This is a genomic window from Streptomyces sp. NPDC005302 (assembly GCF_040607345.1).
GTDB lineage: Bacteria > Actinomycetota > Actinomycetes > Streptomycetales > Streptomycetaceae > Streptomyces.
The window spans coordinates 1-57,671 of record NZ_JBEXGN010000012.1 but is presented as its reverse complement, the minus strand read 5'-3'; the positions used below and the strand labels follow the sequence as shown (position 1 = coordinate 57,671).

Below are 57,671 nucleotides of genomic sequence, written 5' to 3'. Positions count from 1 at the left end.
CGTCACCACACTGGGCCTGCTCGGTGTCTCCGCCCTCGCGGGCGCGCTGTATCTGACGATCCCGCATCTGGGCCCGGCCCACGGCGTCCCGCTCGCCGCGATCGCCGTCACGGCCCTGCTCGTCCTGCCGCTGACGGGCCGTCTGCCGGCCCGCTCCCCGGCGACCCGGACCGTGCGCTCCGCCGGCCCGCTCCCCCACCGCCGCTCCGGGCTGCTGCTCGCCGCGGCGATGCTCTTCTGGTCGCTCGCGCAGAACTCCCTGTGGGGCGTGAGCGGCCGGATCGGGCTCACGCAGGCGGGGCTCGGCGAGGTCACCGTCGGCGCGGTGTTCGCGGTGGGGCTGGGTGCCGGACTGCTCGGCGTCGTGAGCGCGGGCGTCCTCGGCCCGCGCCTCGGCCGGGCACTGCCGATCGGCCTGGGCACGGTGCTGATCGCCGGCTGCATCGCGGTGAGCGCGGCGGCGTCCGACCTGACGTCGTTCGCGACCGGCGAGATCGCCTGGAACACGCTGTACCCGGTGGTCCTGTCGTACGTGATCGGTCTCGCCGCGTCGATGGACCGGCGTGGCCGGTGGGCGGTCCTCGTCGGCTCCGCGTCCTCGCTCGGCACGGCGTGCGGGCCGCTCACCGGCAGCCTGCTGTCGGCGCGGGCGGGCTATCCGGCGATGGGCCTGGTCCTGGCGGCCGGCCTGCTGATCGTCGCCGTCCCGATGACACTCGTGGCCCGTCGCCCGCGCCGCAGCCAGGTCGTCGAGATCCCGGTCGTGGAAATCCCGGTCGTGGAGATCCCGGTCGTGGAGATTCCCGTACCGGAGACCGTGGCCGTGGAGGTCGCGGCCGCGCGGGTCACCCGCGCCGACGTCGCGGACATGGCGGACCTTCTCGCGGAGAGCCCCTCCGCCGAGGACCCGTTCACACGGCTGCCGGACGTCGGGATCCCGGTCGCCGGGATCCCGCTGGACGCCGTACCCGCCCAACGGGAGCCCTACGGCACGGCCGGAGCCCGGCACGCCGGAGCGACGACGGCCGTGTCCGGAGCGGAAGGCCTGTGACGCCCGGCCGGGGAATGCCCGGCCGGGCGCCCGCCCCGGTCAGCTGAACTCGTAGGCCTCGACCTCGGCGATGTAGCGGGCGCGCCGCTCCTCGTCGTGCTCCAGGAAGGACGCCTCGAAGGAGTTGCGCGCCAGCTCCCGCAGCCGCTCGGGGCCGAGCCCCAGGGCCTCGCGCACCGCGCGGAAGTTGTCACCCGCGTACCCGCCGAAGTAGGCGGGGTCGTCGGAGTTGACCGTGCAGAGCAGCCCGGCGTCCAGCATGGCGGGCAGCGGGTGCTCCGCCAGCACGTCCACGGCGCGCAGCCGCACGTTCGACAGCGGGCACAGTGTCAGCGGCACCCGGTCCCGGACGAGCCGTTCGACCAGCTCGGGGTCCTCCATGCAGCGCAGCCCGTGGTCGACGCGCTCGACGCCCAGGACGTCCAGGGCCTCGGTGATGTAGGAGGGCGGACCCTCCTCGCCCGCGTGGGCGACGCGTCGCAGACCGAGCGCGGCGGCGGCCTCGTACACCTCGCGGAACTTGGCCGGCGGGTGGCCGACCTCGGCGGAGTCGAGACCGATGCCGGCGATCCGCTCCAGGTAGGGCCTGGCCGCCTCCAGGGTCTCCAGGGCGGACTCGGCGGACTCGTCGCGCAGGAAGCACATGATCAGCTGGGTGGAGACGCCGTGGGTCTCCTCGCTGCGCCCGAGCGCCCGCCACAGCCCCTCGACGACCGTCCCCATGGGCACGCCCCGGGCGATGTGCGCCTGCGGGTCGAAGAAGATCTCGGCGTGCCGCACGCCCTGCGCGGCGGCGCGGGCGAGATAGGCGTCGGCCAGGTCGGCGAAGTCCTGCTCGGTCCGCAGCACGGCCATGAGTTCGTAGTACAGGTTCAGGAACGACTGCAGGTCGTCGAAGAGGTACGCCTTGCGCAGGTCCTCGGTGTCCGCGTACGGCAGGGTCACGCCGTTGCGGGCGGCGAGCGCGAAGGCCAGCTCGGGTTCGAGGGTGCCTTCGATGTGGAGGTGCAGTTCAGCCTTGGGGAGGGACATCGAAGCATCGTACGGTCGGATACCGGACAGTCCGAAACCGGCACCTTCCCGGCAGCGGGCGCGAGGGTCCGGCCGGCGCGGGCCGGCGATCCTCGGCGCCGGACGTCACCGGCGCTTCGGGACCGGGACCCTCACCAGGTCGTGGGCCACCGTCAGTTCGCCGTCGAACCCCGCCGCGCGGGCCTCGTGCTCGAAGGCGGCGGGGTCGGAGTAGCGCTGGCTGAAGTGGGTGAGCACGAGGTGCCGGACGCCCGCCTCCTTGGCGACCCGGCCCGCCTGGCCGGCGGTCAGGTGCCCGTGGTCCGAGGCGAGCTTGTGGTCGCCGTCGAGGAAGGTCGACTCGATGACGAGCAGGTCGCAGCCCTCGGCCAGCGCGTCCACGCCCTCGCACAGCCGGGTGTCCATGACGAACGCGAACCGCTGGCCGCGCCGCACCTCGCTGACGTCGTCGAGGCCGACGCCGCGCAGCGTGCCCTCGCGGTGCAGCACCCCGACGTCGGGCCCCGTGATGCCGTGTTCGGCGAGCCGCTCGGGCAGCATGCGCCGGCCGTCCGGTTCGACGAGCCGGTACCCGAAGGACTCGACGGGGTGGGAGAGCCTGCGGGCCTCCAGGGTGTACGCCGGGGTGGTGGCGAGGACCCCGTCGTCCGCGACCGGCGCCTCGGTGATCCCGACGGTCTCGCGGTAGGCGGTGGAGCGGCGCAGCCGCTCGAAGAAGTGCTGTCCGGAGAGCGGGTAGTGGGCGGTCACCTCGTGCGGGACGCGGTCCAGGTTGACGCGCTGGATCACGCCGGGCAGGCCGAGCGCGTGGTCGCCGTGGAAGTGGGTGACGCAGATGCGGTTCAGGTCGTGCGCGGCGACACCGGCCCGCAGCATCTGGCGCTGCGTGCCCTCGCCGGGATCGAAGAGGAGACCCTCGCCGTCCCAGCGGAGCAGGTAGCCGTTGTGGTTGCGGTGCCGGGTCGGGACCTGGCTCGCGGTCCCGAGGACGACCAGTTCACGTGCGGACAAGGCCGGTTATCCGGGCGGCCACTGCAGTCCACGGCCGCCCAGGAGGTGGGCGTGCGCGTGGAAGACGGTCTGTCCGGCACCGCTGCCCGTGTTGAACACGATGCGGTGGCTGTCCAGCTTCTCCTCGGCCGCGACCTCACCGGCTTCGCGCAGGATGTCCGCGGCGACGGTGGGTTCGGCGGCCGCGAGGGACGCCGCGTCCGGGTAGTGCACCTTGGGGATGACCAGGATGTGGGTCGGCGCCTGCGGGTTGATGTCGCGGAACGCCACGATCGTGTCGGTCTCGCGCACCAGCGTCGCCGGGATCTGCCCCGCCACGATCTTGCAGAACAGGCAGTCGTCCTGCGGCTCACCCATCATGCGTGTGCCTCCTCACGCCATCCGATCATTGCCCTGCGCATGCTAGCCGCCCCGCGGGGCGGACGGCTCGCGGCCGCCCGCCCCGCGGGGTCACAGCGGGGGCAGTGCCGGCGCCGTCTTGGCCGGGTTCTCCTCCAGCGCGGCGAGCGCGATCCGGACGGCCGCGTCGAGCTGGGTGTCACGGCCGGCCGCGTGGTCCTGCGGAGCCTGGACGACCTCGACGTCGGGGTCGACGCCGTGGTTCTCCACGTTCCACTCGTAACCCTCCAGCCAGAACGCGTACTTGGGCTGGGTGACGAGGGTGCCGTCGACGAGGCGGTAGCGGCTGTCGATGCCGATGACGCCGCCCCAGGTACGGGTGCCGACCACCGGGCCGATGCCGAGTGCCTTGATCGCCGCGTTGACGATGTCGCCGTCGGAGCCGGAGAACTCGTTGGCGACGGAGACGACGGGGCCGCGCGGCGCGTCCTCCGGGTAGCTGTAGGGGCGCAGACCGCGGGGCAGGTCCCAGCCGACGATCCGCCGGGCGAGCTTCTCGACGACGAGCTGGGAGGTGTGGCCGCCGCGGTTCTCGCGGACGTCCACGACCAGCCCCTCGCGGGCGACCTCGATCCGCAGGTCGCGGTGGAGCTGCGCCCACCCGGAGCCGACCATGTCGGGCACATGCAGATATCCGAGGCGTCCGCCGGACCGCTCGTGCACGTAGGCGCGCCGGTCGGCGACCCAGGCGTGGTAGCGCAGGGGTTCCTCGTCGGCGAGCGGTACGACGACGGCGTGCCGCGGGTCGCCGCCGCCCGCCGGGGAGACGGTCAGCTCGACCGGTTTGCCCGCCGTGCCGACGAGCAGGGGGCCGGGGCCCGTGACCGGGTCGACCGGCCGGCCGCCGATCGCGACGATCGCGTCCCCGGCGCGCACCGCGACGCCGGGCGCGGCGAGCGGGGCCCGCGCGTCCGGGTCGGACGTCTCGGAGGGAAGGATCCGGTCGATACGCCAACTGCCGTCCGCGTGACGGGAGATGTCCGCACCGAGGAGGCCCTGGGCGCGGTCGCCGCCGCCGTGTCCGCCGCGCGGGGTGACGTACGCGTGGGAGGTGCCGAGTTCGCCCTGGACCTCCCAGAGCAGGTCGACGAGGTCGTCGTGGGTGGCGACCCGGTCGAGGACGGGCCGGTACCGGTCGAGGACGGCGTCCCAGTCGACGCCGCCGAGGTCGGGCCGCCAGAAGTTGTCCCGCATGAGGCGGCCGGTCTCGTCGTACATCTGGCGCCACTCGGCGGCCGGGTCGACGCTCTGGCGCACCCGCGAGAGGTCGACGGTGATGTTGGTGTCGCTCTCGTCGTCGTTCGACGCGCGCCGGTCGCTAGGTACGACCTTGAGCTTTCCGTCGGTCCACAGCAGCACCCGCTTGCCGTCGCCGGTGACGGTGAAGTGGTCGGCGTCGGCGGCGAGGTGTTCGATGCGCTGCTGGGCGAGGTCGTAGCGCTCCAGTTCCGTCCTCGGGTCCGGGTCGTCCGGTGTGGCGCGGGAGGCGCCGAGCACGCCCCGGACGGGGTGGCGCAGCCACAGCACGCCGTCCTTGGCGGCGCGCAGGGTGGAGTAGCGGGCGGCCTCGACGGGGAACGGCACGATCCGGTCGGCGAGTCCGTCGAGGTCGATCCGGGTGCTGGGGGTGCCCTCGCTGTCGGGGGTCTCGTCCTTGTCCGGGGTCTCGAAGGGTCGGCCGTGGCGCTGGGGTCCGAAGGGCGACGGCGTGGTCGCGGCGAGGGTGATCAGATACGGCCGGGAGCCGCCGACGAAGGCGAGGTCGAAGACGTGCTCGTCGTAGACGGGGTCGAAGGCGCGGGCCGACAGGAAGGCGAGGTGCTTGCCGTCGAGGGTGAACGCCGGTGCGTAGTCGCGGAAGCGCAGCGGCGTCGCCTCGGTCACGGACAGGTCGGTGGTGTTGGCGATCCTGAGCTGGCGCAAGGGACGCGGGCCGGGGTGCGACCAGGCGAGCCAGGCGGAGTCGGGTGAGAAGACGAGGCCGGCGACCTCGCCGTCCTCGCTGCGGTCCACCTCGCGGACCTCGCCGGTCTCGCGCTCGACGAGCAGGACGCGCCCGTCGTGCGAGGCGACGGCGGCGCGGCTGCCGTCGGGTGCCACGGCGAGGCCGAGGACGCGTCCGAGGGCTCCGGCGGCGAGCCGGCGCGGGGTGGCTCCGGGGGCGACGCCGGTGGCGGGCGCGAACTCCAGGGCGTCGTCGCCCTCGGCGTCCGTCACCCACACGACGTGTTCCTCGCCCTCGGCGCGGAAGGCTCGGGGCAGCCGGGCGCGGACGCCGGGTTCGGCGGCGAGGGCGCGGGCCGGCCCCGAGCGGTGGGTGATCCAGTGGACGGCACCGCGCACGGAGACGGCACTGCCGCGTCCGGTGTGGTCGGGGGCGGCGGCGGAGAACCAGCGGGCGGCGCTCACGGGGTGGGGCTGCTGGTCGGCGCGCTGCCCGCCGAGGAGGATGTCGAGGCGGCGCGGTTCGGCTCCGTCGAGGTCGTCGAGGAGCCGGAGTTCACCGGCGGAGGAGTACACCACGCGGGTGCCGTCGGTGGAGGCGTGCCGGGCGTAGAACGTGTCGAGCGGGGTGTGGCGGCGCAGGTCGGCGCCGTCGGCGAGCGAGGAGTACAGGGCGCCGACGCCCTCGTGGTCCGAGAGGAAGGCGATCCGGTCGCCGACCCAGAGGGGGTACTCGATGTTCCCGTCGAGGTCCTCGTGCAGACGGACGAACTCGCCCTCGCCGTCCCGGTCGATCCAGAGCTTGCCCGCGGTGCCGCCGCGGTAGCGCTTCCACCAGGCCGCCTCGCGCCCCATCGGGGCGGACAGCAGGACGGTTCCGGGCTCTCCGTGGGCGACGTCGCCGACGGGTCCGTAGGGCAGGAGGGCGGCGGGGCCGCCGTCGAGCGGGACGGCGCGGGCCCAGCTGCGCCGCAGGCTGGCCTGGCCCTGGGTGCTGAGGGCGAGGACGTGTCCGTCGGGGGTCCAGCCGCGGACCTGGGTTCTCGAACTGCCCCAGTACGTCAGGCGTCTGGTGGGTCCGCCGACCAGCGGGGCGGCGTAGACCTCGGGGGCGCCGTCGCGCGTGGACGTCCAGGCGACGGTCGTGCCGTCCGGGGAGACGCGGGGGTGGTTCACCGGCGCGTTGTCGGCGCTGACGCGCCAGGCGCGGCCGCCGCCGTCGAGGGGCGCGGCCCAGATGTCGTCCTCGGCCGTGAAGACGGCCAACTCGCCGTGCAGATGCGGAAACCGGAGATACGCGGAGGGTGCGGACTCTGTCACCCGGTCACCCTATGCAGCCGGGACGCGGCCCGACAGGGGTTCGGATCACTTGATCCGTGGACGGCCGGGCAGGTCACTTGCCCTGTGCGGGCCAGCAGGTGGGGTCGCCCTTGCACCACATGGTCCGGGTCACGGTCACCGTGACGGTGGGGTCGGGTCCGTTCGGTGGACGGTAAGTGGCGGGAGGCGTGGGGTTGTTGGTGGCGTCGCAGTTGCCGAGGCCGCTGACGTGGAACCACTGCTTGCCGCCGACGGTGGCGGTCAGGTCGCCGCGCACGCAGGCGCCGTCGACGGCGCGGGTGACCTTGCCCTTGACGACGATGTCCCGTCCGTCGTCGGTCTGGCCCTGGCAGTCGACGCTCGCGACGGTGTTCTCGGTCGGCGCGGGCGACTTGCCGGGGGTGTAGACCTTGCCGGCGTTGCCGTAGTTGGCGGTGCAGGAGAGCCACCGCACGTCCACGTTCTGCCGTTCGAGCTGCTTGGTCGCCGTCTGGTCGGTGGTGTACGCCACGGTCGCGGCGCTGAGTCCGTCCCCGGGCTCGCACGCACTCGCGCCGAACACCCCCGCCACGCCCAGCCCGAGGGCCATCAGCACGCGCCTGCGCCCGGTCCGGCTCCTGATCCGTCTCAAAGCCCCCATGAACGGCAGCGTGCCACCGCGGGCCGCGGTGCGGTAGACCGCATGCGGCCATGAGGGGCACAACCACCCGAAGGAGTTCACGGCCCGGCCGGGGCCCGTTCAGCCGAGGAGGAGCAGCCACTCCTGGAGTTCCACGAGGTTGCCCTCGGGGTCCTTGAGGTGAGCGACGCGCATCCGGTCGGTCATGGGGGCGGGGCCGTGCAGCACGGTCGCTCCGCGCGAGACGAGCTGCTCGCAGTAGGTGTCGAGGTCGTCCACCCGCAGCACCACCAGCGAACGGTGCCCGGTCACGTCCTCGCCGATCTCACCCAGCACCTCGGCCATCATCGCCCGGTCCTGGAGGGCGATGCCGGCCGATCCGACGACGGGGCTGAACTTCTCGTACGGTCCCTCGGTCGCGCCCGACTGGGGCTTGAGGCCGAGGACTTCGGAGTAGAAGCGGTAGCAGGCGGCGAAGTCGGAAACGAGCAGCCGTACCTGGGCGAGTTCCATGCGAATCCCCCGTGGTGGGCGGGCGGTTGGGGTCAGGACCAGCGGCCGGTGCGGGCCAGCAGCAGTGCCGCGGCCACGGTGCCCGCCGTCGACGTACGCAGCACCGTACGCCCGAGGTGGAACGTCTTCGCGCCCGCCTCGGTGAACAGCGCCACCTCCTCGGGGGAGATCCCGCCCTCGGGGCCGACGACCAGGACGATCTCCCCGGAGCCGGGCAGTGCGGCGGTCGCGAACGGCTCGGTGCCCAGCTCGGTGTCCTCGTGCAGGACGGCGGCGAGGTCGGCTTTGGCGAGAAGTGCGGCAACCTGTCGGGTCGACATGGCGTCCGCGACGTCCGGGAAGCGCACCCGGCGGGACTGCTTGCCGGACTCCCGTGCGGTGGCGCGCCACTTGGCGAGCGCCTTGAGGCCCCGGTCGCCCTTCCACTGCGTGATGCAGCGGGAGGCGGCCCAGGGGACGATGCGGTCGACGCCGGTCTCCGTCATGGTCTCGACGGCCAGTTCGCCGCGGTCGCCCTTGGGCAGCGCCTGGACGACGGTGATCCGCGGCTCCTCCGCCGGTTCCTCGCTCACCGAGTCCATCCGTACGACGAGGCGGTCCTTGCCCTCCGTGTCGAGGACGACGCAGTCCGCCCAGCGTCCGGCCCCGTCGGTGAGGACGGCGTCCTCGCCGGCGCGCAGCCGCTTCACGGAGACGGCGTGCCGTCCCTCGGGTCCGTCGAGGACGTAGCGTCCGCCGTCGCCCGCGTCGAAGTGCTCGACCAGGAAGACCGGTGCCGTCATCGGGCGGTGCCCCCGTCCGGGGAGTCGCCGGGCGACGACAACGCTGTCCTGGCGGCGGCGAGTTCGGCGGCCAGCACCTCCACCAGTTGTCCGGCGGGCAGGTCGCGCGCCATGCGGTGGCCCTGGCCCGCCCACAGGGCCATGCCCTGCGCGTCGGCGGCCTTCGCGGCCGCCTTGCGCAGCGGCGAGGTGAGGTGGTGGACGTCGGGGTACGCGGCGGGGGCGTAGGGGCCGTGTTCGCGCAGGAAGCGGTTGACCAGGCCGCGGGCCGGGCGTCCGGAGAAGGCGCGGGTCAGTTCGGTGCGCACGAAGAGGGGGTTGGTCAGCGCTTCCTTGTGGACGGGGTTCGCGCCGGACTCGGGGGTGGCGAGGAAGGCGGTGCCGAGCTGGGCCGCGTCCGCGCCGGCGGCGAGGACGGCGGCGATCTGGCTGCCGCGCATGATGCCTCCGGCGGCGACGACCGGGATGTCCACGGCCTCGCGGACCTGGGCGACCAGCGAGAGCAGTCCGATGCCCGCGCCGTCCGTCTCCGGGTTGTCGCGGTGGGTGCCCTGGTGTCCGCCGGCCTCGACGCCCTGGGCGATGACGGCGGCGGCGCCCGCACGCTGAACGGCGAGGGCCTCCTCGGCCGTGGTCGCGGTGACCAGGGTGAGGGTGCCGGCGCGGTTCAGGGACTCCAGCACGTCCTGGGCCGGGATGCCGAAGTGGAAGGAGACGACCGGCACCGGGTTGTCGAGGAGGACGGCGAGCTTGGCGTCGTAGCCGTCGTCCCGGCCGCTGTCCGGGTCGCCGAGTTCGGTCTCGTACCAGGCGGCCTCACCGGCGAGCTGGTGGGCGTAGACCTCTACCGCCGAGGAGTCCGCGTACTCCGGCTGCGGCATGAACAGGTTGACGCCGAAGGGACGGCCGGTCAGCCCGCGCAGCTGTTTGATCTCCTGGTACATGCCGTCGGCCGTCTTGTACCCGGCGGCGAGGCATCCGAGCCCGCCGGCCTCGGACACGGCGGCCGCGAGCTGGGGGACGGAGACGCCGCCCGCCATGGGGGCCTGCACGATCGGGTGAGGGAAGAGATCGGTCAGCGCGGAGGACATGACGGCATGTTGTCACGTCCTCCGTACAAGTCCGAATCCGGCCGTCCGCTCGGTTACGGGGTTGCGCGGCAGGCGGGTACGGGGCGGGAACACCGCCCCGTACCGCCGTCGCGTCAGCGACCGTTGAAGGCGTCCTTCAGCCGGGAGAAGAGCCCCTGCTGCCCGGGCTGGAACTGGCCGGTGGGCCGCTCCTCGCCGCGCAGCTGGGCGAGCTCGCGCATGACCCGCTCCTGCTCGGGATCGAGCTTGGTCGGCGTGGTGACCTCGACGTGCACGATGAGGTCGCCGCGGCCGCCGCCGCGCAGGTGCGTGACGCCCCGGGTATGCAGCGGGATCGACTGGCCGGACTGCGTGCCCGGACGGATGTCGACCTCCTCCATGCCGTCGAGGGTCTCCAGCGGCACCTTGGTGCCGAGGGCCGCGGCGGTCATCGGGATGGTGACCGTGCAGTGCAGGTCGTCGCCACGACGCTGGAACGTCGAGTGCGGCAGCTCGTGGATCTCGACGTACAGGTCGCCGGCGGGGCCGCCGCCGGGGCCGACCTCGCCCTCGCCCGCGAGCTGGATCCGTGTGCCGTTGTCCACACCGGCCGGGATCTTGACCGTGAGGGTGCGGCGGGAGCGGACCCGGCCGTCGCCCGCGCACTCGGGGCACGGGGTCGGGACCACGGTGCCGAAGCCCTGGCACTGCGGGCACGGCCGCGAGGTCATGACCTGGCCGAGGAACGACCGCGTCACCTGGGACACCTCGCCGCGGCCGCGGCACATGTCACAGGTCTGCGCGGAGGTCCCGGGTGCGGCACCCTCGCCGCTGCAGGTCGCGCAGACGACGGCGGTGTCGACCTGGAGGTCCTTCGTGGTGCCGAAGGCCGCCTCGTCCAGCTCGATCTCCAGCCGGATCATGGCGTCCTGGCCACGGCGGGTCCGCGAGCGCGGTCCGCGCTGCGAGGCCGTGCCGAAGAAGGCGTCCATGATGTCCGAGAAGTTCCCGAAGCCGCCCGCGCCGAAGCCGCCGGCGCCTCCGCCCTGCTGGGACAGCGGGTCACCGCCGAGGTCGTAGACCTGCTTCTTCTGCGGGTCCGACAACACCTCGTAGGCGGCGTTGATCTCCTTGAAGCGCTCCTGCGTCTTCGGATCGGGATTGACGTCCGGATGCAGCTCGCGCGCGAGCCTCCGGAACGCCTTCTTGATCTCGTCCTGGGACGCGTCGCGGCGCACGCCGAGTACGGCGTAGTAGTCCGTGGCCACTCAGGACTCCGCCAGGATCTGTCCGACGTACCGTGCCACCGCTCGTACCGCTCCCATCGTTCCCGGGTAATCCATGCGGGTCGGGCCGACCACGCCGAGTTTGGCTACTGCCTCGCCGCCCGAACCGTAGCCGACCGAGACCACGGACGTGGAGTTGAGTCCCTCATACGCGTTCTCATGCCCGATTCGCACGGTCATGCTCGAATCCCCGGCCTCTCCAAGCAACTTGAGGAGCACGACCTGCTCCTCCAGCGCTTCGAGCACCGGCCGGATGGTGAGAGGGAAGTCATGTCCGAAACGGGTGAGATTGGCGGTCCCGCCGATCATCAGCCGCTCCTCGGTCTCCTCGACCAGTGTCTCCAGCAGAGTGGAGAGCACTGTCGAGACCGTACCCCGGTCCTCCGCCTCGAAGGCGTCCGGGAGGTCCTGCACGAGCTGCGGGACGTCCGCGAAGGGGCGGCCCGCGATCCGGCTGTTGAGCCGGGCCCGCAGATCGGCGAGAGAAGTCTCACCGAACGGCACGTGACAGTTGATCATGCGTTGCTCGACCCGGCCGGTGTCCGTGATCAGCACGAGCATCACGCGCGCCGGGGCGAGCGAGAGCAGTTCCACGTGCCGCACGGTCGAGCGGGTCAGCGAGGGGTACTGCACGACGGCGACCTGGCGGGTGAGCTGCGCGAGCAGCCGCACCGTCCGGCCGACGACGTCGTCGAGGTCGACGGCTCCGTCCAGGAAGTTCTGGATGGCGCGCCGCTCGGGCGCGGTCATCGGCTTGACGCCCGCGAGCTTGTCGACGAAGAGCCGGTATCCCTTGTCCGTGGGGATGCGTCCGGCGCTGGTGTGCGGCTGGGCGATGTAGCCCTCGTCCTCCAGGACCGCCATGTCGTTGCGGACGGTCGCCGGCGAGACGCCGAGCCGGTGCCGCTCCGTGAGCGCCTTGGAGCCGACCGGCTCCTCGGTGCCCACATAGTCCTGGACGATGGCGCGGAGCACCTCGAGCCTGCGTTCACTGAGCATCGCGCACACCTCCAGAAGTCGACTCCGTGGTCTTCGTGGCCTTCGTGGCTTTTCGCCTGGCACTCAGTGCGCCCGAGTGCCAGCGTTCCCCGGGCCAGTGTACGGCGGTGAGGCACGGCCCCGGCAAGGGCGGGCCTGCGATGTCGTGCGCGACACCCGGTCACCGCTAGCGTCGCCGTATGAGGCTGACTTGGGAAGAGCTGGGGTGGGAACGGGTGGCGCCCCGGATCGGCCGGCGGCGGCTTCCGGACTGGGACTGCACCGTCGGGCTCGTCGTCGGCGAGGACGCCGCGCTGATGATCGACGCCGGATCGCGCCTCGCGGAGGGCGCGGCGCTGCGCGCGGACGCGGAGCGGCTGCTCGGCCCGGGGCGGCACGTGACGCACCTCGCACTCACCCACCCGCACTTCGACCACGTCTTCGGCGCCGCCGCGTTCGAGGGCGCCGAGGTGTTCGTCGCGGACGGCTCGTCCGGGGTGTACGGGAACGGCCGCGAGGAGCTGCGCGCGGACGCGGTGCGCAACGGGCTGGATCCCCTGGCGGCACAGGAGGCGTCCGACGCCCTCGTACGCCCCCGGCAGGGCGTCCGGGGCGCCCTGGACCTGGAGCTGGGCGGCAGCGTCGGGGTGCGGCTGGTGCGGACGGGTGAGGGCCACACCGCCCACGACCTCGTGGCCGTCGTGCCGGGGGACCCGGCGGTGGTGTTCTGCGGCGACCTGGTCGAGGAGTCCGGCGAGCCGCAGGCGGGTTCCGACGCCGTCCCCTCCCGCTGGCCCGGGGCCCTCGACCGGCTGCTCGCGCTCGGCGGTGACGACGCTGTGTACGTGCCCGGCCACGGAGCGCTGGTGGACGCCGCGTTCGTCCGCTCGCAGCGGGACGCGTTGGCCGCGCGTTTCGGCGTGTCGCGGTGAGGCCCGGCGCGCTTCTCCTATCGTCATGCGAATGCGCCAGTACTCTCCGGACCTGACCCCGCCGTGGAAGAAGCCCAAGCCCGTGCCCGAGGTCCCGGCGGACCCCGGTCTGGTGGTCGAGGAGCCCGGCACCGGTTTCTGCGGCGCGGTGATCGGCTGCGAGGCGGGCACGGTCACCCTGGAGGACCGCTTCGGCAAGCACCGGGTGTTCCCCATGGAGCCGCGCGGCTTCCTGCTGGAGGGCAGGGTGGTGACGCTGGTCCGCCCGACGGCCGCGGCGCCGGTACGTCCCAGCCGGACCGCGTCCGGTTCGGTGGCGGTGCCCGGCGCCCGCGCCCGGGTCGCGCGGGCCGGCCGCATCTACGTGGAGGGCCGCCACGACGCCGAACTGGTCGAGCGGGTCTGGGGCGACGACCTGCGCGTCGAGGGCGTCGTCGTGGAGTACCTGGAGGGCGTCGACGACCTGCCCGCGATCGTCGAGGAGTTCGCGCCGGGCCCCGACGCCCGGCTCGGCGTGCTCGTCGACCACCTGGTGCCCGGCTCGAAGGAGTCCCGGATCGCCGCGGCGGTGACGAGCGAGCACGCCCTGGTGCTCGGCCACCCCTACATCGACATCTGGGAGGCCGTGAAGCCGTCCTCCGTGGGCATCCCGGGCTGGCCCCGGGTCCCGCGCGGCGAGGACTGGAAGACGGGCGTGTGCCGGGCCCTGGGCTGGCCGGAGAACACCGGCGCGGCCTGGCAGCACATCCTGTCCCGGGTCCGCTCCTACAAGGACCTCCAGCCCGAACTCCTGGGCCGGGTCGAGGAACTGATCGACTTCGTCACGGCGCCGGAGTAGCCGGGGGCACGGCCGGGCACCCCTCGGCCCGGGCACGCGTGCGGTGCCGGCCGGTGGTGTCCGTGACGTCCGGTGTCGTCCGGTGGTGTCCGGTCAGTCGACCAGGTCCCGGACGACCGCGTCCGCGAGGAGGCGTCCGCGCAGGGTGAGGACGGCGCGGCCGTCGTCGTACGGGCCCGGTTCGAGGAGGCCCTCGGACAGGGCGCGGCGGGAGGCCGCGAGGCCGTCGGTGCGCAGCAGCGAGAGCGGGCAGCCCTCGCGCAGCCGCAGTTCGAGCAGGATGCGCTCGACGCGGCGGTCCTCGCCGGAGAGGAGCTCGCGTCCGGCGCCCGGGGAGCGGCCGGAGGCGAGCGCCGCCGCGTAGGCGCCGGGGTGCTTCACGTTCCACCAGCGGACGCCGCCGACGTGACTGTGCGCGCCGGGGCCCGCGCCCCACCAGTCGGCGCCGCGCCAGTACAGCTCGTTGTGCAGACAGCGGGCCGCCTCGGAAGTGGCCCAGTTCGACACCTCGTACCAGTCGAAGCCGGCCTTCGACATCACCTCGTCGGCGATGAGGTAGCGGTCGGCGTGGACGTCGTCGTCCGTCATCGGGACCTCGCCGCGGCGGATGCGGCGGGCGAGCTGGGTGCCCTCCTCGACGATGAGCGCGTACGCCGAGACGTGGTCGGGGCCGGCGCCGAGGGCCGCTTCGAGGGAGGCCCGCCAGTCGTCGTCCGACTCCCCCGGGGTGCCGTAGATCAGGTCGAGGTTCACGTGCTCGAAGCCGGCCGCGCGGGCCTCGGCGACACAGGCCTCGGGGCGGCCGGGGGTGTGGGTGCGGTCCAGCACCTTCAGCACGTGCTGCCGGGCGCTCTGCATGCCGAAGGAGACGCGGTTGAAGCCGCCGGCGCGGAGCGTCGCGAGGTACTCCGGGTCGACGGACTCCGGGTTCGCCTCCGTGGTGATCTCCGCGTCGTCCGCGAGCCCGAACTCGTCACGGACCGCCCCCAGCATCCGGACGAGATCGTCGGCGGCCAGCAGGGTGGGTGTGCCGCCCCCGACGAAGACGGTGCGGACGGGACGCGGGTCGTCGCCGAGCACCTTGCGGGCGAGGCGGACCTCGTCGATCAGGGTGTCCGCGTAGTTGTCGCGGGAGGCGAGCACGCCTCCGGTGCCCCGCAGCTCGGTCGCCGTGTAGGTGTTGAAGTCGCAGTACCCGCAGCGGGTCGCGCAGTACGGAACGTGGAGGTAGAACCCGAGGGGCCGTTCGGCCGCCCCGGCCAGGGCGCGCGCGGGCAGCGCCCCGTCGTCGGGGACGGGCTCGCCGTCGGGGAGTGCGGAAGGCATGCGTTCCATTGTCCAGCACGGGCGGAGTGAACGGTCCCGGCCTGTGGACGGGCGGCCGGATCGCGTGACCGGGACCGTGGGGGCGGCGGGTGGGAGCGGGCCGGCGGAGCTACTCGGCCTGTAGGACCAGCAGGGCCATGTCGTCCTCCGGCGGGCGGCTCCCGAACTCGTGGACGAGTGCGCGGATGCGTTCCGCGATCAGCTCGGCGTTCAGGCCCGTACACCCCGTGAGGGCCTGCGCGAGCCCGTCGTCGTCGTCGAACTGCCGGGTCCCCTCGCGCCGCTCCGTCACGCCGTCGGTGACGCACAGCAGGGTGTCGCCGGGGTGCAGGTCGAAGGACTCGGAGGTGTAGCCGGGGTCCTCGAAGACGCCGAGCAGGGTCTGCGGCACGGCCACCTCCCGTACGTCGCCGTCGGGGGCCAGCAGCAGCGGCAGCGGGTGTCCGGCGGAGGCGAGGGTGCAGCGCACGCCGCCCTCGAAGGGGACCAGTTCGCCGTAGAGCATGGACAGGAAGCGGGTCTGCGGGCCGAGGTCGGTGCCGAGCCCGGGGCCGCCGGCCGCCACGAGCGCGCGGGCCGCCGCGTCGGCGGCCTCGGTCGCGTCGTCGAGGAGGAGCTGGTTGAGACGGTCGAGGACGTCCGCCACGTCGTAGCCCTCGCGGGACAGCAGCCGCAGCCAGGGCCGGGCGAGGCCGATCACGACGGCGGCCTCGGGCCCCTTGCCCTGGACGTCGCCGACCGCGAAGCACCAGCGGCCGTCCCCGGCCGGGAACACGTCGTAGAAGTCACCGCTGGGGCCGCCCTCGTCGAGCGGCTCGTAGACGAGGGCGCTGCGCACGCCCGGGATCTCGGCGACCGCGCCCGGCAGGAGCCCCCGCTGCAGGACCCGGCTGATGGTGGCCTGGCGCGCGTACTGGCGGGCCGCGCCGATGGCGAGCGCGATCCGACGGCTCAGGTCCTCGACGAGCCCGGTGACCTCGTCGGCGAAACCGGCGGGTCCGGCCCGTCCGATGACGAGCGTGCCCAGCGGACGGCCGCCCGCGATCAGCCGGTACGCCAGGGCCGCGCCGCTCGCTCCGCGCGGGCCCAGCGCCTCGCCGGGCCAGGGCACGGGGACGGCGCGGGACCTGACCGCGTCGGGCAGTCGCGGCGGATCCTCCTCCAGGACGTCGCGCAGGTCCTCGATGAGGTTCTCGCTGCCGTGCCAGACGCGGGCGAGGCGGGGTCCGAGGGCCAGGCCGAGACCGCCCGCCCGGTCGGTGGCCTCGTCCTCCAGCCACACCGCGCACCAGTCGGCGAGCCGCGGGACGAGGAGCTGTCCGGCGAGCGCGGCGACGAGGTCCTCGTCGAGCTGTCCGGCCAGCAGGTCGGAGGCCTCGGCGAGAAAGGAGAGGGCCCCGCGGTCGAGCCAGTCCCGCCCCTCGGAGGGGTTCCGCGCGCCGCCGGTGGCGGATGCTCCGGAGGCGGTGCCGCCCGGGGCCGCGGCGGGGAAGCCGGACGGGTCGAAGGTGTCCCCGCCCGGGAAGAAGGCCGCGGGCGCCCCCGGGACGGGCGCCGCGAAGACGGACGCGGTCGAGGTGGGTCCGGCCGGGCCCCGTCCACCGGGGCCGCGTGCGCCCGCGAGGCGGTTCCCGGGGGCGGCACCGCCCGGCGCGGGCTCTGCGCCGGGCGATCCGCCGCCACCCGCGCCGTCCGTCCCCGCGCGGCCACCTCTGCCGGTGAGGTCGCTCCCCGCGAACGCGTCCGCCGGGGACCGGGTGTCCGGCGCGGCGAACGCCTCGGCGCCCGGCAGGGTGTCGGCGCTCCCGTCGAGCAGCAGGCGCGCCCACACCGTCTTGACGCCCGGGCGGTAGGTGATCCCCCAGGCCTCGGAGAGGGCGGAGACCAGACGCAGGCCCCGCCCGTACTCCGGTGTCCCGTAAGGGCGTTCGGGGCTGTCGTCGCGTATCGCGCGGGCGGGGTGGTGGTCGGTCACCTCGATGACCAGCGGGCCGGGCGGACCGTCGGGCGCGTGCTCCAGGCGGCACAGCAGCTCGACGTCGGTGCCCGCGTGGACGACGGCGTTGGTGACGAGTTCGCTCACCACCACGGCGGCGTCGCCGGTGAGCCGGTCGTCGATGATCTCGGCGCCGGGCAGGGCCAGTTCGGCCCAGCCCAGGAGCGTGTCACGGAGGTAGCGGCGGGCGGCTCCGGGGGCGAGCGGGGTGCCCGGCAGGGTCGTACGGGCCACGGTGTCCTGGCCGGCGCGGTGGTGCGCGGGCGCACCCGGGGCGCACGCCATGGACTCGCGTTGCGTCGGAATGGCCCCCACTGTGCGGCTCCCTGAGCAGTTCGGACGAATACACCTCAGCCGGTGCGGACAGGGTGACAGACTGGCCGCGCCCATAAGCATCGAGTCACCGAAGTGGGCCGTCATGAGTGAGAACAGTGGTATGCATGTGCTCGAAGACGGACAGATTCGAGCATCGGACCTGCGTCCCCTGCTCGCCGCGATGACCGCGGCGCGGGACGGCGACTTCAGCAAGGTGCCGGAGACGGCACACGGTCTGGTCGCCGAGCTGAACACGATGTTCAACCAGATCATGGACCGCAGTTCCCACTTCAACTCCGAGGTGCAGCGCGTCCGCAGGGAGCTGATCCGCTACGGACGGCTCGACGAGCGGCTCGCCGCCAGCCCCGGCGGCGGCAAGTGGACGACGCGCGTCGACGACGTGAACCAACTGCTCGACGCGCTGGTGGCACCCGCGGCGAACGCGACCCGCGTCCTCGACGCGGTGGCCGGCGGCGATCTGACCCAGCGCGTCGACCTGCACGACGGCAACCGTCAACTCCGGGGCGATCTGCGCCGGTTGGGGCGCGCCGTGAACAGAATGGTCGACCAGCTCTCCCTGTTCACCGGCGAGGTCACCCGGGTCGCCCGCGAGGTAGGCACCGAGGGGCGGCTCGGCGGCCGCGCCAAGGCGACCGGGCTGTCCGGGAGTTGGCGGGACGTGACCGAGGCGGTCAACACGATGGCCTCCCGGCTGACGGCCCAGGTGCGGGACATCGCCCTGGTGACCACGGCGGTGGCACGCGGCGACCTGACCCGTACGGTGACGGTCGAGGCGACGGGTGAGCTGCTGGAACTGAAGCTCACCGTGAACACGATGGTCGACCAGCTCTCCGCGTTCGCCGACGAGGTCACCCGGGTGGCCCGCGAGGTCGGCACCGAGGGCCGGCTGGGCGGCCGCGCGCAGGTCCGGGGGGTGTCGGGGGTCTGGAAGGACCTCACCGACAACGTCAACTTCATGGCGTCCAACCTGACGTCACAGGTTCGAAATATCGCACAGGTCACCACGGCGGTCGCCAACGGTGACCTCAGCCAGAAGATCACGGTCGACGCGCAGGGCGAGATCCTCGAACTCAAGTCGACGATCAACACGATGGTCGACCAGCTCTCCGCCTTCGCCGACGAGGTCACCCGCGTCGCCCGCGAGGTCGGCACCGAGGGCAACCTCGGCGGACGGGCCCAGGTGCGGGGCGTGTCGGGGGTCTGGAAGGACCTCACCGACAACGTCAACTTCATGGCGGACAACCTGACCTCGCAGGTCCGCAACATCGCCCTCGTCTCCACCGCCGTGGCACAGGGCGACCTCGGCAAGAAGATCACCGTCGAGGCGAAGGGCGAGATCCTCGAACTGAAGTCGACCATCAACACGATGGTCGACCAGCTCTCCGCCTTCGCCGACGAGGTCACCCGCGTCGCCCGCGAGGTCGGCACCGAGGGCAACCTCGGCGGCCAGGCCCAGGTGCGCGGGGTGTCGGGCGTCTGGAAGGACCTCACCGACAACGTCAACTTCATGGCCCTGAACCTGACGTCCCAGGTCCGCAACATCGCGCAGGTCACCACCGCCGTCGCCAACGGCGATCTGTCGAAGAAGATCACGGTCGACGCCCGGGGCGAGATCCTGGAACTCAAGGACACCGTCAACACGATGGTGGAGCAACTGCGCGCGTTCGCCGACGAGGTGACCCGCGTGGCACGCGAGGTCGGTACGGACGGACGGCTCGGCGGACGCGCCCAGGTCCTCGGGGTCTCGGGCGTCTGGCGGGACCTGACCGACAACGTCAACTACATGGCCGACAACCTGACCTCGCAGGTCCGCAACATCGCCCAGGTGGCCACGGCGGTGGCGCAGGGCGACCTGTCGAAGAAGATCGACGTGGACGCCCGCGGCGAGATCCTCGAACTGAAGACGACCATCAACACGATGGTGGACACGCTGTCGTCGTTCTCCTCGGAGGTCACCCGGGTGGCCCGCGAGGTGGGTTCGGAGGGCCGGCTCGGCGGCCAGGCGCGGGTCGAGGGCGTGTACGGCACCTGGAAACGCCTGACGACGAACGTGAACGAACTCGCCTCCAACCTCACCACCCAGGTCCGCGCGATCGCCGAGGTGGCCTCCGCGGTGGCCCAGGGCGACATGTCCCGCTCCATCAGCGTGGAGACGCAGGGCGAGGTCGCCGAACTGAAGGACAACATCAACCTGATGGTGGCCAACCTGCGCGAGACGACGCGGGCGAAGGACTGGCTGGAGTCGAACCTCGCCCGCCTCGCCGCGCTGATGCAGGGCCACCGCGACCTGATGGAGGTCGCCGACCTGATCCTGCGCGAGCTGACCCCGCTGGTGAACGCGCAGTACGGCGCCTTCTTCCTGGCCGACCCCGAGGAGGACGAACCCGCGCTGCGCACGGCCGTGCCCGCCAAGGGACTCGCCTTCATCGCCGGGTACGGCGCGGCACAGGGTGCGACCGTCGACACCGGCGGCATGCCGGTGCACGGCCTGGTCCGGCAGGCGGCCCGCGAGAAGAAACGGATCCTCGTCGAGGAGGCCCCGCCCGACTACATCAAGATCAACAGCGGGCTCGGGGAGGCGGCTCCGGCCAGCGTCGTCATCATCCCGATCCTCTTCGAGGACAAGCTCCTCGGCGTCATCGAACTGGCCTCGTTCTCCCGCTTCTCCGACGTCCACCTCGCCTTCTTCGACCAGTTCGTGAACACCATCGGCGTCGCCATCAACACGATCATCGCCAACTCCCGTACGGAGTCCCTGCTCGGCGAGTCCCAGCGGCTCGCCATCCAGCTCCAGGACCGCTCCGACGAACTCCAATCACAGCAGGCGGAGTTGCAGCGTTCCAACGCCGAACTGGAGGAGAAGGCGGCCCTTCTCGCCACCAGCTCGCAGTACAAGTCGGAGTTCCTGGCGAACATGTCGCACGAGCTGCGCACACCGCTGAACTCCCTGCTGATCCTCGCCCGGCTGCTGTCCGACAACCCCGACGGCCGGCTCTCCGGCCAGGAGGTGCAGTTCGCGACGACCATCCACCGCTCGGGCTCGGACCTCCTCCAGCTCATCAACGACATCCTCGACCTGTCGAAGATCGAGGCCGGCCGGATGGACGTACGCCCCAAGAGGCTGCCGCTCATCAAGCTCCTCGACTACGTCCACGCCACCTTCCGCCCGCTCACCCACGACCGGGGGCTCGCCTTCGAGGTGGCGGTCGGCGAGGACGTGCCGCGCGAGATGTGGTCCGACGAGCAGCGGCTCCAGCAGATCCTGCGCAACCTGCTCGCCAACGCCATCAAGTTCACCGCGAGCGGCCGCGTCGAGCTGCGCGTCGACCGCGTCGCGGACCCCGACCGTACCCGCGAGTACGGCGACACCGTGATCGCCTTCGCCGTCTCCGACACCGGCATCGGCATCGCGCCGGAGAAACTCCCCGTGATCTTCGAGGCGTTCCAGCAGGCCGACGGCACCACCAACCGCAAGTACGGCGGCACGGGCCTCGGACTGTCCATCAGCCGCGAGATCTCCGGACTGCTCGGCGGCCGCATCGTCGCCGAGAGCACGCCGGGCAAGGGTTCCACCTTCACGCTGTACGTGCCGGTGGTGAGCCCGGGGCACGCGGCGACGGGACCGACCCGCGAGGACCATCTCGTCGCGCTCCCCGAGCAGTTGTCGACCGGTCCCTACACGGTCCGCGGCACCGACGACTCCTGGCCGGCCCCCACCAAACTGGAGGCCTGGCAGGCCGGCCGGGCGGGCAGGGTCCTGCCGGGCAGACGGGTGCTGATCGTGGACGACGACATCCGCAACGTCTTCGCGCTGACCCATGTGCTCGGCCGCGTCGGCATGCCCGTGCTGTACGCGGAGAACGGCCGCGAGGGCATCGAGACGCTGGAGCGCAACCCCGACGTCGAACTGGTGCTGATGGACATCATGATGCCGGAGATGGACGGCTACGAGACGATCTCCGCCATCCGCCGCACGCCCCGCTGGGCGGGGCTGCCCATCGTCGCGCTGACCGCGAAGGCGATGCCCGGCGACCGGGAGAAGTCCATCGCGCGGGGCGCCAACGACTACGTTCCCAAGCCGGTGGACGTCGACCGGCTCCTCACCGTCGTCTGCGCCCTTCTCGATCCCGAGGGCACGGACGAGGAGAAGCGGGACGCCCCGGGTGCCACGGACCCCGGGGGGCGTGCCGAGGGTCCGGGCGCGGTCGCCGCCGAACCGGCGCCCGACGCCCCGCGGGGGCGAGGCACCGACAGCACGCGGACCGAGTGAGGCACCGTCATCATGAGTGAGGCAACGAACGGTGAGCGCGCGAGCATCCTCCTGGTCGATGACATGGAGGACAACCTGATCGCACTGGAGGCCGTCCTGGGCTCCCTCAACGAGCCTCTGGTGAGGGCGCGTTCGGGCGAGGAGGCGATGAAGGCACTGCTGCGTCAGCGGTTCGCCGTCGTGCTGCTCGACATCCGGATGCCGGGCATGGACGGCTTCGAGACGGCCGCAAACATCAAGCGGCTCGACCAGACCAAGGACGTCCCCATCATCTTCCTGACGGGCACGGACGCGGATGCGGGCTACGCCTTCCGCGGGTACGCGACCGGAGCCGCCGACTATCTGACGAAGCCGTTCGACCCGTGGGTGCTGCGCGCCAAGGTCACCGTCTTCCTCGATCTGCACCGGAAGAACCGGCAGTTGGAGCGCCTGCTCGCCCGCGAGGAGGAACGGTTCGACGAACTCGCCGACCGGCTCCGCGGGATCGAGACCCAGCTCGCGGCCGGCGCCCTCCGGGACGCCGTCGAACTCCGCGAGCAGCTCGGGCAGATGGAGGCGCTGCTGAGGGACATGCGCCGGAACCGTACCTAGGACCCGGCGGCCGTACCCGTCTCGGCACATGGCTCCGCCCCCGGCGGACCGGGGGCGGAGAGAGCGGCCGGAGCGGGCCCGGGCAGGCGGGCTACGCCTCGCGGGATCCCGCGTACATCTCGTCGATCAGGTGCTTGTACTCCCGCTCGACGACCGGGCGCTTGAGCTTGAGGCTCGGGGTGATCTCGCCGTGCTCGACGTCCAGGTCGCGGGGCAGGAGACGGAACTTCTTGATGGTCTGCCAGCGCTGGAGACCTTCGTTGAGCTCCTTCACGTAGCCCTCGACCATGACGACCGTCGTGGGCGCGGCGACGACCTCGGCGTACGACCTGCGCTCCAGACCGTTGTCCTTCGCCCACTCCATGATCGACGGTTCGTCGAGCGCGATGAGGGCGGTGCAGAAGTTCCGGTCGGCGCCGTGCACGAGGATGTTGGAGACGTACGGGCAGACCGCCTTGAACTGGCCCTCGACCTCGGCGGGCGCGATGTACTTGCCGCCCGAGGTCTTGATGAGGTCCTTCTTGCGGTCGGTGATCCGCAGGTAGCCGTCCGGGGACAGCTCGCCGATGTCGCCGGTGTGGAACCAGCCGTCGGCCTCCAGCACCTCGGCCGTCTTCTCGGGCAGCCCGTGGTAGCCCTCCATGATGCCGGGACCGCGCAGCAGGATCTCGCCGTCGTCCGCGATGCGCACCTCGGTGCCGGGCAGCGGCTTGCCGACCGTGCCGGTGCGGTAGGCCTCGCCCGGGTTCACGAAGGAGGCGGCGGAGGACTCGGTGAGTCCGTACCCCTCCAGGATGTGGATGCCGGCGCCGGCGAAGAAGTAGCCGATCTCGGGCGCGAGGGCGGCGGAGCCGGAGACGCAGGCGCGCAGGTTGCCGCCGAATGCCTCGCGGATCTTGGCGAAGACGAGGGTGTCGGCGACCTTGTGCTTGGCGCCGAGCGCGAACGGCACGGAGGCGGAGCCGGTGCGGCGGAAGTTGTCCTGGCTGACCTTCGCGTACTCGCGGGAGACCTGGGCCGCCCACTGGAAGATCTTGTACTTGGCGCCGCCGCCCGCCCGCGCCTTGGCCGCGACCCCGTTGTAGACCTTCTCGAAGATGCGGGGGACGGCCGCCATGTACGTCGGCTGCACCACCGGCAGGTTCTCGATGATCTTGTCGACGCGGCCGTCGACGGCGGTCACGTGCCCGACCTCGATCTGGCCGGAGGTGAGGACCTTGCCGAAGACGTGCGCGAGCGGCAGCCACAGGTACTGGACGTCGTCCTGGCCGACCAGGCCGGTGGAGGCGATCGCCTTCGCCATGTACGACCAGTTGTCGTGCGGCAGACGGACGCCCTTGGGGCGGCCGGTGGTGCCGGACGTGTAGATGAGGGTGGCGAGCTGGTCGGCGGTGATCGCGCCGACGCGCTCCTTGATCAGCTCGGGGTGCGTCTCCAGGTAGGCGGCGCCGCGCTTCTCCAAGTCGGCGAGGGTGAGGACCCAGTCGTCGCTCTCCACGCCCTCGCCGTCGATGACCACGACGTGGCCGAGCTCGGGAAGGTCCGCCCGCTTGTCCCGCGCCTTGGCGAGCTGGGCGGCGTCCTCCGCGACGAGCACCCTGCTCGCGGAGTCGGAGAGGATGAACGCCGACTCCTCGGCGTTGGTCTGCGGGTAGACGGTCGTGGTGGCCGCGCCGGCGCACAGGATGCCGAGGTCGGCGAGGATCCACTCGACCCGGGTGGAGGAGGCGAGCGCGACGCGCTGCTCGGGCTCCACGCCGAGTTCGATGAGACCGGCGGCGATGGCGAAGACCCGCTCGGCGGCCTCGCCCCAGCTCAGGGACTTCCACTCGTCGGGGCCGTCGCCCGCGGCCGGTACCGGGTAGCGGTATGCCTCGGCGTCCGGTGTGGCCGCCACGCGCTCCAGGAAGAGGGCCGCGACGGACGGCGGACGGTTCTCGATCAGGGTCTGTGTGTCGCTCACGACATCCTCCGGGGCCCGCGGCGTTGCGGCTGGCTCAATTGCGGCTGTTGGTTAACTCGCGAGTAACTACCGAGCAGGGATCAGAGTAGAACGCGTCCGGCCGGTGCGTAAGAGGCGGCGGCCCGTCACTTCGACCAGGACACACTCCGCAGACAAGCACAGGGCCCGCCACGCGGAAGCGCGACGGGCCCTGAAACTCGGCATCCCGGGTGACTACTTCTTGCCCTTGGCGGTGCCGCCGCTGTCGTCGCTGGACAGCACGGAGATGAAGGCCTCTTGCGGAACCTCCACAGAGCCCACCATCTTCATCCGCTTCTTGCCTTCCTTCTGCTTCTCCAGCAGCTTCCGCTTACGGGAGATGTCACCGCCGTAGCACTTGGCGAGGACGTCCTTGCGGATGGCGCGGATGGTCTCGCGGGCGATGACCCGGGAGCCGATGGCCGCCTGGATCGGCACCTCGAAGGCCTGCCGCGGGATCAGCTCGCGCAGCTTGGCGACGAGCCGGACACCGTACGCGTACGCCGCGTCCTTGTGGGTGACCGCCGAGAAGGCGTCGACCTTGTCGCCGTGCAGCAGGATGTCGACCTTGACCAGGCTGGAGGCCTGCTCGCCGGTGGGCTCGTAGTCCAGCGAGGCATAGCCGCGGGTCTTGGACTTCAACTGGTCGAAGAAGTCGAAGACGATCTCCGCGAGCGGCAGGGTGTAGCGGATCTCGACCCGGTCCTCGGAGAGGTAGTCCATGCCGAGCAGGGTGCCGCGCCGGGTCTGGCACAGCTCCATGATCGCGCCGATGAACTCCGAGGGCGCGAGGACGGTCGCGCGCACGACGGGCTCGTAGACCTTGTCGATCTTGCCCTCGGGGAACTCGCTCGGGTTGGTGACCACGTGTTCGCTGCGGTCCTCCATCTCGACGCGGTAGACCACGTTCGGGGCGGTGGCGATCAGGTCGAGCCCGAACTCGCGCTCCAGCCGCTCGCGGATCACGTCGAGGTGCAGCAGCCCGAGGAAACCGACCCGGAAGCCGAAGCCCAGTGCCGCCGAGGTCTCCGGCTCGTACACCAGCGCGGCGTCGTTGAGCTGGAGCTTGTCCAGGGCCTCGCGCAGCTCGGGGTAGTCGGAGCCGTCCAGCGGATACAGGCCCGAGAAGACCATGGGCCGGGGCTCCTTGTACCCGCCGAGCGACTCGGTCGCACCGTTGTGCAGGGTGGTGATCGTGTCACCGACCTTGGACTGGCGGACGTCCTTCACGCCGGTGATGAGGTAGCCCACCTCACCGACACCGAGCCCGTCGGCCGCCTTCATCTCGGGGGCCGAGACGCCGATCTCCAGCAGCTCGTGGGTGGCGCCGGTGGACATCATCCGGATGCGCTCACGCTTGTTGAGCTGACCGTCGATGACACGGACGTACGTCACGACACCGCGGTAGGAGTCGTACACGGAGTCGAAGATCATCGCGCGTGCGGGGGCGTCCTGGACGCCGACCGGGGCGGGGATCTCCGCGACGACCTTGTCGAGCAGTGCCTCGACACCCAGACCGGTCTTGGCGGAGACCTTCAGCACGTCCTCGGGGTCGCACCCGATGAGGTTCGCGAGCTCCTCGGAGAACTTCTCCGGCTGCGCGGCCGGCAGGTCGATCTTGTTCAGTACGGGGATGATCTTGAGGTCGTTCTCCATCGCCAGGTAGAGGTTGGCGAGAGTCTGCGCCTCGATGCCCTGGGCCGCGTCGACCAGCAGGACCGTGCCCTCGCAGGCCGCGAGCGACCGCGACACCTCGTACGTGAAGTCGACGTGCCCGGGGGTGTCGATCATGTTGAGGATGTGGGTCTTGCCCGGGTTCTCGGACGGTGCCCAGGGCAGCCGGACCGCCTGGGACTTGATCGTGATGCCGCGCTCGCGCTCGATGTCCATACGGTCGAGGTACTGAGCACGCATCTGCCGCTGGTCGACCACCCCGGTCAGCTGGAGCATGCGGTCGGCGAGCGTGGACTTGCCGTGGTCGATGTGCGCGATGATGCAGAAATTGCGGATCAGAGCCGGGTCGGTACGGCTCGGCTCGGGCACATTGTTAGGGGTCGCGGGCACGCAGGGTCCTGTCTCTTGAGGCGCCTGTCGCCTCGGGTCGGATCGATACGTAGGCTCCATCGTCCCACGCGCGGGGAGCTGCGACCGGTTTGGGCCGTGTGTACGGGGATCGCCCCGCTCGTTCGAGGCGCCCGGGCAGGTGTCCGCCGTGCGCCCGGGGGAGGTGTCCGCCGTGCGTCCAAGGGTCTCCCCGGCGGACCGCGGGAGACCGGTTTGGGCCGGTCGTACGGGGGCTGGTAGCCTGGGTGGCTGTGTCTCGTGCCCTCTCTAGCAGGAGACGCACCCAAGAAAATCAAACGGCGGGTGAGACGTGCTGTCTCGCCTGCCTGAACCTGTAAAGGCTCATTCGTGGCGAACATCAAGTCCCAGATCAAGCGGATCAAGACCAACGAGAAGGCCCGGCTGCGCAACAAGGCCGTCAAGTCTTCCCTGAAGACCGCGATCCGCAAGGCCCGCGAGGCTTCGGCCGCGGGTGACGTCGAGAAGGCCACCGAGTACACGCGCGCCGCGTCGCGCCAGCTCGACAAGGCCGTCTCGAAGGGCGTCATCCACAAGAACCAGGCCGCCAACAAGAAGTCGGCGCTTGCTTCGAAGGTCGCCGCCCTCAAGGGCTGAGTCGGCTGAGCCCTTCGGGCTCACCCTCTGAACTGCTTGACGTGACCGTCGGCCGGACCCGAGCGGGCCCTCTCTCTCCGCTCCCGACCGACACCCCGGATCCGCGCACGATCTGCGTTCGCCACGCGGGCGTGGATCCACCCAGCTCCAACCGAAGGCCCCGCTTCCTCCCGCTACGGGAGACGAGCGGGGCCTTCGGCATGCGGTGGTGGGGAGGGCGGGGTGGAGAGGGCTCTGCCCCGGGGCCGTGCGCTGTCCGGCGTACGGGAACGGCCGGGGCCGAGTGGGCTGCCTCGGGTCGGCCGAAGTGGTCCCGGTGGCGGCCTGTCCGGCGGTCGGGAGCGGCCGGGGGACGGGGTACGCCGGGGCCGACGGGGCTGCCCTGGGCCGGCCGAGTGGTCCAGGTGGTGGCCTGTCCGGCGGTCGGGAGCGGCCGGGGGGGCAGGGCACGCCGGGGCCGACGGGGCTGCCTTGGGTCGGCCGAGGGGTCCAGGTGGTGGCCTGTCCGTGGTGGACGGTCCCTAGTGAACCGGTCGTGAGTTTCTGCGACACCACGTGAGGGGCGTCCAGCACCAAGCCGCTGGTCGGTGAGCCCTCGACCAGGTGGCCGGTGACGCAGGATCTCGAAACCGGGACCCTAGGAGCGACGGGAGCGGGCCGCGCGGGCGATCGTCACGACCGCCTTCTCCAGCGCGTACTCCGGGTCGTCGCCGCCGCCCTTGACCCCTGCGTCCGCCTCCGCCACGGCCCGCAGGGCCACGGAGACCCCGTCCGGCGTCCACCCGCGCATCTGCTGCCGCACCCGGTCGATCTTCCAGGGCGGCATCCCCAGCTCACGGGCGAGATCGGCGGGCCGGCCGCCCCGCGCCGAGGACAGCTTCCCGATCGCCCGCACCCCCTGTGCGAGCGCACTGGTGATCAGGACGGGAGCCACACCGGTCGACAGCGACCACCGCAACGCCTCCAGCGCCTCGGCAGCCCGACCCTCGACGGCCCGGTCGGCCACGGTGAAGCTGGACGCCTCGGCCCGCCCCGTGTAGTAGCGCCCGACGACCGCTTCGTCAATCGTCCCCTCGACGTCCGCGGTCAGCTGCGTCACCGCCGACGCCAGCTCGCGCAGGTCGCTCCCGATGGAGTCCACCAGCGCCTGACACGCCTCCGGCGTGGCCGAGCGCCCCAGGACCCGGAACTCGCTCCGCACGAACCCCAGCCGGTCCGCCGGCTTCGTCATCTTGGGGCACGCGACCTCCCGCGCCCCCGCCTTGCGTGCGGCGTCCAGCAGCCCCTTGCCCTTGGCGCCGCCGGCGTGCAGCAGCACCAGGGTGATCTCCTCGGCCGGCGCCCCGAGATACGTCTTGACGTCCTTGATCGTGTCCGCCGACAGATCCTGCGCGTTGCGTACGACCACGACCTTGCGCTCGGCGAAGAGCGAGGGGCTCGTCAGCTCATTGAGCGTGCCGGGCTGCAACTGGTCCGAGGTGAGGTCCCGTACGTCCGTGTCGGCGTCGGCGGCCCGGGCCGCGGCCACCACCTCCTGGACGGCACGGTCGAGCAGGAGGTCCTCCTGACCCACGGCGAGCGTGACAGGGGCGAGGGGATCGTCTTGTGCGGTCTTCTTGGCCATCCTCGAAAGCATCCCACGCGCCGCTGACAACCGGCCCCGGGCGCCCACCGCCCCCACACGATCCCGACCCTGCGGAACCGGCCCCGGAGCGGCGCACAGCGCCCCTGCCCCTGACCTGCTCCGACCTGCCCCCGATGTCCCCCGGCGCCGTGCAGGACCGGCGGGACAGAGGCACCGAGGCACCGAGGCACCGAGGACAGAGATCATTCGGCCGCCCTGGTCTACGGCCCTGGTCTACGGCCCTCGTCTACGGCTCCTCGCGCCAGCCGTCCCACTCCCCCGCGAACTCGTCCAGCTCCTTCGGGTCCAGCCGCTCGTCGGCGTCCGTCAGGACGAGGAGCCACTGCGCGTCCTCGGCGTCGTCCTCTCCTGCCAGCGCGTCCCGGACGAGCTGCGGCTCCTCGTGCAGTCCGAACCTGTCCCCGACGGCCTCCGCCGCCTCTTCCGCGGCATCGCGGTCGGGCAGCACCAGCACATGTCTCACTTCGCTCACACGGACATTTTCCGGTACGTCCGGAACGGCCGGCCCCCGGGGCGCCCTCCGAAGGTGAGCAGGGGCCCAGAACGGGGCCATGGGCAGGGGCCGACCCGACTCAGCTCGGCCCTGCTCAGCTCGGCTCGGCCCGACTCGGCTCGGCTCGGCTCGGCCCGACTCGGCTCAGCCCGACTCGGCTCGGCTCAGCCCGACTCGGCTCGGCTCAGCCCGACTCGGCTAGGGCTCGGCACTGGGAGTCGGCCCTGGATCTGCACCGGCGGCATCCGGACGGACCGGTACCCGGAGTGTGCGGAGCCGGACGGGCCGGTGCCCGGAGTGTGCGGAGCCGGACGGGCCGGTGCCCGGAGGATCCGGACGAGCCGAAGCCCGACGGAGCCGAGCCCCGCGGAGCCGGACGGAGCTGAGCCCCGAGGGGTGCTGAGCCGGACGGGCCGGTGCCCGGAGGATCCGCGAGCCGGACGGCGCTGAGCCCGGCCGGGAGGGTGGCGTCCGTGTCCGGAGCGGTCACGACGCCCGGCTCCCTCCCCGGACCGGAAGGGGAGTCACCCCGCCGCCCTGACCTCCGGAACCCGGTCCAGCTCGATACCGAAGCGCTCCCGGTACACCGCCAGCACCTCATCGTCCGTGGCGACCTCCACCACCTCCTTCGCCCCGTCGGGGTCCGTCACCGTGAACTTCCTGCCGCTGAGCGTGATCCGTCCCCCGTCCTTCGTGACCCGCGAGCAGACCAGCGAACGGGAGAAGTTCGAGAGCGACGACGTGCTGTGCCACCAGGCCCCGACGACGAAGTCCTCGAGCACCCGCGGCCTCATCTCCAGCCGGTACTGGCGTTTGTCGCCCAGGACGACGTCCAGGTCCTTGCTCTCCCGCCCGTCCCCGGCGCCCCGCACCCCCGCCGCGTCCGGCCCGGACTCGACGACCCCGAACACCCCGGCCGGATCCCGCTGTTCGCCCCGCTCCCCGAAGGCCAACGGATAGTGGCTGTGCGCCCCGAACCCGACATCGGTGATCCAGTCGCCGCCGTCCACCGTCCGCACCCGCAGCGCGAGATGGTCGTAGGGAATCCCGGGCTTACCGTCGTCCCCGTACACCCGCGCCGCGAGCAACGTCACGTCGAAACCGAGCGAGCTCAGCAACGCCCCGAAGGCGCCGTTCAGTTCGTAGCAGAAGCCCCCTCTGCGAGCGCCCACCAGCTTGTCGAGCAGCCTCTTCTCGTCCAGCACGATCTCCTCACCGAGGTGGATCGACAGGTTCTCGAACGGCACCGTCGTCAGGTGGCGCAGCTGGAGGTCGCGCAGCACGTCGGACGTGGGCCACGCGGGGTGCTGAGCCCCGATACGGCGGAGGTAGGCGTCGGCCTGTGCGGAATTCATGACCTCAGTGTCCCGCCACACTCAGGCCTCCGCCCGCACCCGTGACGGCGAGCGACCCGTCCTCGTCGGTCCGCAGCACCACCGCGCCCCCGGCCCGCAGCGCCCGCACCGTACTCGGGGCGGGATGCCCGTAGACGTTGTGTCTGCCGCAGGAAATGAGCGCGAGACGCGGCGCCACACGGCGTATGAGCTCGGGATCCTGGTAGGCGGACCCGTGATGGGCGACCTTGAGAACGTCCACGTTGCGCACCTCCACGGCCGCCGGTGATCTCAACAGGGCCTGCTGCGCGGGTGGTTCGAGGTCTCCGAGCAACAGCAGCCGCAGCCCGGACGACCTGACGAGCAGCGCGATGCTCGCGTCGTTCGGACCGTCCGGCGTCGGGGCCGGATCCGGTGGCGGCCACAGCACCTGCCAGTCGAGCCTGCCGGTGCGCCGCCGCTCCCCTGCCACGGCGCGGGTCACGGGGATGTGCCGCGCGGCCGCCTCCCGTCGCACGAACTCGGCCTGATCCGGCGGTTCTTCGAACCCGGTTGTCTCGATCGCGCCCACCGACCGCCCGTCGAGCACGCCCGGCAGTCCCGCGACATGATCGGCGTGGAAGTGCGTGAGCACGACGAGCGGGATCCTGGTGACGCCGAGGGTGCTCAGACAGCGGTCGACCGCGACCGGGTCCGGACCTGCGTCCACCACCACGGCGCTGCCGTCACCCGCGGACAGCACCGTCGCGTCTCCCTGCCCCACATCGCACATCGCGAACCGCCAGCCGGGCGGCGGCCATCCCGTGATCACCCTCGTCAACGGCGGCGGCTGCACGACGACGAGCAGGAACAGCACGAGGCAGGCGGCACTCAGCCAGAGATGCCGCAGCAGTCTCCGGCCGACGAGCACGACGACCACCGTGACGAGCGCCAGCAGACCCGCGCCCGCCCAACTGCCCGGCCAGTCCACTCCCCCGCCGGGCAGCGCGGCGCCCGTGCGCGCGATGTCCGCGATCCACCGGGCGGGCCAACCGGCACACCACGCAAGGACCTTGGCAACCGGCATCGCCACCGAGGCCGTCGCCAGCGTCCCGAAGCCCAGCACCGTGGCCGGCGCGACCGCGAACTCCGCGAGCAGATTGCACGGCACCGCCACCAGGCTCACCCGTGCCGACAACAGGGCGACCACAGGTGCGCACAGTGCCTGCGCCGCGGCGGCCGCGGCGAGAGCCTCCGCCAACCGGGGAGGCACCCGGCGCCGACGCAACGCCGCGCTCCAGCGCGGGGCGACCGTCAGCAGGGCGCCGGTGGCGAGCACCGAAAGGAGGAATCCGTAACTGCGGGACAGCCAGGGGTCGTACAGCACCAGCAGCAGTACCGCGGTGGCCAGCGCAGGGATGAGCGACCTGCGGCGCCCTGTCGCGATGGCGAGCAGCGCGATCGATCCGCACGCCGCCGCCCGCAGCACGCTCGGGTCCGGCCGGCACACGATCACGAACGCGAGGGTGAGCGCACCGCCGAGCAGCGCGGTCGCCCGGAGCGGGACACCGAACCGGGGTGCGAGGCCGCGCCGCTCCACCCGCTGGGCGAGGCCCGCCGGGCCGATGAACAGGGCGAGCAGGATCGTGAAGTTGCCCCCGCTGACGGCGAGGAGGTGGGTGAGGTCGGTCGCCTTGAAGTCCTCGTCCAGCTCCGGCGTGATCCGTGCGGTGTCCCCGACGACCAGGCCGGGCAGCAGGGCCCGCGCATCCGTCTCCAGACCGTCGGTCGCCTCCCGCAGCCCCTCCCGGAGCCGCCCGGCGAACCGCTGCGGCCCGGAGGGCTCCCCCACCACCTCCGGCGGCGCACTCCCCCGCACCCGCAGCACCGCCGCGATGTCGCCTCCGTCGGACAGAGCGGGCACGACCCGCGCCGCCACCCGCACCCGTGTGGACGGCAACAACGACAACCAGGGTGAGCGTTCACCGGACGCCTGGGCAGGCCCGCGCCGCGAGCGCGCGTCGACGATCACCAGCACCGGCGTCCGGGTGGCGAGCACCGTGCCGTCGGCCTCGACGATCCTCCTGACCCGCGCGTCGAAGAGCAGCGCCGTCGGCGCCATGTGGTCGCCGGTGATCCGGGGCCGGGTGAACCGTGGATCGGAGGTGACCTCCACGTCGGCCGTCACCTGGGCGAACCTCTTCGCGAGCGCCGGAACGGGGCCGCGCCGCACGTCCGCGCCGTGCAGGCCCGCGGAGGCCGCAGCCGCGGAGACACAGAGGAGCACAGCGGCCGCGGAGATGCGGGGCCACGCACCCGGCCGCGCTCCCCCACGCCGCCGGGCCGCGCATGCCCCGCGTCGGCGGGCGGCGGATGTCCCGCGTCGGCGGCGCACGGGGTCGCCCAAGGGAACGGCGGAGTCGCCCAGGGTTATGGCGGGGTCGCCCGGCGACTCCGAACGCGCATCGGCCCGCCCTGCCGACAACAACATGCCTCCGGCCACCAGGGACACCATGGCCACGCCCGTCACCCACCCCGGTGACGCCCCCACGAGCACGGCGGCGGTCGCCCAGACCGCCAGGGCGGGCGGCACGAGCCGGAGATCAACCGGCCCCTCCACCCGAGGGTGTGCGGCGCCGAGCCTGTTCCCGGAGTCGGCGTGGACGGACCTGCGGCCCACCGGGCGGGGAGCATCCGACTGCCCGGCGTCCCGCACACCGCTCCTCCATCCGGAATCACTCATGGCTGCACCAGGTCACGGAGGTCCGAGAAGCGGCGGTCGCCGATTCCGTTCACTTCGCGGAGTTCGTCGACCGAGCGGAAACCGCCGTGCGCCGTGCGGTAGTCGAGGATGTGCCGGGCCAGCACGGGGCCGACGCCGGGCAGCGTGTCGAGCTGATCGACCGTGGCGGTGTTGAGGGCGACCGGCGCGGAGGGCACACCCCCGGCCGCGCCTCCTCCGGCCCCGGCGGACCCCGCTCCGGCGAGCCCTGCTCCGGCAGGCCCCGCCCCCGGTGGAGACGCCGGTGCTCCGACCACGATCTGCTCCCCATCCACCAGCAGGCGCGCCCGGTTGAGGCCGCCGGTGTCCGTACCGGGCCGCACCCCGCCGGCCGCCCGCAGCGCATCCTCCACCCGGGAGCCCGTCGGCAGCCGCTGGAGCCCGGGGGCCCGCACCTTGCCGCCGACGTCGACGACGATCCGGCTCCCGGCGGCACCGGAGGGGCCGGAGGCTCCGGTCGAGGCGCCCGCTCCCCGTGCCGTACCCGGCTGTTCAGGCTCCCCACTCCGGCCCCCGAACGGCGCCGCCGCCCGCACCACCTCGGGGGCACGCACCGGCTGCGGCCTGCCGACCCAGAAATGCTGGACGGCGAAGGCAGCCGCGGCGACCAGCAACACCGTCAGCGCGGCCACGCTCCTGCGCTCAAGACCGCATCGCGACTGGAGCCACAACGGCAACCTCTCCCGCACGGCCGGCCCCACCCGCTCCCGCCACGCTCCGGCAGCTTCACCGTCACCGACGCGAGCTCCCGCACGAGCTCCGGCACCCATGCCCACCACCGCGTCCCGAGACGCGTCGCGGCGCGATGCGCGCCGAGAGCCGGAGCGCGGGTCGAGCAGCGGGTCGAGCGGGTCGAGATACGGATCGGTAAGCGCGTCCGAACGCGCGTCGGACGGCAAACCGGACTCGACGCCGAGGCGCCCAGCGGACCCCGCGCGGGACCGGGCGGCGTCCGGGTCCACGTCGCCCGAGGTCCCCTCCGTCGAACCGGCGCGCGTCGCGTCCGGTCGTAACGACGCAGCGCGTGCCCAGAGCTGCCATTCGGCATACGCCCCCACCCCTCGGAGGTCCTGCCTCGCGGGCGCACGCACCGCCTCGTGACGCTCCCCGCCCGGACCGGCCACCCCGGCTCCACATGCGGCAAGGAAGCTGTCACCGTCGTGCCCCGAAGGTTCGGCGCGCTCGTCCTGAAGACCCCTCGCGCTCTCCCGAAGCCCCTCACCACCCCCGACAAGCCCCGTCCCCCACGCGGTGCTCCCTCGCGGACGCCGCGGCCCCTTCACGTCCTCCGGATTCCTCCGGCCCTCCAAGGTCTCGGGTCCCACGGGCACCGCCGGTCCCGCCGGGTCCACCGGCACCCCCGAACCGTCCCCCACATCCCGGTCCACCCCCGGCGGATCGATCCCCAACTCACCGCGACCCGAGCTCCGTTGCGCGAGGAGCGCCTCCGCGCGCAGGCGCAGGGCGGCCGCCGACGCCTCATGGCGGTGCGTGCGGCTCCTCGAGTGGTGTCGGCGATGGCGACTGCGGCCGTCGGAGACGGGGCCGCGGCCCGGGCCGCTGGTGGGTGTCGCGGTGCGTGAACTCGATCGAAGTGCCATGCGGCGAGGATCCGCCACCTCGACCCTCTCGCGATGATCTTGGTCAATTCCGGTGGACGAAGGCCCACTTGTGGATATCTCCGTCACTCACACGGCCGTGGGCCGGGTCGGATTCGCCACAGCGGTGCAGGCCCGGTCGGTCCCGCGCCGCGGAAACGGACGCCTCAGCGAGGTGAGACGACCGCCGCGAGCAGCCCGGGTCCCGTATGAGCCCCGATCACCGCACCCACCTCGCTCACGTGCAGTTCGACGAGTCCGGGCACGCGGGCACGCAACCGGTCCGCGAGGGCCGACGCCCGCTCGGGGGCGGCCAGATGATGGACGGCGATGTCGACCTGGGCGCCGCCGGCCCGCTCCGCGACGAGCTCTTCGAGGCGGGCGATGGCCTTGGACGCCGTGCGGACCTTTTCGAGGAGTTCGATGCGGCCGTCGTCGAGCTGGAGCAGCGGTTTCACGGCGAGCGCGGACCCCAGCAGAGCCTGTGCGGCGCCGATCCGGCCGCCACGGCGGAGGTAGTCGAGGGTGTCGACGTAGAAGAACGCGGACATGCCCGCGGCCCGCTTCTCGGCCGCGGCCACCGCGTCGTCGACGGTGCCGCCCGCCTCGGCGGACTCGGCGGCGGCCAGCGCGCAGAACCCGAGGGCCATCGCGACCATCCCGGTGTCGACCACCCGCACCGGCACCGGTGCCTCCCGCCCGGCGAGCACGGCGGCGTCGTAGGTGCCGGAGAACTCCGAAGACAGGTGCAGGGAGACGATGCCGGTGGCGCCGGCCGCCGCGACCCGGCGATAGGTCTCGGCGAACATCTCGGGGCTGGGCCGGGAGGTCGTGACGGGGCGGCGCTTCTGGAGGGCCTGGGCCAGCGAACGGGCCGAGATCTCGGTGCCCTCCTCGAGCGCCTGGTCACCGAGGACGACGGTCAGAGGGACCGCTGTGATGCCGTGGCGCTCCATCGTCCGCGTCGGCAGGTAGGCCGTGGAATCGGTGACGATCGCGACATGGCGGGACATGAGCTGGAGGTTACCTGTCGGAAAGGGTGGGTGGCAGCCCGGCCCCCGGGGGCTGTGACCGGGGTGACCCGGTCACGTGGTGCTCTCGGGGCGGGGCTTCTTCTGCCAGGGATAGGTGGGGCGTTGGCCCGGCGGCGTGATGGCCGAGCGCGTCTGCTGCTCCGCGGTGCGGGGCTGCGGGGTCTCCGGCCAGGTCTGTCCGCCGGAGGTGGCGGCGTCCGCCGCGGGGGCGTCGGGCCAGGACGCGGCGGGCCCCGGCTCCTTCGTCCAGTGCCGCAGCGCTCCGGCCTCCATGTCGATCTGGCTGCTCAGGGTGTCCAGGTCGTCGTCCGCGAAGCGGTGGGCACGGTCGCGGGCGGCCCAGCGCAGGGAGTCCGCCGACCGTGTGATCCGCTCGGTGCGCTCGCGCAGTCCGGGCAGCCGGGCGGCGAGGGCGCCCCGGTCGGGCTCGGCCTCCAGGCGCTTCAGCTCGGCGTCCAGCTCGTGTCCGTGTGCGCTGAGCCGCTCGAAGAGGCTCAGGGACTCCTTGAGGGACTCGTCCTCCGCCACACTCGCCTGGAGGGCCTCCTGGGTGGCCCGCATCGAGGTGCGCAGCTTCAGCCGGAGCTGGGCCAGCTCGCCCTGGGGACCGAACTGGGTGAAGGTCTTCGCGCGCAGGGTGTGGTCCTCGACGGTGCGGCGGGCCTGCGTGATCGTGCGGTCGACGCCGCGCTTGGCGGCTCCGACGACCTTCACCGTCGCGTACGCGCCCAGCACCACGAACAGCAGGAAGAGCAGGGCGATCACGGTGATCACTGTTCCCATCACACTCCTCCTCGGACCGGTCGCGGCAGCCATGGCCGCGCTCTCAACGGTAAACGCTGCGGGCAGGTTCCGAGTTCCAGAAGAACCCCGAACCTGCCCGTAGGGGACTACCCCGAGCCGCGCCGACGAAGCCGCCGGGCTAGGCGGTGACGATGTTGACCAGCTTCGGCGCGCGCACGACGACCTTGCGGATCCCCGCGCCGCCCAGTGCCGCGACGACCTTCTCGTCGGCCAGCGCGATCTTCTCCAGCTCCTCGTCGGAGATGGCCGGGGAGACCTCCAGGCGGGCCTTGACCTTGCCCTTGACCTGCACGACGCAGGTCACGCTCTCGTCCACGACGTACGCCGGGTCGGCGACCGGGAAGTCCTGGTGGACGACCGACTCGGTGTGGCCCAGCCGGCGCCACAGTTCCTCGGCGATGTGCGGCGCCAGCGGCGCCACCATCAGGACCAGGGCCTCGGCCACAGGGCGCGCGACCGGGCCGCCCACCTTGGTCAGGTGGTTGTTCAGCTCGGTGACCTTGGCGATGGCGGTGTTGAACCGCATGCCCTCCAGGTCCTGGCGCACTCCGTCGATGGCCTTGTGCAGGGCCCGCAGCGTGCTCTCGTCGACGTCGCTCTCGGCGGTGTCGACGACCGTGACCTCACCGGTCGCCTCGTCGACGACGTTGCGCCACAGCCGCTGCAGCAGGCGGTACTGGCCGACCACCGCGCGCGTGTCCCACGGGCGGGACACGTCCAGGGGGCCCATCGCCATCTCGTACAGGCGCAGGGTGTCCGCGCCGTACTCGGCGCAGATCTCGTCCGGAGTGACCGCGTTCTTCAGGGACTTGCCCATCTTGCCCAGCAGCCGGGAGACCTTCTCGCCCTGGTGGTACCAGGCGCCGTCGCGTTCCTCCACCTCGGCGGCCGGCACGGCGATGCCGCGGCTGTCGCGGTACACGTAGGCCTGGATCATGCCCTGGTTGAACAGCCTGTGGAACGGCTCGGCCGAGGACACGTGGCCCAGGTCGAACAGGACCTTGGACCAGAAACGGGCGTACAGCAGGTGCAGCACGGCGTGCTCGGCACCGCCGACGTACAGGTCGACGCCGCCGGTCGGCTGGCCCTCGCGGGGACCCATCCAGTACTGCTCGACGACCGGGTCGACCAGCTTCCGGTCGTTGTGCGGGTCCAGGTAGCGCAGCTCGTACCAGCAGGAACCGGCCCAGTTGGGCATGGTGTTGGTCTCGCGGCGGTACTTCTGGGGGCCGCGCCCGTCGCCCAGGTCCAGGGTGACGTGGACCCAGTCGTCGTTGCGGGACAGCGGGGTCTCCGGGGACGTGTCCGCGTCGTCGGGGTCGAAGGTTCGCGGCGAGTAGTCCTCGACCTCCGGCAGCTCCAGGGGCAGCATCGACTCGGGCAGCGGGTGGGCGATGCCGTCCTCGTCGTAGACGATGGGGAAGGGCTCGCCCCAGTAGCGCTGGCGGCTGAACAGCCAGTCGCGCAGCCGGAAGTTGACGGTGCCGCGGCCGATGCCCCGGCGCTCCAGCCACTCGGTGATGCGCGCCTTGGCGTCGACGACGCCCAGGCCGTCCAGGGAGATCTCGTCACCGGCGGAGTTGACGATCTTCGCGTCGTAGGAGGCGAAGGCGTCGTCCCAGGTGGAGGCGTCGGTGCCGCGGTCGTCCGAGGGCTCGACCACGCAGCGCACCGGCAGTTCGAAGGCGCGCGCGAACGCGAAGTCGCGGGTGTCGTGCGCGGGCACGGCCATGATCGCGCCGGTGCCGTAGCCCATCAGCACGTAGTCGGCGATGAAGACGGGGACCTGCTCGCCGTTGACCGGGTTGGTCGCGAACGCGCCGGTGAAGACTCCGGTCTTGTCCTTGGCCTCGGCCTGCCGCTCGACGTCGGACTTCGAGGCGGCCTGCGCGCGGTAGGCGGCGACGGCCTCGGCGGGCGTCGCGTGGCCGCCGGTCCACGCCTCGTGGGTGCCCTCGGGCCAGGCCGCCGGGGTGAACTTCTCGACCAGCGGGTGCTCGGGCGCCAGCACCATGTAGGTGGCGCCGAACAGGGTGTCCTGGCGGGTGGTGAAGACCGTGATGGCCTCCCCGTCGACGGGGAAGTCGACGCGGGCGCCCTCGGAGCGGCCGATCCAGTTGCGCTGCTGCAGCTTGATGGCCTCGGGCCAGTCCAGGGCGTCCAGGTCGTCCAGCAGGCGGTCCGCGTAGGCGGTGATGCGCATGTTCCACTGGCGCAGCCTGGCCTTGAAGACGGGGAAGTTGCCGCGCTCGGAACGGCCGTCGGCGGTGACCTCCTCGTTGGCCAGGACGGTCCCCAGGCCGGGGCACCAGTTGACCGGCGCGTCGGAGGCGTAGGCCAGGCGGTACTCGCTCAGGACGTCGGCGCGCTCGGCGGCGTTCAGCTCGTTCCAGGAGCGGCCGCCGCCGACGCCGCGCTCACCGGATTCGAACTGCGCGACCAGCTCGGCGATCGGGCGGGCCTTGGCGGCCTCGTCGTCGTACCAGGAGTTGAAGATCTGCAGGAAGATCCACTGGGTCCACTTGTAGTACTCGGGGTCGATCGTGGCGAACGACCGGCGCTTGTCGTGGCCCAGGCCCAGCGCGCGCAGCTGGACCTTCATGTTCTCCATGTTGGCCTCGGTGGACACGCGCGGGTGCGTGCCGGTCTGCACGGCGTACTGCTCGGCGGGCAGGCCGAAGGCGTCGAAGCCCAGGGTGTGCAGGACGTTGTGACCGGTCATGCGCTGGAAGCGGGCGAAGACGTCGGTGGCGATGTAGCCCAGCGGGTGCCCGACGTGCAGGCCCGCACCGGAGGGGTACGGGAACATGTCCATGATGAACTTCTTGGGCCTGGCGACCAGGTCGGGGTCGCCCGCCAGGTCCCCGACGGGGTTCGGCGCCTCGTACGTGCCCTCGGCGTCCCAGAAGTCCTGCCAGCGTGCCTCGATGTCGGCCGCCAGGGCGGCCGTGTAGCGGTGCGGCGCGGCCACTTCGGCGGTGGCAGCGGTGTTCGTCTCGCTCATGATCCTCAAAGCTCCATCGATCGTCTCTGCCAGCGGCTGACACTCAGGAAATGAAAAAGCCCCTCGCACAGGAGGGGACGCCGCGCCGATTCCGACCACGATTCGTCAGTGGTTCGGGACTGATCAGCGCGGCTCGCTAAGCAGAAGGCGTACGGCACGCATGGCGTCAGGGTACCGCAGCGCCCGCGCGGGCCGCGACGAGGTTTCGGCACCGTCCGGCACTGCGTGCCACCCGCTCAGGGCACCGAAAAAGCTGAATAAAGTTCAAATCTTACTTCGCGTAACGGACACCAAGGGACAACACAAAGACCTCATGGCCCTTTGGTAACAACGCAATAACTGAAACCTCGAACTCACCCCTATCTCTCGACTTAGAGTGCGGCTTCGGGACCGCTTCCCCGAACCGTTGGGAGTAACCCTCCGTGAACCCTCGTCGCAACAACAGCTCGCTTCCCCGAGCGGGCCGTTCGGCCTACGGGGCGGCCAGTGCTGCCGCCCTTCTCCTCATCCCCGTGGTCGTTCTGGTGGGAGGCAATGGAGTCCGTGACTTCCTGAACTTCGGCGCCGGTGTGCTGACGCTGGTCGCTCTGTCGTGCTCGGTGATCTGGGGCCTCGTCGCCACCGACCGGATCTTCCTGAACACCCGCCAGCGGCTGGTGGCACAGGCCGTGCACCGGACCACCGCCGTCTCCTCCGTCGTCTTCCTGCTGCTGCACGTCACGGTCAAACTGGCGCTCGACCACACCACCCTGCTCGCCACCTTCGTCCCCTTCGGGCTCGGCGTCACGGGTACGGCCGGGCTCATCGGCTTCGGCTCGCTGGCCGGACTGCTCATGATCTTCACCGCGATCACCGGTGCGCTGCGCAGCGCCTTCGCCTCCCCGGCACCGGTCGCGGCCCGCTGGCGCGCGGTGCACATGCTGGCCTACCCCGCCTGGTGCGCGGCCCTGATCCACGGGCTCTACGCGGGTCGACAAGCGAAGCCGATCTTCACCATCCTCTACAGCCTGTGCCTCGTCGCGGTCATGGCGGCGCTGGCCCTGCGGGCGGCTTCCGCACCCGTGAAGCGCAAGGTCGCCGCCCGCGTCCTGGCGATCATGGGCGACAACAACAGCCCCGGCGCCCGCGGCTTCCGCGACGACCTGGACGCCTCCCGCGCGGCCAACGCGGAGGCCCCGCTGCCGGGCTTCTCGGCGCGCTCCGCCCGGCCGTCCGCGACCGACAGCACCTTCGTCCCCTCCCAGCGCATGGACTCCCCCACCGCGCCGTACATGGCCGCCTCCGAATCCGCCGCGGCGGGCGCCGACACGACCGGCTTCGCGGCGGCCTACCGGGCCGTGTCCACCCCCGGCGGCCCCGGGGCCGGCGGCACGCAGCAGTTCCCGATGCCGCCGAGCATGCAGCCGACCGAGATGTTCCCGCGCGTCGACGCCGGCGGCCCGTCGGGCAGTTGGCCCGTCCCCTCGCCGCCCCCCGTCGGCGAGGCCCCGCAGTCGGCGTACGACCCGCTGGCCGACACCGGATACAACATCCCGGTCTATGACAATCCGGCCGTCGACGCGTACGGCATGAGTGACGTGTATGACACCGGTGAGTCGAACACGGCCTATCGCACGTACAACACCAACGACACGTACGACAGCGGTCCCACGCCTGACGTACTGCCGGGCGCCTTCGACGCTCCTGGCTCCGGTGAATCATGGAACGCCCCTTCCGGAGGCTTTAAGTGAACGAGGCCCTGCCCGACGTCCCGGAGGTCCGCGTCGTCGGACTTCCGCAGCTCACGTCGGGTTTCGACCTGGTTGAACGACTTGATCTGCCCATGCACCTGAAGGTGCACGGTCCGCTCGAACCGATGGGCGGGGAACAACTCGCGGGACTCGCCGAGGCGATCTCCCTGAAGGGGCGCGGCGGCGCAGGCTTCCCCTTCGCCAAGAAGCTGCGTTCGGTCGCCGAATCGGCCATCAAGAAGGGCATCCGCCCGGTGGTCGTCGTCAACGGAAGCGAGGACGAACCGGCCTGCCGCAAGGACACGGTGCTCATCAACCGTGCCCCGCACCTCATCCTGGACGGCGCGCTGCTGGCCGCGGAGGCCATGGGGGCGCGCACCCTCGTGATCGGGGTGACCCGCGAGTCGACGCAGCGCTCCATGGAGGCCGCACTGGCCGAGCGCGGCCTGAGCAACCGGCGCGGATCGCCGCTACGCGCCCGCGTGCAGCGCAATCCGGTACGGATGGTGACCGGCGCGGCCGCCTCGCTCGTCCGCTCGATCGACGGCGGCCCGGCCATCCCGCCCGGCCGCAAGATCAGCGCGTCGCAGAGCGGTGTGGGCGGCGCGCCCACCCTGCTGTCGAACGCGGAGACCTTTGCCCAACTGGCCATCGCCGCCCGCATCGGCCCCGACCGCTACCGCAACACGGGCCTGTACGACGAGCCCGGCACCGTCATGCTCACGGTCTCGGGCGCGGTGGCGCGCCCCATGGTGATCGAGGTCCCCACGGGCGTACCGCTGCGCTACGTCCTCCAGCTGGCCGGCGCACCGCCGATGCCGCAGGGCGTGCTGACCGGCGGCTACCACGGCAAGTGGCTGGACGCGGCGGCGGTCAACGAGGCGATCGTCTCGCGCGACAACCTGGCCGCGGTGGGCGGCGCGCTCGGCGCCGGCGCGATCATGCCCATCACCCAGCAGACCTGCCCGCTCGGCGAATCGCTGCGGGTGGCCCAGTGGCTGGCCGAGGAGAGCGCGGGACAGTGCGGTCCCTGCTATCTCGGCCTGCCCGCCGCGGCCCGCGGCCTGGAGGACATCCTGAACGGTGGCGGCCCCGCGGCCCTGGAGGCCGTGAAGCAGGTCGCCAAGTCCGTGAAGCGGCGCGGCGCGTGCTCCCACCCGGACGGCTCGGCGATGTTCATCGAGTCGACCCTCAAGGCGTTCACGGACGACCTGGCCGCCCACGTCCTCGGAAACGGCTGCGGACGGCCCGTGGAGGGCGTTCTGCCGCTCTTCGAGGGCGGCAGGGCGCCGACGGGCCTCCCGGGCGGCCAAGGCGAGCAGGAGACGGGCTCCAGCCGCCAGAAGATCTACGTCGACTGGACGCTGTGCCGCGGGCACGGCCTGTGCGCCGACATCCTCCCCGAGGTCTTCGAACTGGGCGCCGACGGCTTCCCGACCGTCGCGCAGGCCTCCGTGCCGCGCTACGCCGAGGCGAAGGCCCTGCGGGCGGTACGGCGCTGCCCGGCGCTCGCCCTGCGCCTGGAGGAGGACACCCGGTCCTCCGCGCCGGCGCGCAACAACCTGCCGGTGCTGTCCCAGGGGCGCGGCCGCCGTGCGCTGGGCAGCGGCCGATGAGCACGCGAGGACGCTGAACACGGGAAAGCGGGCCGCCGGTGACCGGCGGCCCGCTTCTCCGTACCCCTTCGGGCGCGGGACAACGAAGAAGCGGGCCACCCGATCCGGGTGACCCGCTTTCAACTGCTGTGGAGCTAAGGAGAATTGAACTCCTGACCTCCTGCATGCCATGCAGGCGCTCTACCAACTGAGCTATAGCCCCTCGCGACCAAGCGGTGAAACCGCTTCTCGGCCGTTCCGCCCGGTTTCCCCGGCGGCGACGCCAACATTACACGGTCTCCCTGGGGAACCACCAAATCGTTTCCCGCACGCGCCGATTGGCGGCATATGTCGGATTCGGTGACGGGGGTCGAGCACTCCCCGGTCAGGCCGTGGCGAACGAGTAGAACCGCTTGAGGGTGCAGTGTTCGTCGAGGAGCCGTCCGTAGATCGGCTCGCCCTCGAGCTCCCGATACGTCTCGATCGGGTCGCCCTTTATGATCAGCGCCCGTGCGCACTCCTCGCACCAGTACTGGTAGTCGTGGTTGACCGGCTCCATGTCGCGGACGATCGGCGTACCACTGCCGCACCAATCGCACTTCCGCCTGTGTGCACCCATCGATCAGCTCCAGCTGTGGCCGCAGGCCGTGCACACGTAGGAGATCCCACCGTTGTCGCCGAGAACCTGGGCGATGTGGACCGATCCGCAGGACGGGCAGTCGAGGAGGGTGGCTGGCTTCCGGGTCAGTACCGCTTCGGGGAGATCGTCGACCTCCTCGAGGATGCTGGCAGGCATCGGTTCTCCCTCCCGTCGGGCCGCGCCCCCTCCGGCCGTCTGATTCTGCCACGGCGGCGGCAATACGGTCAGCGACGCCTTCGTACCAGTCCGGACACGGCACCCGACGCGGCAGTCACGGCCCGCGCATACGTGCACGCCAGGAGGGTGTCCGCAGAGATATACGCCCGGCGGCGCCAACTCACTCAAGCGGAGAACAACGAAAAATCCCGCCCCCTGCCGGGGACGGGATCTTCACAAGCGATCATCGACCCTTCCAGAACTCGAAAGGGAGTCGATCTGTGGAGCTAAGGAGAATTGAACTCCTGACCTCCTGCATGCCATGCAGGCGCTCTACCAACTGAGCTATAGCCCCGCGTGTTCTTCCCGCCCTGCGGGCCGAACAAGAAGAACTTTAGCCTGCGACCAGCCGGAAAGTGAAATCCGGTCCGTCCGGGCCCGCGGGACCGGACGGAGGCCTTCCGGAGCACCGCTCAGTCGTCGTCGCCGAGCACCGGTTCGGGCAGCGTGCCGGCGTTGTGCTCGAGGAGCCGCCAGCCGCGGGCACCCTCACCGAGGACGGACCAGCAGCAGTTGGACAGCCCGCCGAGGCTCTCCCAGTGCTGGGACTCCAGACCCAGCAGACGGCCGATGGTGGTGCGGATCGTGCCGCCGTGGCTGACGACGACGAGCGTGCCGTCGTCGGGGAGCTTCTCCGCGTGCCGCAGCACCACGGGGGCGGCGCGGTCGGCGACCTCGCTCTCCAGCTCTCCCCCGCCGCGGCGCACCGCCTCGCCGCGCTTCCACGCCGCGTACTCCTCGCCGTGGCGGGCGATGATCTCCTCGTGCGTCAGGCCCTGCCAGACGCCCGCGTAGGTCTCCCGCAGGCCCTCGTCGTGGGTGACCTCGAGATCGGTCAGCGCGGCCAGTTCGGCGGCCGTGTTCGCGGCCCGCTGGAGGTCCGAGGCCACGATGGCGTCGGGCTTCAGCGAGGCGAGCAGCCGGGCGGCACGCCTGGCCTGCCCGACGCCCGTCTCGGTCAGCGCGACGTCCGTGGTGCCCTGGAAGCGGCGCTCCACGTTCCACGAGGTCTGGCCGTGCCTCCAGAGGATGAGGCGGCGGCCGCGGCCCGGCCTGCCGCCGCTCTCCGCGCCCGGCCTCTTCTCGGCCCCGCTGCTCACCGCAGCTCCTCCAGTTCGGCGGAGTCCTCCTCGGCCTGGAACTTGGCGTGCTCGGCGCCCTTGCCGCGGGTCGCCTTGGCCTCCTCGGGGAGGTCCAGCTCGGGGCAGTCCTTCCACAGTCGCTCGAGGGCGTAGAAGACACGCTCCTCGCTGTGCTGGACGTGCACCACGATGTCGACGTAGTCGAGCAGGACCCAGCGGGCCTCGCGGTCGCCCTCGCGACGCACCGGCTTGACGCCGAGGTCCTTGCTCAGGCGCTCCTCGATCTCGTCGACGATCGACTTGACCTGGCGGTCGTTCGGGGCGGACGCCAGCAGGAAGGCGTCGGTGATCGAGAGCACATCGCTCACGTCGTAGGCGATGATGTCGTGCGCGAGCTTGTCTGCGGCCGCCTGCGCGGCGTGCTTGATGAGCTCGATGGAGCGGTCCGTGGCGGTCACTACGCGGCTTTCCGTCGGCGGTCAGTAATGACTCAAGGGTCTCACGGACCGCCGAGGACCCCCCACGCGTTTCGCCGGCCACGCCCCGGGCTGCCCCGGGGCGTGGTGCCGGTCACCCCTTGGGCGCGGTGTCGACCTTGTAGTCCTGGCCAAGGACGACGGACACGTCGGCGTTGTTCGTGACCGTGCCCTTCTTGACCGCGCTGGTCGGCAGGCCCAGCGTCTTGGCGACCTCCACGGCGTCGCCCTTCTTGGCCGCGTCGCCGTAGGTGATCTGCGACACGCTCTGGGCCGCGCCCGCGGAACCGGCGTCCAGGTAGGTGTAGCCGCCGTTGACCAGCACGACGCGGGCCTGTCCGGTGGCCGCCTTGTCGCCGGTGGCGTTCTTGATGCCGACGCGGACCGCGGCGTCGGCGTCCGGGCTCTTCGCCGTACCGCCGAGGATGTCCTTGATCACGCTGTTGGAGGCGCTCTCGCTGAGGGTGCCGTCCTGCTGCACCGGGAGCAGCGCGGTCTTGTAGTCGCCGCCCTTGGCCAGGTCGGCGAGCTTGGCGAGGAAGGCGCCGAGGTCCTGGTCCGTCAGGGACGGGTCGAGGATCTGGGCCAGCGTCTGCACGGTGGTCGTCGCGGCCTGCTTGTCGGAGGACAGCTTGCGCAGCACTCCCTGCATGACCTGGCCGAACCGTTCCAGCTGTGCGTTCTGCGCCTCGCCCGGCGCCCGGTAGGTGGCGTAGGCGACGGCCATCTTGCCGCTGAGGGTCTGGCCCGCGCCCTTCTTGACGAGCGGGGCCTCGCCCTTCTTCTTGGACTCGGGGTCCGGCACGTCGGCGTTGGTGGTGATGTCGACGTTGCCGACGAGCTCGACGAGGTTGTTGAGGTAGGGGGTGTCGAGCCGCCAGGTGCCCTGGATGTTGGTGCCGAGCACGGTGTCGACCGCGTCCCGCGTGCCGGACGAGCCGTCGCCGTCGACGGACTTGGCGAGGGTGGTCGTCGAGCCGTCGTCGTCGGTCAGGGCAAGGGAGTTGGGCAGCAGGACGGTGGTGCCCTGCCGGGTGGTGGTGTTGTCGACGAGCAGCGCCGTGGAGGTGCCGCCGCCCTTGGTGTTGTGCAGGTGGACGACGATCACGTCGCGCTTCTGGGCGCTGACGGCCGTGGTGGTCCCGTGCTTGCCGGCCGTGGTGGTCCCGGGCAGCTTGCCCGCGTACCAGAGGTAGCCGGCGCCGCCGACGGCGACGAGGGCGAGGACCACGACCAGCGCGACGACCCGGCCGCGCGTGCGGCGCCTGGCCTCCTCGCGGCGCTCGGTGCGGTTCTCGGTGAACTTCAGCCAGTCGATGACGTCCTCGGACTCGGCTTCCGGTTCCTCGACGAAGGCGAACTGCTCGGTGCGGTAGTCCCTGTCGGTACCGCTGTCGTCGTCCTTCGGGGGGCCGGCCTGCTGCGGGATGTACGCGGTCTGCTCGGCGACCCGGGGCTGCTGACCGGTGCCCGCGCCCTGCCGGCCGTAAGGGTCGTACGTGGTCCCGGCGGGGCCGCCGGCGCCGGGCGCACCGGTGCCGTACCCGTCGTAGGAGCCGTAGGACGGGGCGGTCGGCTGCTGACCGGTGTCGTAGGGGGACGCCGCCGGCTGCTGACCGGTGTCGTAGGGGGCCGCCGCCGGCTGCTGACCGGTGTCGTAGGGGGAGGCCGGTTGCTGCCGGCCCGTGTCGTAGGGCTGGACGGGCTCCTGGGTACCCGTCGCGTAGGGGTCGTAGCCGTAGCCCTGCTGCTGCTGGGCTCCGTAGCCGTCGTACCCCTGGGCAGGCTGCTGCGGCACCTGCCGGTACACGGGTTGCCCGAACTCGTCGTAGCCGACGAGTTCGTACGGTTCGCCGCCCGCGTATCCGTCGTATCGGTCGTTCACCGGGTGCCCCTCTCGGCTCACTAGCCGCGGTACAGCTCACGCTTGTCGATGTAGCGCACCACACCGTCGGGCACCAGGTACCAGACGGGATCGCCCTTGGCGACTCTCGCACGGCAGTCTGTGGACGAGATGGCGAGTGCGGGAACCTCGACGAGCGAGACACCGCCCTCCGGGAGCCCCGGGTCGGTCAGGGTGTGGCCGGGCCGGGTGACCCCGATGAAGTGCGCGAGGGAGAACAGCTCTTCGGTGTAGCGCCAGGTGAGGATCTGGCCGAGCGCGTCGGCGCCGGTGATGAAGAAGAGGTCCGCGTCGGGATTGAGCGAGCGCAGGTCGCGCAGGGTGTCCGTGGTGTAGGTCGGCCCGCCGCGGTCGATGTCGATGCGGCTCACCGAGAACTGCGGGTTCTCGGCGGTCGCGATGACCGTCATCAGATAGCGGTCCTCGGCCGGGGTGACCTTGCGGTCGGTCTTCTGCCACGGCTGGCCGGTCGGCACGAACACGACCTGGTCGAGGTGGAACTGGGCGGCGACCTCGCTGGCCGCCACCAGGTGACCGTGGTGGATCGGGTCGAACGTGCCGCCCATGACGCCGAGGCGGCGCTTGCCCGGATTCGACGGTCCGCCCTTGGGGCCGGCCGTCAGCAGCTTCGCCGCGCCGCCGGCCGTGCCGCTCGCGCCGCCCGTGGCGGCGCCGTCGGCGCCGCTGCCCGTGTCACTCGCCGGACCGGTAGGCATGTCCTGCTCTCCCATGCGTGCAGACCCTACCGGCCCGGCCGACGGGCTCCGGCCGACAGGGGCCCCTGAACGGGGCCGGTGGGGCTCAGCGGTCGCGGTTGAAGCGCGTGGTGATCCACAGCAGCAGGAGCAGGATGACCAGGGCGCCGCCGCCGGTCAGGTACGGGCTGAGGCTTTCGTGGTTGCCGCCGTTCTCGCCCTCGGCGGCGACGGTGACCAACTGGGCGGCGGTGCTGTGGAAGCTCATCTCGGCAGGACCTATCCGGTGTCGGCGGGATAAAGACGTCGGCTCATCGTATGCGGGCGCCCGGGCCGCGAACACGCCGACTCCGCCGTTGGGGAAGCCGGTTGCCCGTGACCGCCCGCGCGGGCCGGTGGCCGTGCCGGACCCGGTCAGTCCTCGCGCTTGTACCCGCGCAGCAGGAACCAGGCGGCCAGGACCACGCCGATGACCATGACGACCAGCACGACGCGGAGCAGATTGCCCGGGCCCTGCTTGTCCGCCGCGTGCGCGGCCTCCGTGAGCCAGGCGGCTGTGGGGATGTGCTCCATGACGTACGACTCCTTCGCTGTACTGCCCGTCCACGGTATCTCCGCCTAGGCTGGGCCCTGCCTCGGGGGCACATGAGGCACTCAGACGCACATGGGGGATCGCATGTCCGACGGCGGCGACGAGCGGAACGGGCACGAGAAGGTGCCCAGCAGGCAGCGCAGGCGCTTCGAGGGGATCTCCTCGCGGGCGTACGAACATCCGGCGGACCGCTCGGCCCTGGTGGCCCTGCGCCGGCTGAGCGGCTTCGACACGGTCTTCAAGGCGCTCAGCGGTCTGCTGCCCGAGCGGAGCCTGCGGCTGCTGTTCCTGTCGGACTCGGTGCGGGTCTCGGACGCCCAGTTCGCGCACCTCAACGACATGCTGCGGGACGCCTGTTACATCCTGGACCTGGAGAAGGTCCCGCCGATGTACGTGAACCAGGACCCGCAGCCGAACGCGATGTGCATCGGCCTGGACGACCCGATCATCGTGGTGACGACCGGACTCGTCGAGCTGCTGGACGAGGAGGAGATGCGGGCGGTCGTCGGCCACGAGGTCGGCCACGCGCTGTCCGGTCACGCGGTCTACCGGACGATCCTGCTGTTCCTCACCAGCCTCGCGGTCCGGGTCGCCTGGATCCCGCTGGGCAACCTCGCGATCATGGCGATCGTGACCGCGCTGCGCGAGTGGTTCCGCAAGTCGGAGCTGTCGGCGGACCGTGCGGGCCTCCTGGTCGGCCAGGACCTCCGCGCTTCGATGCGCGGCCTGATGAAGATCGCGGGCGGCAACCACCTGCACGAGATGAACGTGGACGCGTTCCTCGCGCAGGCCGAGGAGTACGAGTCGGCGGGCGACCTGCGCGACTCCGTGCTCAAGATCCTGAACGTGCTGCCCCGCACGCACCCCTTCACGGCGGTCCGCGCGGCCGAGCTGAAGAAGTGGGCCGAGTCCCGCGACCACCAGCGGATCATGGACGGCCACTACCCGCGGCGCGACGAGGACAAGGACACCTCGGTGTCGGACTCCTTCCGGCAGTCGGCGGCCAGCTACGCCACCGACATGAAGAACTCCAAGGACCCGCTGATGAAGCTGGTGAGCGACATCGCGGGCGGCGCGGGCGACCTCGGCGGCCGGGTCCGGCGCGGCTTCGGCGGCTTCGGGGCGGGCGGCGGCACGGACACCGCGGCCGGCAAGGACACCGGCGGCGGCAAGGACGGCGGGGCCGCGGACGCGCCGCGGGACGGCCGCCCGGACGACGAGGGCACCGACAGCCGCGGCTGAGCAGTGCGTCGGGCGGCGGCGGCGGCCGTCCCGCCGGCTACGGCTTCGGCTGCGCGCTCCTGGCCAGGGTCCCGCACAGGGCGGTGGCGCTTCCGGTGGCGTACGGGTCGGTGCCGGCGGGGCCGCCCGCCCTGGCCGTCTGGCCCGCGAGCAGTGGGTGCAGCCGGCTCACCGAGTCGTCGGAGCAGGTCAGCGGGCCGGCCTGGACGTACGACACCGCCAGCTCGGCCTGGTGCATGCGCAGGTCGTCGCGGTCGAAGCGGAAGTGCAGCTCGCGCCGGACGGTGAACAGGGACGCCTTGGCCTTGGCCGCCGCGCCGGCCGGCCTGAGCGCGTAGACGAAGGTGTGGTCGGCGATGACCTCCAGGGTGTTCGCGTCGAACTCCGCGGCCTGGAGGGTGCCCTGGACCCGGATGCGCTGGTCGGCGAGCCGGGCCCGGGTCGCGTCGAAGCGGATCAGCCAGCCGGTCGGGGCGTGCCGCCCGTCGGCCATGGGGTGCTCGAAGCTCTGGTCGAACTGGTCGAGCTGGCGTGGGTCGAGCAGGATCCGCACGGGCCGGGTGGCACCGCCGGTCAGGACGCTCGGGTCGAGGGCGGACTCGACCAGGTAGTCCTTGGCGGTGGTCAGGGCGCTGACGACCTGGCTGTCGGAGAAGTGCGCGGTGCGCCGGGACGCGGGCATCGTGATGCCGTCGGCGCCGATGCGGAACTGGGCGGCCGGGCTGTCGGCGTACAGCTTCTCGGGGTCCGTTGATCCCGGCACCGCGGTCTGCGGGGCGAGCGGGATGACAGTCATCCGCAGCGGTTCGGCCGGCTGGGTGGTGGGGGTCTGGTACGGGTGGCGCACGCCCATGTAGATCGCGGTGCCGAAGGCGATGGCGATCAGCAGGACGAGGACCAGTGCCTGCCGGGACAGTCCGCGCCGCAGGGGTGGCCGGCGGCGCACGGCCGGGCTGTGGTCGGCCATGCGCTCTTGGGCGGAGAACTCCTGGAGGCGGGCAGCACGGACGAACGACTCGTCGAAGACGACGGATCGGTATTCGTCCTCTCCACCGGTGGGGACGCCCTCGGGTGTCCCCTCAGGTGGGTCTCCAGGCCCGCCCATACCTTCAGAGTAGGTCTCAGGGAGCCTCGGTAAACGCTGCGGTGTGCGACAAGTTCTGACAGGTTCCCACCAGGACGGTCAGGCTGTTCGAGGGGTCGTCACGGCTCTGCCGGACAGCTCGACGTCAGGGGGTTCGCGGCACCGCCGAGACGGCCGGCTGGGAGTAGTCGGCCGAGGCGGAGGGGCCGGTGCCGGTGACCTTCTCACGGCCCTGTTCGAGGCCGGTGGAGGCGGGCGAGGGGATCTGTTCGTCGTGGGCGCCGGAAGCGCCGCGGTAGACCGCGGTGAAGGCGAGGGCGACCATGCCCACCCCCATCACGAGGGCGAGTATCCAGGCGACCGGGCGGTGCCAGCGGGCGTGCTTCCCGTAGAGCCGGCCGTACGTCCCCGGAGCGCCGTAGCGGCCTTCGAGGAGGTGGCTGTCGTCGAGGTCGTCCAGGTCGGGATCGTGGCCGAAATCGCCGTGCTCGTCCGGCCCGAAGCCGTCCTCGTAGTCGTCGGAGCGGGCGCCGCGGGCGTGCGCCCGGCGCGCCTCGGCCTCGGACGCCTCCGCGCGGGCCTGCGCGGCGGAGAGCAGCCTCTCCACGGCGGTCGGCTCGTGGATCACCGCCGCACGGACGAAGTCCTCGTCGAAGACCACGGAGGCGAACTCTTCGTCCGCACCCCCGCGGTCACGGTTTTCGTCGGGCTCCCAGCCGTCAGGGAACGGCGTGCCCCCCACGTCCTCCGGCACGGATCCAGAGTAGACCTGGGGGGTCAATTTGGGCAGACGGTACGGAAATTCATCCACCTGACGAGACACCTCGTGCGCGGTCGGACGGCCGCGCACCACCCGTCGCACGCCCCGTGCGCCCCTGCGGTCGCCGCACGGGTCCCGGGCGCCCCGGCACGCGCGTGGGCCCCGCGGTGCGGGCGGATCAGCGGCGGATGTGGCCGTCGCCCGTGACGATGTACTTCGTGCTCGTCAGCTCCGGCAGCCCCATGGGGCCGCGCGCGTGCAGCTTCTGCGTGGAGATGCCGATCTCGGCGCCGAAGCCGAACTGGCCGCCGTCCGTGAAGCGGGTCGAGGCGTTCACCGCGACCGTCGCGGAGTCGACCAGCTGGGTGAAGCGCCGGGCGGCCTGCTGCGAGGTCGTGACGATGGCCTCGGTGTGACCCGAGCTCCACAGCCGGATGTGCGTCACGGCCCGGTCGAGGGAGTCGACGACAGCCGCGGCGATGTCGTAGGACAGGTACTCGGTGTCCCAGTCCTCGGCGGTGGCCTCGACGACGGTGGCCCGGGAGTCCTTCGCGTAGGCGAGGACGCGCTCGTCCGCGTGGACGGTGACACCGGCGTCCGCGAGGGCGTCGAGGGCGCGCGGCAGGAACTCCGCGGCGATGTCCTGGTGGACCAGGAGGGTCTCTGCGGAGTTGCAGACGCTGGGCCGCTGGGCCTTGGAGTTGATGAGGATGTCGACGGCCATGTCGAGGTCGGCCCGGGCGTCGACGTACACGTGGCAGTTGCCGGTGCCGGTCTCGATGACCGGGACGGTGGACTCCTGGACGACCGTGCGGATCAGGGACGCGCCGCCGCGCGGGATGAGGACGTCGACCAGGCCGCGGGCGCGCATCAGCTCGCGGACCGACTCGCGGCCCTCTCCGGGCACGAGCTGGATGGCGTCGGCGGGCAGTCCGGCGCCGCCCACCGCGTCGCGCAGGACCCGCACGAGGGCGTTGTTCGACTCGTAGGCGGAGGAGGAGCCGCGCAGCAGGACGGCGTTGCCGGACTTCAGGCAGAGGGCGGCCGCGTCGACGGTCACGTTCGGGCGGGCCTCGTAGATGATGCCGACGACGCCGAGCGGGACGCGGACCTGGCGCAGGTCGATGCCGTTCGGGAGGGTCGAGCCGCGGACGACCTCGCCGACCGGGTCGGGCAGGGCCACGACGTCCCGCACGTCGGAGGCGATGGCGCGCACCCGCTCGGGGGTCAGCGTGAGCCGGTCGATGACGGTCTCGCTGGTGCCGGCCTCGCGGGCCTTCGCGATGTCCTTGGCGTTGGCGGCGACGATCTCGCTCGTACGGACCTCGAGCGCGTCCGCGATCGCGAGCAGCGCGTCGTCCTTCTCGGCCCGCGGCAGGGGCGCCAGGTCGGCGGCGGCGGACTTCGCGCGATAGGCGGCCTGGGTGACCGGGGACATCGAGTCGTACGGCGAGAGCGTGGTCATGGGGGAAGCGTAGTGCGCCCGGCACGACGGTTCAGCGGTTGTCCCACACCCCGAGACAGGCTCAAAAGGGGTGAACTCCGACGGGGGTCGCGGGCAGCGGTCCGTACCCCTCGGCGATGCGCTGGTGGTAGGTCTCGCGGTCGATGACCTCCAGGCCGACGATCTCCCAGGGCGGGAGTTTGGCGGTCTGCCGGTGCTCGCCCCACAGGCGCAGCGCGACCGCCGCCGCGTCGTGCAGGTCGCGGGCCTCCTCCCAGTAGCGGATCTCCGCGTGGTCGTTGGCGTACCGGCTGGTCAGCAGGAAGGGGTGGTCGTGGGCGAGCTGTTCGAGACCGCGCCTGACCTCGGTCAACGGTGCCTCGCCGCCCGAGACGCTCAGCGTGACGTGCCACAGCCGGGGCTGTTCGACGGGCTGCTCGCCCTCGTAGGTGTCACCGGCCGCGACGCTCGTGAGGGCTCTCTCCTCGCCCGGCGCACGGGAGGCGGGACCACCGCGGGACGCCGCCGCCCCAGGGCGCACTCGTCTCACGACGGCCTCCTTAACCCGATGGTCGTACCGAATCCCGGACTCTCCCTGCCACAAAGTTGAGCAGGTGAGAAGCCGTCGTGTGGCGGTTTTACGGAACGTCCCCCGGTGGGGGCGGCGGAATCGGCCGTTTACGGGTGTAGCGGACAGTTGATCCAGGATGCGGCCGGGAACACCGGGGCGGGTGACTCAGGGGTTGAGCAGGGCGAGGTCGTCGCGATGGACGACCTCACGCTCGTAGGCGGGTCCCAGTTCCCGTGCCAGCTCCCGGGTGGAGCGGCCGATCAGCTGGGGGATCTCCTTGGCGTCGAAGTTGACCAGGCCCCGTGCGACGGCCCGGCCGGTGCTGTCGCGCAGTTCGACGGGGTCGCCGGCGGTGAAGTCGCCCTCGACGGAGGCGATGCCCGCGGGCAGCAGCGACTTGCGCCCCTGGACGACCGCGCGGACGGCGCCGTCGTCGAGGGTGAGCGCGCCCTGCGGGGTGGAGGCGTGCTGGAGCCAGAGCAGCCGGTCGGCGGAGCGCTTCCCGGTGGCGTGGAAGTAGGTGCCCGTGTCCCGGCCGGCGAGGGCGTCCGCCGCGTGGACGGCACTGGTCAGCACCACCGGGATGCCGGCGGCGGCGGCGATCCCGGCCGCCTCGACCTTGGTGGCCATGCCACCGGTGCCGACGCCCGCCTTGCCCGCGCTGCCGGTCTCGACGCCCGCGAGATCGGCGGGGCCGCGGACCTCGGCGATCCGGGAGGTGCCGGGCCGGCTGGGGTCCCCGTCGTAGACGCCGTCCACGTCGGAGAGAAGGACGAGCAGGTCGGCGTGGACGAGGTGGGCGACGAGGGCGGCGAGGCGGTCGTTGTCGCCGAAGCGGATCTCGTCCGTGGCGACGGTGTCGTTCTCGTTGACGACCGGGAGGGCGCCCATCGCGAGCAGTTTGTCGAGGGTGCGTGAGGCGTTGCGGTGGTGGGAGCGGCGGCTGGTGTCGTCGGAGGTGAGGAGCACCTGTCCGACGCGGATGCCGTACCGGGCGCAGGAGGCGGTGTAGCGGGCCACCAGGAGACCCTGGCCGACGCTGGCGGCGGCCTGCTGGCGGGCGAGGTCCTTGGGGCGGCGGCGCAGCCCGAGCGGCGCGAGTCCGGCGGCGATGGCCCCGGAGGAGACGAGGACGATCTCGCGCGCGCCGCCGCCGTGCGCCTTGGCGAGGACGTCGACGAGGGCGTCGACCCGGTCCGCGTCGAGGCCGCCGGAGGCGGTGGTGAGCGACGAGGAGCCCACCTTGACGACGATCCTGTGGGCCTCGGCCACGCCCGCCCGCACCGCATTCCTTGCCGCTGACACGCCATCCCCAATGTTCCGACCAGCCCGGTGTCTGCAATCTACGCGAGCGGGCCTCGGCGGCGATTGGCCGTTCCGACGGGCGGACGCCCAGCGTCCACGGCCCGCGACGGAGCGTGGCCCCCGGAGCGCGCCGGCTCGGGGGCGCGGGGTGCGGGCGGTGGCGTGCGGGTGCGGGGGTCGAGGGGTGTGCCGGGGAGGGTTTCGGGCGGTGTGCCGGGGAGGGGTTTCGGGGTGCTGCCGACCTCTGTCTCCAGTGGCTGCCGGAGCGGTCCCGCACCCGCGCCCGGCCAGTCGGCACATGGTCCGTTGAGGGCTCGCTCACAGAGTCTCCGGGCATTATGTGCCCTATGCAGTGATTGTTCCCACGGAAGATTGCTAGCAGGGTCTTCAGGTCATACGGTCAGTCGTCGGCCCTCTGTTGGTGACAGCTCGGCCGCACGATCCCCCATCCGCTGCATCCCCCTCGCAGGAGCCCAGCCCGTGCCCTCCGCAGGCCTTGCCCCCCGTCGCATCGTGCAGCTCTCCGCGCTGCTCGCGATGTTCGCCTTCCTCACGGCCCAGATCGTCTCCGCGCTGCTGCCGAACGTCCCGGTGTTCGTCGCCGCGAGTGCGGCGGGTCTCCTTCTGGACGTGTATCTGCAGTACCGCGACCCCGGTCTGCTCTCGCTGCTCGGCAAGGTGCGCTTCGACGTCACCGTCCGCCAGCTGCTGCGCGACATGCTGATCATGGTGGGGCTGCTGCGGATCGACGGCATCAACCCGACGCACGAGCAGGCGCCGCTGCTGATAGCGATATGCGTCCTCTACGCCCTGCACTTCGCGTGCCACGCCGTCTCGGTCCTGGTGCGCCGCAGCCGTACGCTGCCGGTCGTCACCCGCAACATCGACGCCTCCGCGCTGCGTCTGACCGCCGCGCCGCCGCGCATCCTGGCCCGCCGCCAGAGCCACCGGCTGCTGGCGCTCTCCGTCCCGGCGACGGCCGGCCTGCTCGTGACCGCCGCCACCACGAACGCCCTGTGGGGCGGCATCGGCGAGGGCGTCGCCGTCGCGCTGGCCCTCGGCGGCATCGTTTACCTCGGCACCTGGCTGCTTCCCAAGAAGCGCGCCAAGAGCGAGGCGAAGGTCATGGAGTGGGTCGACTCGTGGCTGGCGGAGTACCAGCCCGGCGTGGCCATGTACTTCTCGGGCGGCACGACGTCGGCGTACCAGGCGAACATGTGGCTCTCGACGCTCTCGCAGATCGACGCCCGGCCGCTGATCGTGCTGCGTGAGCGCTTCATGGTGCAGAAGATCGACGCGACCGACGTCCCGATCATCTGCTTCCCCAAGGTCTCCACGATGTTCTCGCTGGAGAACTCGACGCTCAAGATGATGCTGCACCCGGCCAACGCCGCGAAGACCTCCCAGGTCCTGCGCATCCCCACGATCAAGCACGCGTTCATCAACCACGGCGAGAGCGACAAGCTGTCCTCCTGCAACCCGTACGCCAAGGCGTACGACGAGGTGTGGGTCGCCGGTCCCGCCGCCCGTGAGCGGTACGCGCTCGCCGAGGTCGGCGTCGAGGACAAGAACATCGTCGAGGTGGGCCGGCCGCAGCTGACGCCGATACGCCTCTTCTCGGGCCCGCCCACCGGCACGTACACGACCGTCCTCTACGCCCCCACCTGGGAGGGCTGGGACGGCAACCCGGGCAACACCTCGGTGGTGCTGGCCGGCGAGAACATCGTGCGCCACCTGCTCGCCGACGAAGGGGTGCGCCTGCTGTACAAGCCGCACCCGATGACCGGCTCCGTCGACCCGCGCGCCGGTGCGGCCAACGAGCGCATCATGGCGATGATCCGTGAGGCCAACACCCGGCGTTCCGGCGCCCGCCCCGGCCCGGAGGCCGCTGCCGAACTGGCGCGCCGCACGGCCGAGTTGGACACCCTGACCTCGACCGCGTTCCGCACGAGCGCGGACGAACTGGAGCGCATGCTGCTGCAGGACGCGCCGCGCGGCGACCGCGAGGCGGAGATCGCCCGGGCCACGACGGCGTGGGAGTCCGCCTTCTGGGCGTCCTTCCCGGAGTGGGAGCACCAGATCGTCACGGGCCCGCGTCCGGCGATCTTCACCTGCTTCAACGAGGCCGACCTGCTGATCAGCGACGTCTCGTCGGTCGTCTCGGACTGGCTCTCCAGCGAGAAGCCGTACGCGGTCGCCAACACCTCGGGCATGCCGGAGGCGGCCTTCCGTGCCGGGTTCCCGACGGTGTCCGCGGGCGCGATCCTCTCGCCGGCCGCGGACGGCGTCCCGGCTCTCCTGGACGCGGTCCGTCACCCGGAGCGCGACGAGTTCACGGCGGCCCGCGCCGACCTCAAGGAGCACCTGCTGGGTCCCTCGGACCCGCCGTCGCTGGCCCGCTTCGACGCGGCGATCGCGGACCTGTGCGCGAAGGCGGATGACCGCCGGGTGCGGATGACCGCCCGTCTCGCCGCGGAGATCCCCTCGCAGCGCGGGGCGGCCGAGGACTCCGCGCACGAGTCCGAGCAGGGCCTCGGCGCCGACGCGGACTCCGAGGACAACGGCGCCGAGGACTCGGTCAACGCCTGACACGGCGCGGCTGAACGGAGCTGAGCATCGAGCGCATCGTGGCCCGAGTGGCCCCCGTGGTCCAGGGACACCTGACGAACCCATGAGCGACTGGACCGGCGTACGGTGGGGTTCCGGACC

45 protein-coding genes and 2 tRNA genes (1 of these 47 running past the window's edge) are annotated in these 57,671 nt (G+C 71.9%); 10 read left to right on the top strand and 37 right to left on the bottom strand.

The window, feature by feature from the left end:
- Nucleotides 1–1,051: the 3' portion of an MFS transporter gene (locus ABZT74_RS19670; RefSeq protein WP_356436424.1), read on the top strand. Its footprint begins 380 nt before the window's first position; only the last 1,051 of its 1,431 coding nucleotides appear in the window; its start codon lies off the left edge, out of view; it ends in the stop codon at nt 1,049–1,051.
- Between the two features lie 39 nt (nt 1,052–1,090).
- On the opposite strand, the gene ABZT74_RS19665 is transcribed toward ABZT74_RS19670, so the two are convergent.
- From ABZT74_RS19665 to hrcA, 10 genes are all read right to left on the bottom strand, one after another.
- On the bottom strand, nt 1,091–2,083 hold the full coding sequence (locus ABZT74_RS19665) for an adenosine deaminase (protein ID WP_355863524.1): 993 nt from the start codon (nt 2,081–2,083) through the stop codon (nt 1,091–1,093).
- Between the two features lie 105 nt (nt 2,084–2,188).
- Nucleotides 2,189–3,094 (bottom strand): ribonuclease Z, encoded by a 906-nt coding sequence (locus ABZT74_RS19660; RefSeq protein WP_356436422.1) that lies wholly within the window; start codon nt 3,092–3,094, stop codon nt 2,189–2,191.
- A 6-nt stretch (nt 3,095–3,100) separates the two neighbouring features.
- A complete protein-coding gene (locus ABZT74_RS19655) occupies nt 3,101–3,454 on the bottom strand; it encodes a histidine triad nucleotide-binding protein (protein WP_356436419.1) in 354 nt (117 codons plus the stop codon).
- A 90-nt stretch (nt 3,455–3,544) separates the two neighbouring features.
- A complete protein-coding gene (locus tag ABZT74_RS19650; protein WP_356436417.1) occupies nt 3,545–6,757 on the bottom strand; it encodes a S41 family peptidase in 3,213 nt (1,070 codons plus the stop codon).
- 73 nt (nt 6,758–6,830) lie between these two features.
- Nucleotides 6,831–7,346 (bottom strand): hypothetical protein, encoded by a 516-nt coding sequence (locus ABZT74_RS19645; protein ID WP_356173053.1) that lies wholly within the window; start codon nt 7,344–7,346, stop codon nt 6,831–6,833.
- 150 nt (nt 7,347–7,496) lie between these two features.
- Nucleotides 7,497–7,889 (bottom strand): VOC family protein, encoded by a 393-nt coding sequence (locus ABZT74_RS19640; protein ID WP_355863516.1) that lies wholly within the window; start codon nt 7,887–7,889, stop codon nt 7,497–7,499.
- Between the two features lie 32 nt (nt 7,890–7,921).
- Entirely contained in the window at nt 7,922–8,671 is a 750-nt protein-coding gene (locus ABZT74_RS19635) for a 16S rRNA (uracil(1498)-N(3))-methyltransferase (protein WP_356436415.1), read from the bottom strand.
- Nucleotides 8,668–9,762: a nitronate monooxygenase gene (locus ABZT74_RS19630; RefSeq protein WP_355863512.1), complete on the bottom strand. Its 1,095-nt coding sequence runs from the start codon at nt 9,760–9,762 to the stop codon at nt 8,668–8,670. Before ABZT74_RS19630 ends, ABZT74_RS19635 begins: the two co-directional genes overlap by 4 nt.
- Before the next feature lie 113 nt (nt 9,763–9,875).
- Nucleotides 9,876–11,009, bottom strand: coding sequence for a molecular chaperone DnaJ (gene dnaJ / locus ABZT74_RS19625; RefSeq protein ID WP_356172933.1), 1,134 nt, complete (start codon nt 11,007–11,009; stop codon nt 9,876–9,878).
- Entirely contained in the window at nt 11,010–12,026 is a 1,017-nt protein-coding gene (hrcA, locus tag ABZT74_RS19620; protein WP_355863508.1) for a heat-inducible transcriptional repressor HrcA, read from the bottom strand. It lies immediately after the preceding gene.
- Between the two features lie 179 nt (nt 12,027–12,205).
- Here hrcA and ABZT74_RS19615 point away from each other — a divergent pair, with 179 nt between their 5' ends.
- Together ABZT74_RS19615 and ABZT74_RS19610 are read left to right on the top strand one after the other, a co-directional pair.
- The gene (locus ABZT74_RS19615; RefSeq protein WP_356436413.1) at nt 12,206–12,937 is read left to right on the top strand and encodes an MBL fold metallo-hydrolase; all 732 of its coding nucleotides are present in this window, start codon (nt 12,206–12,208) and stop codon (nt 12,935–12,937) included.
- A gap of 31 nt (nt 12,938–12,968) precedes the next feature.
- Nucleotides 12,969–13,775 carry a DUF3097 domain-containing protein gene (locus ABZT74_RS19610; RefSeq protein ID WP_355863504.1) on the top strand — a complete coding sequence of 269 codons (807 nt, stop codon included), beginning with the start codon at nt 12,969–12,971 and terminating at the stop codon, nt 13,773–13,775.
- A gap of 93 nt (nt 13,776–13,868) precedes the next feature.
- On the opposite strand, the gene hemW is transcribed toward ABZT74_RS19610, so the two are convergent.
- The gene (gene hemW, locus ABZT74_RS19605) at nt 13,869–15,101 is read right to left on the bottom strand and encodes a radical SAM family heme chaperone HemW (RefSeq protein ID WP_355863502.1); all 1,233 of its coding nucleotides are present in this window, start codon (nt 15,099–15,101) and stop codon (nt 13,869–13,871) included.
- A 109-nt stretch (nt 15,102–15,210) separates the two neighbouring features.
- Nucleotides 15,211–17,412, bottom strand: a complete 2,202-nt coding sequence (locus ABZT74_RS19600) for a SpoIIE family protein phosphatase (RefSeq protein WP_356436411.1) — start codon at nt 17,410–17,412, stop codon at nt 15,211–15,213.
- 181 nt (nt 17,413–17,593) lie between these two features.
- Between ABZT74_RS19600 and ABZT74_RS19595 the strand changes: the two genes are divergently transcribed.
- Both ABZT74_RS19595 and ABZT74_RS19590 read left to right on the top strand, forming a co-directional pair.
- Nucleotides 17,594–21,703, top strand: coding sequence for a HAMP domain-containing protein (locus tag ABZT74_RS19595; RefSeq protein ID WP_356436622.1), 4,110 nt, complete (start codon nt 17,594–17,596; stop codon nt 21,701–21,703).
- 9 nt (nt 21,704–21,712) lie between these two features.
- Entirely contained in the window at nt 21,713–22,294 is a 582-nt protein-coding gene (locus ABZT74_RS19590) for a response regulator (protein WP_355863828.1), read from the top strand.
- A 91-nt stretch (nt 22,295–22,385) separates the two neighbouring features.
- Here ABZT74_RS19590 and ABZT74_RS19585 read toward each other — a convergent pair whose 3' ends face one another.
- Together ABZT74_RS19585 and lepA are read right to left on the bottom strand one after the other, a co-directional pair.
- Nucleotides 22,386–24,257 carry an AMP-dependent synthetase/ligase gene (locus ABZT74_RS19585; RefSeq protein WP_356436409.1) on the bottom strand — a complete coding sequence of 624 codons (1,872 nt, stop codon included), beginning with the start codon at nt 24,255–24,257 and terminating at the stop codon, nt 22,386–22,388.
- A 213-nt stretch (nt 24,258–24,470) separates the two neighbouring features.
- A complete protein-coding gene (gene lepA, locus ABZT74_RS19580) occupies nt 24,471–26,339 on the bottom strand; it encodes a translation elongation factor 4 (RefSeq protein ID WP_356172922.1) in 1,869 nt (622 codons plus the stop codon).
- A gap of 348 nt (nt 26,340–26,687) precedes the next feature.
- On the opposite strand from lepA, the gene rpsT reads away from it, so the two are divergent.
- Nucleotides 26,688–26,954, top strand: coding sequence for a 30S ribosomal protein S20 (gene rpsT / locus ABZT74_RS19575; protein ID WP_081217227.1), 267 nt, complete (start codon nt 26,688–26,690; stop codon nt 26,952–26,954).
- A 637-nt stretch (nt 26,955–27,591) separates the two neighbouring features.
- On the opposite strand, the gene holA is transcribed toward rpsT, so the two are convergent.
- The 8 genes from holA to leuS form a co-directional block, all read right to left on the bottom strand.
- Nucleotides 27,592–28,578: a DNA polymerase III subunit delta gene (gene holA, locus ABZT74_RS19570; RefSeq protein WP_355863494.1), complete on the bottom strand. Its 987-nt coding sequence runs from the start codon at nt 28,576–28,578 to the stop codon at nt 27,592–27,594.
- Between the two features lie 247 nt (nt 28,579–28,825).
- Nucleotides 28,826–29,071 (bottom strand): hypothetical protein, encoded by a 246-nt coding sequence (locus ABZT74_RS19565; RefSeq protein ID WP_355863492.1) that lies wholly within the window; start codon nt 29,069–29,071, stop codon nt 28,826–28,828.
- Between the two features lie 545 nt (nt 29,072–29,616).
- Nucleotides 29,617–30,447 carry an arylamine N-acetyltransferase gene (locus ABZT74_RS19560; protein WP_356436406.1) on the bottom strand — a complete coding sequence of 277 codons (831 nt, stop codon included), beginning with the start codon at nt 30,445–30,447 and terminating at the stop codon, nt 29,617–29,619.
- A 4-nt stretch (nt 30,448–30,451) separates the two neighbouring features.
- Nucleotides 30,452–32,920: a ComEC/Rec2 family competence protein gene (locus ABZT74_RS19555; RefSeq protein WP_356436619.1), complete on the bottom strand. Its 2,469-nt coding sequence runs from the start codon at nt 32,918–32,920 to the stop codon at nt 30,452–30,454.
- Nucleotides 32,921–33,144: 224 nt separating this feature from the next.
- Entirely contained in the window at nt 33,145–33,963 is an 819-nt protein-coding gene (locus ABZT74_RS19550; RefSeq protein WP_356436616.1) for a ComEA family DNA-binding protein, read from the bottom strand.
- 989 nt (nt 33,964–34,952) lie between these two features.
- Nucleotides 34,953–35,798 (bottom strand): DegV family protein, encoded by an 846-nt coding sequence (locus ABZT74_RS19545; protein ID WP_356436403.1) that lies wholly within the window; start codon nt 35,796–35,798, stop codon nt 34,953–34,955.
- Between the two features lie 72 nt (nt 35,799–35,870).
- Entirely contained in the window at nt 35,871–36,602 is a 732-nt protein-coding gene (locus ABZT74_RS19540; protein WP_356436400.1) for a hypothetical protein, read from the bottom strand.
- A 139-nt stretch (nt 36,603–36,741) separates the two neighbouring features.
- The gene (leuS, locus tag ABZT74_RS19535) at nt 36,742–39,627 is read right to left on the bottom strand and encodes a leucine--tRNA ligase (RefSeq protein ID WP_356436397.1); all 2,886 of its coding nucleotides are present in this window, start codon (nt 39,625–39,627) and stop codon (nt 36,742–36,744) included.
- Between the two features lie 422 nt (nt 39,628–40,049).
- Between leuS and ABZT74_RS19530 the strand changes: the two genes are divergently transcribed.
- Both ABZT74_RS19530 and ABZT74_RS19525 read left to right on the top strand, forming a co-directional pair.
- Nucleotides 40,050–41,357, top strand: a complete 1,308-nt coding sequence (locus tag ABZT74_RS19530; protein ID WP_356436394.1) for a ferric reductase-like transmembrane domain-containing protein — start codon at nt 40,050–40,052, stop codon at nt 41,355–41,357.
- Nucleotides 41,354–42,973: an NADH-ubiquinone oxidoreductase-F iron-sulfur binding region domain-containing protein gene (locus tag ABZT74_RS19525; protein WP_355863478.1), complete on the top strand. Its 1,620-nt coding sequence runs from the start codon at nt 41,354–41,356 to the stop codon at nt 42,971–42,973. The genes ABZT74_RS19530 and ABZT74_RS19525 overlap by 4 nt, the downstream gene beginning before the upstream one ends.
- 129 nt (nt 42,974–43,102) lie before the next feature.
- Here ABZT74_RS19525 and ABZT74_RS19520 read toward each other — a convergent pair.
- From ABZT74_RS19520 to ABZT74_RS19475, 10 genes are all read right to left on the bottom strand, one after another.
- Nucleotides 43,103–43,175: transfer RNA gene (locus ABZT74_RS19520), tRNA-Ala, on the bottom strand.
- Nucleotides 43,176–43,337: 162 nt separating this feature from the next.
- Nucleotides 43,338–43,571 carry a hypothetical protein gene (locus ABZT74_RS19515; RefSeq protein ID WP_010986886.1) on the bottom strand — a complete coding sequence of 78 codons (234 nt, stop codon included), beginning with the start codon at nt 43,569–43,571 and terminating at the stop codon, nt 43,338–43,340.
- Between the two features lie 3 nt (nt 43,572–43,574).
- Nucleotides 43,575–43,748, bottom strand: coding sequence for a hypothetical protein (locus ABZT74_RS19510; RefSeq protein WP_355863475.1), 174 nt, complete (start codon nt 43,746–43,748; stop codon nt 43,575–43,577).
- A 282-nt stretch (nt 43,749–44,030) separates the two neighbouring features.
- Nucleotides 44,031–44,103, bottom strand: a tRNA-Ala gene (locus tag ABZT74_RS19505).
- 118 nt (nt 44,104–44,221) lie between these two features.
- Entirely contained in the window at nt 44,222–44,908 is a 687-nt protein-coding gene (locus ABZT74_RS19500) for a histidine phosphatase family protein (protein ID WP_355863473.1), read from the bottom strand.
- A complete protein-coding gene (gene rsfS, locus ABZT74_RS19495) occupies nt 44,905–45,348 on the bottom strand; it encodes a ribosome silencing factor (protein ID WP_355863471.1) in 444 nt (147 codons plus the stop codon). Before rsfS ends, ABZT74_RS19500 begins: the two co-directional genes overlap by 4 nt.
- A gap of 112 nt (nt 45,349–45,460) precedes the next feature.
- On the bottom strand, nt 45,461–47,251 hold the full coding sequence (locus ABZT74_RS19490) for a LytR C-terminal domain-containing protein (RefSeq protein WP_356436391.1): 1,791 nt from the start codon (nt 47,249–47,251) through the stop codon (nt 45,461–45,463).
- Nucleotides 47,252–47,271: 20 nt separating this feature from the next.
- Nucleotides 47,272–48,000 carry a nicotinate-nucleotide adenylyltransferase gene (gene nadD / locus ABZT74_RS19485; protein ID WP_356436388.1) on the bottom strand — a complete coding sequence of 243 codons (729 nt, stop codon included), beginning with the start codon at nt 47,998–48,000 and terminating at the stop codon, nt 47,272–47,274.
- 70 nt (nt 48,001–48,070) lie between these two features.
- Nucleotides 48,071–48,232 carry a hypothetical protein gene (locus tag ABZT74_RS19480; protein WP_179165234.1) on the bottom strand — a complete coding sequence of 54 codons (162 nt, stop codon included), beginning with the start codon at nt 48,230–48,232 and terminating at the stop codon, nt 48,071–48,073.
- A 146-nt stretch (nt 48,233–48,378) separates the two neighbouring features.
- Nucleotides 48,379–48,537: a hypothetical protein gene (locus ABZT74_RS19475; RefSeq protein WP_355863465.1), complete on the bottom strand. Its 159-nt coding sequence runs from the start codon at nt 48,535–48,537 to the stop codon at nt 48,379–48,381.
- Between the two features lie 103 nt (nt 48,538–48,640).
- Here ABZT74_RS19475 and ABZT74_RS19470 point away from each other — a divergent pair, with 103 nt between their 5' ends.
- Nucleotides 48,641–49,798: a M48 family metallopeptidase gene (locus tag ABZT74_RS19470; protein WP_356173048.1), complete on the top strand. Its 1,158-nt coding sequence runs from the start codon at nt 48,641–48,643 to the stop codon at nt 49,796–49,798.
- A gap of 37 nt (nt 49,799–49,835) precedes the next feature.
- On the opposite strand, the gene ABZT74_RS19465 is transcribed toward ABZT74_RS19470, so the two are convergent.
- From ABZT74_RS19465 to proB, 5 genes are all read right to left on the bottom strand, one after another.
- Nucleotides 49,836–50,903, bottom strand: coding sequence for a hypothetical protein (locus ABZT74_RS19465; protein WP_356436384.1), 1,068 nt, complete (start codon nt 50,901–50,903; stop codon nt 49,836–49,838).
- A 124-nt stretch (nt 50,904–51,027) separates the two neighbouring features.
- A complete protein-coding gene (locus ABZT74_RS19460) occupies nt 51,028–51,663 on the bottom strand; it encodes a hypothetical protein (protein ID WP_356436381.1) in 636 nt (211 codons plus the stop codon).
- 157 nt (nt 51,664–51,820) lie between these two features.
- Entirely contained in the window at nt 51,821–53,107 is a 1,287-nt protein-coding gene (locus ABZT74_RS19455; protein ID WP_355863459.1) for a glutamate-5-semialdehyde dehydrogenase, read from the bottom strand.
- Nucleotides 53,108–53,168: 61 nt separating this feature from the next.
- Nucleotides 53,169–53,627, bottom strand: a complete 459-nt coding sequence (locus ABZT74_RS19450; RefSeq protein WP_355863822.1) for a hypothetical protein — start codon at nt 53,625–53,627, stop codon at nt 53,169–53,171.
- Nucleotides 53,628–53,822: 195 nt separating this feature from the next.
- Nucleotides 53,823–54,929 carry a glutamate 5-kinase gene (gene proB, locus ABZT74_RS19445; protein WP_355863457.1) on the bottom strand — a complete coding sequence of 369 codons (1,107 nt, stop codon included), beginning with the start codon at nt 54,927–54,929 and terminating at the stop codon, nt 53,823–53,825.
- 513 nt (nt 54,930–55,442) lie between these two features.
- Between proB and ABZT74_RS19440 the strand changes: the two genes are divergently transcribed.
- The gene (locus tag ABZT74_RS19440; RefSeq protein WP_356436378.1) at nt 55,443–57,551 is read left to right on the top strand and encodes a hypothetical protein; all 2,109 of its coding nucleotides are present in this window, start codon (nt 55,443–55,445) and stop codon (nt 57,549–57,551) included.
- The last annotated feature ends 120 nt before the right edge of the window (nt 57,552–57,671 follow it).

What these genes read in the sequence shown, in the direction of transcription:
- ABZT74_RS19665 (WP_355863524.1), bottom strand. Translation starts at nt 2,083, where the DNA reads ATGTCCCTCCCCAAGGCTGAACTGCACCTCCACATCGAAGGCACCCTC.
- ABZT74_RS19655 (WP_356436419.1), bottom strand. Translation starts at nt 3,454, where the DNA reads ATGATGGGTGAGCCGCAGGACGACTGCCTGTTCTGCAAGATCGTGGCG.
- ABZT74_RS19645 (WP_356173053.1), bottom strand. Translation starts at nt 7,346, where the DNA reads ATGGCCCTCGGGCTGGGCGTGGCGGGGGTGTTCGGCGCGAGTGCGTGC.
- ABZT74_RS19640 (WP_355863516.1), bottom strand. Translation starts at nt 7,889, where the DNA reads ATGGAACTCGCCCAGGTACGGCTGCTCGTTTCCGACTTCGCCGCCTGC.
- ABZT74_RS19635 (WP_356436415.1), bottom strand. Translation starts at nt 8,671, where the DNA reads ATGACGGCACCGGTCTTCCTGGTCGAGCACTTCGACGCGGGCGACGGC.
- ABZT74_RS19630 (WP_355863512.1), bottom strand. Translation starts at nt 9,762, where the DNA reads ATGTCCTCCGCGCTGACCGATCTCTTCCCTCACCCGATCGTGCAGGCC.
- hrcA (WP_355863508.1), bottom strand. Translation starts at nt 12,026, where the DNA reads ATGCTCAGTGAACGCAGGCTCGAGGTGCTCCGCGCCATCGTCCAGGAC.
- ABZT74_RS19615 (WP_356436413.1), top strand. Translation starts at nt 12,206, where the DNA reads ATGAGGCTGACTTGGGAAGAGCTGGGGTGGGAACGGGTGGCGCCCCGG.
- ABZT74_RS19610 (WP_355863504.1), top strand. Translation starts at nt 12,969, where the DNA reads ATGCGCCAGTACTCTCCGGACCTGACCCCGCCGTGGAAGAAGCCCAAG.
- hemW (WP_355863502.1), bottom strand. Translation starts at nt 15,101, where the DNA reads ATGCCTTCCGCACTCCCCGACGGCGAGCCCGTCCCCGACGACGGGGCG.
- ABZT74_RS19595 (WP_356436622.1), top strand. Translation starts at nt 17,594, where the DNA reads ATGACCGCGGCGCGGGACGGCGACTTCAGCAAGGTGCCGGAGACGGCA.
- holA (WP_355863494.1), bottom strand. Translation starts at nt 28,578, where the DNA reads ATGGCCAAGAAGACCGCACAAGACGATCCCCTCGCCCCTGTCACGCTC.
- ABZT74_RS19560 (WP_356436406.1), bottom strand. Translation starts at nt 30,447, where the DNA reads ATGAATTCCGCACAGGCCGACGCCTACCTCCGCCGTATCGGGGCTCAG.
- ABZT74_RS19555 (WP_356436619.1), bottom strand. Translation starts at nt 32,920, where the DNA reads ATGGTGTCCCTGGTGGCCGGAGGCATGTTGTTGTCGGCAGGGCGGGCC.
- ABZT74_RS19545 (WP_356436403.1), bottom strand. Translation starts at nt 35,798, where the DNA reads ATGTCCCGCCATGTCGCGATCGTCACCGATTCCACGGCCTACCTGCCG.
- ABZT74_RS19540 (WP_356436400.1), bottom strand. Translation starts at nt 36,602, where the DNA reads ATGGGAACAGTGATCACCGTGATCGCCCTGCTCTTCCTGCTGTTCGTG.
- leuS (WP_356436397.1), bottom strand. Translation starts at nt 39,627, where the DNA reads ATGAGCGAGACGAACACCGCTGCCACCGCCGAAGTGGCCGCGCCGCAC.
- ABZT74_RS19515 (WP_010986886.1), bottom strand. Translation starts at nt 43,571, where the DNA reads ATGGGTGCACACAGGCGGAAGTGCGATTGGTGCGGCAGTGGTACGCCG.
- ABZT74_RS19510 (WP_355863475.1), bottom strand. Translation starts at nt 43,748, where the DNA reads ATGCCTGCCAGCATCCTCGAGGAGGTCGACGATCTCCCCGAAGCGGTA.
- nadD (WP_356436388.1), bottom strand. Translation starts at nt 48,000, where the DNA reads ATGGGAGAGCAGGACATGCCTACCGGTCCGGCGAGTGACACGGGCAGC.
- ABZT74_RS19480 (WP_179165234.1), bottom strand. Translation starts at nt 48,232, where the DNA reads ATGAGCTTCCACAGCACCGCCGCCCAGTTGGTCACCGTCGCCGCCGAG.
- ABZT74_RS19475 (WP_355863465.1), bottom strand. Translation starts at nt 48,537, where the DNA reads ATGGAGCACATCCCCACAGCCGCCTGGCTCACGGAGGCCGCGCACGCG.
- ABZT74_RS19470 (WP_356173048.1), top strand. Translation starts at nt 48,641, where the DNA reads ATGTCCGACGGCGGCGACGAGCGGAACGGGCACGAGAAGGTGCCCAGC.
- ABZT74_RS19465 (WP_356436384.1), bottom strand. Translation starts at nt 50,903, where the DNA reads ATGGGCGGGCCTGGAGACCCACCTGAGGGGACACCCGAGGGCGTCCCC.
- ABZT74_RS19455 (WP_355863459.1), bottom strand. Translation starts at nt 53,107, where the DNA reads ATGACCACGCTCTCGCCGTACGACTCGATGTCCCCGGTCACCCAGGCC.